At 58.2% G+C, this 54,562-nt stretch carries 60 protein-coding genes, 1 riboswitch and 1 other annotated feature (2 of these 62 only partly in view); of the genes, 43 read left to right on the forward strand and 17 right to left on the reverse strand.

All coding sequences use genetic code 11. From position 1 onward, the window contains the following. The 3 genes in view from NE623_RS01375 to nrdR are tightly spaced (at most 43 nt apart) and all read left to right on the forward strand, a layout consistent with a single transcriptional unit that may run on beyond the window. Positions 1–780: the 3' portion of an aminotransferase gene (locus NE623_RS01375; protein WP_256270992.1), read on the forward strand. 501 nt of this gene lie to the left of the window's left edge; only the last 780 of its 1,281 coding nucleotides appear in the window; its start codon lies beyond the left edge, outside the window; the stop codon is at positions 778–780. A 43-nt stretch (positions 781–823) separates the two neighbouring features. Further along, complete coding sequence (gene secF / locus NE623_RS01380; protein WP_256270991.1) at positions 824–3,136, forward strand: protein translocase subunit SecF; 2,313 nt, start codon at positions 824–826, stop codon at positions 3,134–3,136. A 27-nt stretch (positions 3,137–3,163) separates the two neighbouring features. Then, entirely contained in the window at positions 3,164–3,637 is a 474-nt protein-coding gene (gene nrdR / locus NE623_RS01385; protein ID WP_256270990.1) for a transcriptional regulator NrdR, read from the forward strand. Here the strand turns inward: nrdR and NE623_RS01390 are convergent. Together NE623_RS01390 and NE623_RS01395 are read right to left on the reverse strand one after the other, a co-directional pair. Then, entirely contained in the window at positions 3,617–3,985 is a 369-nt protein-coding gene (locus tag NE623_RS01390) for a DUF4363 family protein (protein WP_256270989.1), read from the reverse strand. The genes nrdR and NE623_RS01390 overlap by 21 nt on opposite strands. 10 nt (positions 3,986–3,995) lie before the next feature. Beyond that, complete coding sequence (locus tag NE623_RS01395; protein WP_256270988.1) at positions 3,996–4,646, reverse strand: DUF421 domain-containing protein; 651 nt, start codon at positions 4,644–4,646, stop codon at positions 3,996–3,998. 67 nt (positions 4,647–4,713) lie between these two features. Here NE623_RS01395 and NE623_RS01400 point away from each other — a divergent pair, with 67 nt between their 5' ends. Genes NE623_RS01400 through NE623_RS01410 form a run of 3 tightly spaced genes read left to right on the forward strand, consistent with a single transcriptional unit; the run spans position 4,714 to position 8,031 of the window. Continuing rightward, positions 4,714–6,159, forward strand: a complete 1,446-nt coding sequence (locus NE623_RS01400; protein ID WP_256270987.1) for a spore germination protein — start codon at positions 4,714–4,716, stop codon at positions 6,157–6,159. Continuing rightward, positions 6,149–7,147 carry a hypothetical protein gene (locus NE623_RS01405; protein WP_256270986.1) on the forward strand — a complete coding sequence of 333 codons (999 nt, stop codon included), beginning with the start codon at positions 6,149–6,151 and terminating at the stop codon, positions 7,145–7,147. Before NE623_RS01400 ends, NE623_RS01405 begins: the two co-directional genes overlap by 11 nt. Beyond that, positions 7,117–8,031, forward strand: a complete 915-nt coding sequence (locus NE623_RS01410; protein WP_256270985.1) for a hypothetical protein — start codon at positions 7,117–7,119, stop codon at positions 8,029–8,031. Before NE623_RS01405 ends, NE623_RS01410 begins: the two co-directional genes overlap by 31 nt. 48 nt (positions 8,032–8,079) lie before the next feature. Here NE623_RS01410 and NE623_RS01415 read toward each other — a convergent pair whose 3' ends face one another. The 3 genes from NE623_RS01415 to NE623_RS01425 form a co-directional block, all read right to left on the reverse strand. Then, positions 8,080–9,264, reverse strand: a complete 1,185-nt coding sequence (locus NE623_RS01415) for a DHHW family protein (RefSeq protein WP_256270984.1) — start codon at positions 9,262–9,264, stop codon at positions 8,080–8,082. A 16-nt stretch (positions 9,265–9,280) separates the two neighbouring features. Further along, on the reverse strand, positions 9,281–10,675 hold the full coding sequence (locus NE623_RS01420; RefSeq protein ID WP_256270983.1) for an MBOAT family O-acyltransferase: 1,395 nt from the start codon (positions 10,673–10,675) through the stop codon (positions 9,281–9,283). A gap of 76 nt (positions 10,676–10,751) precedes the next feature. Next, a complete protein-coding gene (locus NE623_RS01425) occupies positions 10,752–11,348 on the reverse strand; it encodes a DUF4358 domain-containing protein (protein WP_256270982.1) in 597 nt (198 codons plus the stop codon). Between the two features lie 230 nt (positions 11,349–11,578). On the opposite strand from NE623_RS01425, the gene NE623_RS01430 reads away from it, so the two are divergent. The 27 genes from NE623_RS01430 to NE623_RS01560 all read left to right on the forward strand — a co-directional run bounded on the left by NE623_RS01430 (position 11,579) and on the right by NE623_RS01560 (position 33,213). Then, positions 11,579–12,109, forward strand: a complete 531-nt coding sequence (locus NE623_RS01430) for a Gx transporter family protein (RefSeq protein WP_256270981.1) — start codon at positions 11,579–11,581, stop codon at positions 12,107–12,109. A gap of 120 nt (positions 12,110–12,229) precedes the next feature. Next, complete coding sequence (locus NE623_RS01435) at positions 12,230–12,766, forward strand: NADH peroxidase (RefSeq protein WP_078783802.1); 537 nt, start codon at positions 12,230–12,232, stop codon at positions 12,764–12,766. A 77-nt stretch (positions 12,767–12,843) separates the two neighbouring features. Next, on the forward strand, positions 12,844–13,479 hold the full coding sequence (locus NE623_RS01440; RefSeq protein WP_256270980.1) for a sporulation protein YunB: 636 nt from the start codon (positions 12,844–12,846) through the stop codon (positions 13,477–13,479). Positions 13,480–13,536: 57 nt separating this feature from the next. Next, positions 13,537–15,534 (forward strand): NAD-dependent DNA ligase LigA, encoded by a 1,998-nt coding sequence (gene ligA / locus NE623_RS01445; protein WP_256270979.1) that lies wholly within the window; start codon positions 13,537–13,539, stop codon positions 15,532–15,534. 103 nt (positions 15,535–15,637) lie between these two features. Beyond that, on the forward strand, positions 15,638–16,525 hold the full coding sequence (locus NE623_RS01450; protein WP_256270978.1) for an ATPase, T2SS/T4P/T4SS family: 888 nt from the start codon (positions 15,638–15,640) through the stop codon (positions 16,523–16,525). After that, the gene (locus NE623_RS01455; RefSeq protein WP_256270977.1) at positions 16,525–16,989 is read left to right on the forward strand and encodes a hypothetical protein; all 465 of its coding nucleotides are present in this window, start codon (positions 16,525–16,527) and stop codon (positions 16,987–16,989) included. Before NE623_RS01450 ends, NE623_RS01455 begins: the two co-directional genes overlap by 1 nt. A 10-nt stretch (positions 16,990–16,999) precedes the next feature. Beyond that, on the forward strand, positions 17,000–17,194 hold the full coding sequence (gene spoIIIAC, locus NE623_RS01460; RefSeq protein ID WP_215691991.1) for a stage III sporulation protein AC: 195 nt from the start codon (positions 17,000–17,002) through the stop codon (positions 17,192–17,194). A gap of 3 nt (positions 17,195–17,197) precedes the next feature. Then, complete coding sequence (locus tag NE623_RS01465; protein WP_256270976.1) at positions 17,198–17,581, forward strand: SpoIIIAC/SpoIIIAD family protein; 384 nt, start codon at positions 17,198–17,200, stop codon at positions 17,579–17,581. Further along, positions 17,581–18,618, forward strand: a complete 1,038-nt coding sequence (locus NE623_RS01470; RefSeq protein ID WP_256271234.1) for a stage III sporulation protein AE — start codon at positions 17,581–17,583, stop codon at positions 18,616–18,618. The genes NE623_RS01465 and NE623_RS01470 overlap by 1 nt, the downstream gene beginning before the upstream one ends. Then, positions 18,615–19,049 carry a hypothetical protein gene (locus NE623_RS01475; RefSeq protein WP_256270975.1) on the forward strand — a complete coding sequence of 145 codons (435 nt, stop codon included), beginning with the start codon at positions 18,615–18,617 and terminating at the stop codon, positions 19,047–19,049. Before NE623_RS01470 ends, NE623_RS01475 begins: the two co-directional genes overlap by 4 nt. Beyond that, entirely contained in the window at positions 19,046–19,567 is a 522-nt protein-coding gene (locus NE623_RS01480; protein WP_256270974.1) for a stage III sporulation protein AG, read from the forward strand. Before NE623_RS01475 ends, NE623_RS01480 begins: the two co-directional genes overlap by 4 nt. Positions 19,568–19,582: 15 nt before the next feature. After that, entirely contained in the window at positions 19,583–20,227 is a 645-nt protein-coding gene (locus NE623_RS01485; RefSeq protein WP_256270973.1) for a SpoIIIAH-like family protein, read from the forward strand. A 98-nt stretch (positions 20,228–20,325) separates the two neighbouring features. Continuing rightward, complete coding sequence (locus tag NE623_RS01490; protein ID WP_256270972.1) at positions 20,326–20,688, forward strand: Asp23/Gls24 family envelope stress response protein; 363 nt, start codon at positions 20,326–20,328, stop codon at positions 20,686–20,688. A 36-nt stretch (positions 20,689–20,724) separates the two neighbouring features. After that, positions 20,725–21,138 carry a transcription antitermination factor NusB gene (gene nusB / locus NE623_RS01495; RefSeq protein ID WP_256270971.1) on the forward strand — a complete coding sequence of 138 codons (414 nt, stop codon included), beginning with the start codon at positions 20,725–20,727 and terminating at the stop codon, positions 21,136–21,138. Then, positions 21,132–22,079, forward strand: coding sequence for a glycoprotease (locus NE623_RS01500; protein ID WP_256270970.1), 948 nt, complete (start codon positions 21,132–21,134; stop codon positions 22,077–22,079). The genes nusB and NE623_RS01500 overlap by 7 nt, the downstream gene beginning before the upstream one ends. Next, on the forward strand, positions 22,058–23,275 hold the full coding sequence (xseA, locus tag NE623_RS01505; RefSeq protein ID WP_256270969.1) for an exodeoxyribonuclease VII large subunit: 1,218 nt from the start codon (positions 22,058–22,060) through the stop codon (positions 23,273–23,275). The genes NE623_RS01500 and xseA overlap by 22 nt, the downstream gene beginning before the upstream one ends. A gap of 6 nt (positions 23,276–23,281) precedes the next feature. After that, entirely contained in the window at positions 23,282–23,503 is a 222-nt protein-coding gene (gene xseB, locus NE623_RS01510) for an exodeoxyribonuclease VII small subunit (protein WP_256270968.1), read from the forward strand. After that, positions 23,493–24,386 carry a polyprenyl synthetase family protein gene (locus NE623_RS01515; RefSeq protein ID WP_256270967.1) on the forward strand — a complete coding sequence of 298 codons (894 nt, stop codon included), beginning with the start codon at positions 23,493–23,495 and terminating at the stop codon, positions 24,384–24,386. The genes xseB and NE623_RS01515 overlap by 11 nt, the downstream gene beginning before the upstream one ends. A 13-nt stretch (positions 24,387–24,399) precedes the next feature. Then, positions 24,400–24,861 (forward strand): divergent PAP2 family protein, encoded by a 462-nt coding sequence (locus NE623_RS01520; RefSeq protein ID WP_256270966.1) that lies wholly within the window; start codon positions 24,400–24,402, stop codon positions 24,859–24,861. Positions 24,862–24,875: 14 nt separating this feature from the next. Beyond that, on the forward strand, positions 24,876–26,750 hold the full coding sequence (gene dxs / locus NE623_RS01525; protein ID WP_256270965.1) for a 1-deoxy-D-xylulose-5-phosphate synthase: 1,875 nt from the start codon (positions 24,876–24,878) through the stop codon (positions 26,748–26,750). Continuing rightward, positions 26,747–27,568: a TlyA family RNA methyltransferase gene (locus tag NE623_RS01530; RefSeq protein WP_256270964.1), complete on the forward strand. Its 822-nt coding sequence runs from the start codon at positions 26,747–26,749 to the stop codon at positions 27,566–27,568. The genes dxs and NE623_RS01530 overlap by 4 nt, the downstream gene beginning before the upstream one ends. Before the next feature lie 19 nt (positions 27,569–27,587). Then, positions 27,588–28,433 (forward strand): NAD(+)/NADH kinase, encoded by an 846-nt coding sequence (locus NE623_RS01535; RefSeq protein ID WP_256270963.1) that lies wholly within the window; start codon positions 27,588–27,590, stop codon positions 28,431–28,433. After that, a complete protein-coding gene (locus NE623_RS01540) occupies positions 28,430–28,900 on the forward strand; it encodes an arginine repressor (RefSeq protein WP_215691976.1) in 471 nt (156 codons plus the stop codon). Before NE623_RS01535 ends, NE623_RS01540 begins: the two co-directional genes overlap by 4 nt. A 30-nt stretch (positions 28,901–28,930) precedes the next feature. Then, positions 28,931–30,598 (forward strand): DNA repair protein RecN, encoded by a 1,668-nt coding sequence (gene recN, locus NE623_RS01545; protein WP_256270962.1) that lies wholly within the window; start codon positions 28,931–28,933, stop codon positions 30,596–30,598. A 73-nt stretch (positions 30,599–30,671) separates the two neighbouring features. Further along, positions 30,672–30,931: a binding site (T-box leader), on the forward strand. Positions 30,932–30,995: 64 nt separating this feature from the next. Further along, positions 30,996–32,216, forward strand: a complete 1,221-nt coding sequence (gene tyrS / locus NE623_RS01550; RefSeq protein ID WP_256270961.1) for a tyrosine--tRNA ligase — start codon at positions 30,996–30,998, stop codon at positions 32,214–32,216. Positions 32,217–32,347: 131 nt separating this feature from the next. Next, on the forward strand, positions 32,348–32,668 hold the full coding sequence (locus NE623_RS01555; RefSeq protein WP_256270960.1) for a TfoX/Sxy family protein: 321 nt from the start codon (positions 32,348–32,350) through the stop codon (positions 32,666–32,668). Between the two features lie 167 nt (positions 32,669–32,835). Continuing rightward, positions 32,836–33,213 (forward strand): hypothetical protein, encoded by a 378-nt coding sequence (locus NE623_RS01560; protein WP_256270959.1) that lies wholly within the window; start codon positions 32,836–32,838, stop codon positions 33,211–33,213. A gap of 119 nt (positions 33,214–33,332) precedes the next feature. On the opposite strand, the gene NE623_RS01565 is transcribed toward NE623_RS01560, so the two are convergent. Next, complete coding sequence (locus tag NE623_RS01565) at positions 33,333–33,530, reverse strand: hypothetical protein (RefSeq protein WP_256270958.1); 198 nt, start codon at positions 33,528–33,530, stop codon at positions 33,333–33,335. Between the two features lie 189 nt (positions 33,531–33,719). Between NE623_RS01565 and radA the strand changes: the two genes are divergently transcribed. From radA to NE623_RS01585, 4 genes are all read left to right on the forward strand, one after another. Continuing rightward, the gene (gene radA / locus NE623_RS01570; RefSeq protein ID WP_256270957.1) at positions 33,720–35,120 is read left to right on the forward strand and encodes a DNA repair protein RadA; all 1,401 of its coding nucleotides are present in this window, start codon (positions 33,720–33,722) and stop codon (positions 35,118–35,120) included. Between the two features lie 11 nt (positions 35,121–35,131). Continuing rightward, positions 35,132–36,016 carry an enhanced serine sensitivity protein SseB C-terminal domain-containing protein gene (locus NE623_RS01575; protein WP_256270956.1) on the forward strand — a complete coding sequence of 295 codons (885 nt, stop codon included), beginning with the start codon at positions 35,132–35,134 and terminating at the stop codon, positions 36,014–36,016. Continuing rightward, the gene (locus NE623_RS01580; RefSeq protein WP_256270955.1) at positions 36,013–36,942 is read left to right on the forward strand and encodes a DUF7916 family protein; all 930 of its coding nucleotides are present in this window, start codon (positions 36,013–36,015) and stop codon (positions 36,940–36,942) included. The genes NE623_RS01575 and NE623_RS01580 overlap by 4 nt, the downstream gene beginning before the upstream one ends. A gap of 497 nt (positions 36,943–37,439) precedes the next feature. Next, the gene (locus NE623_RS01585) at positions 37,440–38,486 is read left to right on the forward strand and encodes a tyrosine recombinase XerC (protein ID WP_256270954.1); all 1,047 of its coding nucleotides are present in this window, start codon (positions 37,440–37,442) and stop codon (positions 38,484–38,486) included. On the opposite strand, the gene NE623_RS01590 is transcribed toward NE623_RS01585, so the two are convergent. The 5 genes from NE623_RS01590 to queA all read right to left on the reverse strand — a co-directional run bounded on the left by NE623_RS01590 (position 38,454) and on the right by queA (position 42,272). Next, positions 38,454–39,101 carry a hypothetical protein gene (locus NE623_RS01590; RefSeq protein ID WP_256270953.1) on the reverse strand — a complete coding sequence of 216 codons (648 nt, stop codon included), beginning with the start codon at positions 39,099–39,101 and terminating at the stop codon, positions 38,454–38,456. The genes NE623_RS01585 and NE623_RS01590 overlap by 33 nt on opposite strands. Next, entirely contained in the window at positions 39,101–39,511 is a 411-nt protein-coding gene (locus NE623_RS01595) for a TIGR04086 family membrane protein (RefSeq protein ID WP_256270952.1), read from the reverse strand. Before NE623_RS01595 ends, NE623_RS01590 begins: the two co-directional genes overlap by 1 nt. Positions 39,512–39,569: 58 nt before the next feature. After that, positions 39,570–39,920, reverse strand: coding sequence for a preprotein translocase subunit YajC (gene yajC, locus NE623_RS01600; RefSeq protein WP_256270951.1), 351 nt, complete (start codon positions 39,918–39,920; stop codon positions 39,570–39,572). 81 nt (positions 39,921–40,001) lie between these two features. Then, a complete protein-coding gene (gene tgt, locus NE623_RS01605; RefSeq protein ID WP_256270950.1) occupies positions 40,002–41,135 on the reverse strand; it encodes a tRNA guanosine(34) transglycosylase Tgt in 1,134 nt (377 codons plus the stop codon). Positions 41,136–41,243: 108 nt separating this feature from the next. Continuing rightward, positions 41,244–42,272, reverse strand: a complete 1,029-nt coding sequence (gene queA, locus NE623_RS01610; protein WP_256270949.1) for a tRNA preQ1(34) S-adenosylmethionine ribosyltransferase-isomerase QueA — start codon at positions 42,270–42,272, stop codon at positions 41,244–41,246. Between the two features lie 69 nt (positions 42,273–42,341). Beyond that, a riboswitch (Lysine riboswitch) is annotated at positions 42,342–42,517 on the forward strand. A 125-nt stretch (positions 42,518–42,642) separates the two neighbouring features. Between queA and asd the strand changes: the two genes are divergently transcribed. The 5 genes from asd to NE623_RS01635 all read left to right on the forward strand — a co-directional run bounded on the left by asd (position 42,643) and on the right by NE623_RS01635 (position 47,169). Further along, positions 42,643–43,719 carry an aspartate-semialdehyde dehydrogenase gene (gene asd, locus NE623_RS01615; protein ID WP_256270948.1) on the forward strand — a complete coding sequence of 359 codons (1,077 nt, stop codon included), beginning with the start codon at positions 42,643–42,645 and terminating at the stop codon, positions 43,717–43,719. Between the two features lie 39 nt (positions 43,720–43,758). Further along, positions 43,759–44,649: a 4-hydroxy-tetrahydrodipicolinate synthase gene (gene dapA / locus NE623_RS01620; protein ID WP_256270947.1), complete on the forward strand. Its 891-nt coding sequence runs from the start codon at positions 43,759–43,761 to the stop codon at positions 44,647–44,649. 67 nt (positions 44,650–44,716) lie between these two features. Then, positions 44,717–45,484, forward strand: a complete 768-nt coding sequence (gene dapB, locus NE623_RS01625; RefSeq protein WP_256270946.1) for a 4-hydroxy-tetrahydrodipicolinate reductase — start codon at positions 44,717–44,719, stop codon at positions 45,482–45,484. Beyond that, on the forward strand, positions 45,475–46,695 hold the full coding sequence (locus NE623_RS01630) for a CapA family protein (protein ID WP_256270945.1): 1,221 nt from the start codon (positions 45,475–45,477) through the stop codon (positions 46,693–46,695). The genes dapB and NE623_RS01630 overlap by 10 nt, the downstream gene beginning before the upstream one ends. A gap of 18 nt (positions 46,696–46,713) precedes the next feature. Then, positions 46,714–47,169, forward strand: coding sequence for an ACT domain-containing protein (locus NE623_RS01635; RefSeq protein WP_256270944.1), 456 nt, complete (start codon positions 46,714–46,716; stop codon positions 47,167–47,169). 67 nt (positions 47,170–47,236) lie between these two features. On the opposite strand, the gene NE623_RS01640 is transcribed toward NE623_RS01635, so the two are convergent. The 3 genes from NE623_RS01640 to NE623_RS01650 are packed head-to-tail and all read right to left on the reverse strand — an operon-like array spanning position 47,237 to position 48,896. After that, positions 47,237–48,226 carry a CPBP family intramembrane glutamic endopeptidase gene (locus tag NE623_RS01640; RefSeq protein WP_256270943.1) on the reverse strand — a complete coding sequence of 330 codons (990 nt, stop codon included), beginning with the start codon at positions 48,224–48,226 and terminating at the stop codon, positions 47,237–47,239. Further along, a complete protein-coding gene (locus tag NE623_RS01645; RefSeq protein ID WP_256270942.1) occupies positions 48,213–48,695 on the reverse strand; it encodes a DUF6773 family protein in 483 nt (160 codons plus the stop codon). Before NE623_RS01645 ends, NE623_RS01640 begins: the two co-directional genes overlap by 14 nt. A 3-nt stretch (positions 48,696–48,698) precedes the next feature. Further along, positions 48,699–48,896, reverse strand: coding sequence for a helix-turn-helix transcriptional regulator (locus NE623_RS01650; RefSeq protein ID WP_227593974.1), 198 nt, complete (start codon positions 48,894–48,896; stop codon positions 48,699–48,701). A gap of 169 nt (positions 48,897–49,065) precedes the next feature. On the opposite strand from NE623_RS01650, the gene NE623_RS01655 reads away from it, so the two are divergent. Then, complete coding sequence (locus NE623_RS01655) at positions 49,066–51,003, forward strand: NAD(+) synthase (RefSeq protein WP_256270941.1); 1,938 nt, start codon at positions 49,066–49,068, stop codon at positions 51,001–51,003. Between the two features lie 55 nt (positions 51,004–51,058). On the opposite strand, the gene NE623_RS01660 is transcribed toward NE623_RS01655, so the two are convergent. The 3 genes in view from NE623_RS01660 to NE623_RS01670 are tightly spaced (each overlapping or abutting the next) and all read right to left on the reverse strand, a layout consistent with a single transcriptional unit that may run on beyond the window. Beyond that, positions 51,059–51,649, reverse strand: a complete 591-nt coding sequence (locus tag NE623_RS01660; RefSeq protein ID WP_256270940.1) for a toprim domain-containing protein — start codon at positions 51,647–51,649, stop codon at positions 51,059–51,061. Continuing rightward, the gene (gene holA, locus NE623_RS01665) at positions 51,650–52,678 is read right to left on the reverse strand and encodes a DNA polymerase III subunit delta (protein ID WP_256270939.1); all 1,029 of its coding nucleotides are present in this window, start codon (positions 52,676–52,678) and stop codon (positions 51,650–51,652) included. Continuing rightward, positions 52,665–54,562 carry the 3' portion of a ComEC/Rec2 family competence protein gene (locus NE623_RS01670; protein ID WP_256270938.1) on the reverse strand. 172 nt of this gene lie beyond the right edge of the window, so the window shows 1,898 of its 2,070 coding nt (coding positions 173–2,070); its start codon lies beyond the right edge, outside the window; its stop codon occupies positions 52,665–52,667. Before NE623_RS01670 ends, holA begins: the two co-directional genes overlap by 14 nt.

Genomic DNA, 54,562 nt, shown 5'->3' on the forward strand with positions numbered 1-54,562 from the left:
GAGCTTGTCGCCAATGATGACACCATCAAGGGCATCTGGTGCGTGCCGCAGTATTCCAACCCGGACGGCTACACCTACAGCGATGAGACCATCCGCCGCTTTGCCGCGCTGAAAACGGCAGCACCCGATTTCAAGATTTTCTGGGACGAGGCTTACATCGTTCACCACCTGACCGATGAAATCATCGAGACCCCGGTTCTTCTGAATGAAGCCAAGAAGTATGGCAACGAGGACCGCGTCTTTATGTTCACCTCCACCAGCAAAATCACCTTCCCGGGCGCTGGTATCTCCGCCATTGCCTGCAGCGAGAACTCGATGAAGTATATGTGCAAGCGGTTCTCGACCATGATTATCAGCTATGACAAGATGAACCAGCTGCGCCACGTCCGCTTCCTCAAGAACAAAGCCGGTGTTCTGGCCCATATGGCCAAGCATCGCCGCCGTCTGGTGCCCTGCTTTGACGCTGTCAAGACCACCTTTGCCGAGGAGCTGACCCCCTGCGGCGATATTGCCCACTGGACGAACCCCAAGGGCGGTTATTTCATCAGCCTGTATGTTATGCCCGGCTGCGCCAAGCGCGTGGCCCAGCTCTGCAAGGATTGTGGCCTGACCCTGACGGGTGCAGGCTCCGCCTATCCGTACCACAAGGACCCCGATGACTCGCATCTGCGCATTGCGCCCACCTATCCGAGCCTGACCGAGGTTGAAACAGCTTCTGCACTGCTCTGCGTCTGTGTGCGTCTGGCAGTTGTTGAAAGACTGCTTGCTGACAAGCAGTAAAATAATCCCGCCCACCGGTGTGGGCAGTTTTTTGGAGGTTTCTATGAACAGAAAAGGGAAGTCATGGCCGTTGTTTGTCGTGGCAATTTTGATTGTGCTGTTCTCCCTGACGACCATTTTTGGTGTGAGCTATACCTACGGTGACACCAAAAATGTCTACATCAAGGGTGCATCCGACATCCGCTTCGGCATTGATATCCGCGGCGGTGTGGACGTTACGTTCATGCCGGCAGACGATGTGGATGCCACCGATGAGCAGCTTGCTGCAGCCAAAACGGTTATCGAGGATCGCCTTGTCGGCCTCGGCATCACCGACTACGAGAGCTACGTTGACAACAACAAGGATCGTATCATCGTGCGTTTCCCGTGGAAGAGCGATGAAGCGGACTTCAACCCGCAGACCGCCATCGACGAGATTGGCACCACCGCCAAGATGGTGTTCCGCAAGGGCTCCTCTGCCACCGGCGAGGAGATTCTGAGTGGTGATGATGTGGCTTCCGCCAGCGCCGCCTACAACGAGACCGAAGGCTGGGTTGTCCAGCTGAAGTTCAACTCCACCGGTGCATCTGCCTTTGCCGATGCGACCACCGAGCTGGCTGCCAGCAACGGCACCATCTCCATCTGGCTGGATGACAACAATATCTCCACAGCCACCGTCAATGAGGCCATCACCGGCGGTGAGGCCATCATCAAGGGCAAGTTTGATCAGGATAGCGCCTCCACGCTGGCCAACCAGATCAACTCCGGTTCTCTGCCCTTTGCTCTGTCTGCCGAGAGCTACTCCACCATCAGCCCGACGCTGGGTGCCAAGAGCCTTGACGTTATGGTGCAGGCCGGTATTATCGCCTTCCTGCTGGTTGCCGTCATGATGATTGTGCGCTATCGCCTGCCTGGCACGATTGCCGTTATCTCTCTGATGGGTCAGGTTGCCGCTACGCTGGCCGTTGTTTCCGGCTACTTCACGGTGTTCCCTGGCTCTACGCTGACCCTGCCCGGTATCGCCGGTATCATTCTGGGCATTGGTATGGGCGTTGACGCCAACGTTATCACCGCCGAGCGTATCAAGGAGGAGCTGTCCAAGAACAAGACCCTAGAGGGCGCTGTCAAGAGCGGCTTCAAGATGGGTCTTACCCCCATCATCGACGGCAACGTTACCATCGTGATTGTCGCAGCCATCCTGATGGGTGCCTTCGGCCCCACGGACGGCTTCTGGGCTAAGGTGTTCAACCCGATTTTCTTCTGGTTCGGACCCTCCACCGCCGGCACGATTTATTCCTTCGGCTTCACCCTGTTGACCAGTGTTCTGCTGAATTTCGTCTTTGGCGTCTGGGCTACCCGCGTTATGATTCGCGGCGCGGTTCACTTCAAGCCTCTGCGCAAGGCGTGGCTGTTCGGCGGCAAGAAGGAGGGCGGTGCCGACTTCAAAACGCCTTCCATCAACTTCATTGGCAACCGTAAGAAGTTCTACACCTTCTCCTGCGCACTGATTGCTATTGTGCTGGTGTTCTGCGGCATCTTCGGTGTCAAGATGGACGTCGAGTTCAAGGGCGGCTCCATGGTTACGCTGTCCTATGAGGGCGAGGCCGATCTGAACGCTTTGAAGTCCACCATCAGCACCGAGCTGAACAAGTCCAATCTGACCCTGCAGACCGGCTCCGATATTTCCGGCAGCCAGACCTTGACCGTCACCCTGCCCGGCAGCGAAACGCTGACCACCGAGCAGATGAACAGCCTGCTGACTACCTTGAACGAGCAGTATCCCGCCAACAACTTCGTGCAGAACGAGGTCAACAACGTGGATGCCACCATCGGCAAGGAGTTCCTACTCAAGAGTATTGTGGCTCTAATTGCCGCCTGCGTGCTGATTCTGCTCTACGTGGCCTACCGTTTCCGCAAGATTGGCGGTCTGAAGGCCGGTTCCACCGCTATTGTTGCCCTGCTGCACGATATGTTCGTGGTCTTTGGCGTTTTCGTCATCCTGCGTATTCCTCTGAACGGCAACTTCATTGCCGCTCTACTTACGATTCTGGGTTATTCCATCAACGATACCGTTGTCATCTATGACCGTATCCGTGAGAACAGCGCCCTGTACAGCAAAAAACAGATGGGTCTGGCCGAGTTGGTCAACCTGTCCATCAACCAGAGCTTTGCGCGTTCTCTGATGACCTCCATCACCACCTGTCTGGCGCTGGGCGTTGTCTGCGTGATTTCCGTCATCTATCGTCTGGACAGCATCTACTCCTTCGCGTTCCCGCTACTGTTCGGTATGGTCAGCGGTGTCTACAGCACCATCTGCATTGCCACGCCGCTGTGGGTTGACTGGAAGAGCAAGAAAAAGGCTGCCAAGAAGGCTTGAAGTCCACGATAAAGGAGGGTAACCGATATGAAATGTCCCTATTGCGGCGAGGTTGATTCCAAGGTCATTGATTCCCGCCCGACGGAGGACGGCGAAAAGATTCGCCGCCGCCGTGAGTGCCTGAACTGCAAGAAGCGCTTTACCACCTATGAGATTGTGGAGACCGTCCCGCTGATGGTGGTAAAGAAGGATCGCTCCCGCGAAGTCTTTGACCGCCAGAAGCTGCTGAACGGTATGCTGCGCGCCTGTGAAAAGCGCCCTGTCAGCTACACCCAGTTGGATGCTGCCGTCGACCGCATTGAGCAGCAGCTGCTCAACTCCTATGACCGCGAGGTTTCCTCCATCCATATCGGCGATTTGGCGATGCAGGAGCTCAAGAAGATGGACGATGTTGCCTATGTGCGTTTTGCCTCCGTCTATCGTCAATTTAGTGATGTGAACACCTTCATGGAAGAACTGAAGGATATGCTGGACAGCCGTTCAAAGCCCGCCGAAAAATGACTGCCGCAGCTGACTGATTTGCGTGCGGGCACGCTGTGTCTCCATCTCTAAATCTGCCAGGCTGTCAGCCTCCGCGCAGGGTGGCAGCACCGCCAGCGTCTGGTTCAGCTGGTCAAGCAGATTGCGGCGCACCAGCAGGCTCAAAACCCAGCCGCCCTTCCGGGCCTGTGCAGCTGCCTGCTCATAGGTCTGGCGTGCGGCAGGGTAATCCCCCTGTACCGCCAGTGCGTAGGCAGCTTCTATCCTGTTCTGCAATATGCCGGTTGTGTGCTCCACATATCGCCCGGCCTCTGCCAGCAGCAGGGTAAGCACCAGCAGAATTGCCACGGCATACCAGTTCCGTTTCATAAGCATCCTTTCAGACCGTCCCTTCGGGGGCGGTCTTTTTTGGTATCAGCACGGTTTTTTCGCCGTTATAGAGTAAAAGCAGCACATCCCTGCGGCTTGTATTCTGCGTTTCCAGCATCCTGTCCAGCGCGGTCTCATCCAGCCCAAAAAAGGCAAGATTATCCCGGTAGACGGTCCTGTCAATCAGTAGCGGCAGCAGAGGAGTATCCTCATCGCCCGCGGGCATCACTGCGGTGGTAATACTGCCGTTCGGCTCCACCACGCCCCAGTAAACCTCCTGCGGGGAGAATATGTTCCTGCCGCGCAGTGCCTCCGCCAGATCTGCCGCGGTAATGCGCAGCCGGGCCAGCTCTTTCTGCAGAATTTCTCCGTTGCGGATGATGGTCACCGGCTTTCCCAACAGCAGCTGCGCATAGCGCGGGCAAAACCAAACCAGCGTGGAGTTCAGGATTTCCAAAGCGGTTATCAGAAAAATCGGCACAAGGCTGGCGGAAAGCGGCAAATCCGGTTCATCAATGCAGATGGACGCCACATTGGAAATCAGCAGCGTGGTCACCAGCTCGGCGGGCTGCAGCTCGCCCAACTGGCGCTTGCCCATCAGCCGCATGGCCACCACCACCGCCAGATACACCAGCACGGTGCGCACCACCGAGGAAATCATCCCGCCACCTCCTCATAAATTCCGGCAAAAGCGGCCACACTATTCTGCGTGAGAGGGGGAGACACCGATGACACAAAAGCCGCTGTACCGCACGCTGAACGGAAATCTTGCTTTTCTGGAAAAGAGCTTTGGCCGTTCCGATGACTTTTATACCAAGCACCTGATGATTGCAGGGATTCCCTGTGCCATTGCCATGTTCACAGGGCTTTCCTCGCCGGAAAAGCTCTGCCATATGGCACTGGATATGCTCGACCGTGACCCGGCCATGCTGGGCGGTGGGGAAGGCCTTTGCGATTACCTACTGACCCAAAGCCGTATTCCGGCCGAGCCGGACGCCGTTGAGGACCTCACCGCACTGGTGGAAGCGCTCTCCAACGGTCTGTCCGTGCTGCTGATTGACGGCGTTCGCAGGGCGGTAGCCTTCTCCACGCAGGAAATGCCCCAGCGCTCCATTTCAACGCCGACCGGGGAGGGCAATCTGCGCGGTCCGCAGGAGGCCTTCACCGAGCTTCTGCGCAATAATATTTCCCTGCTGCGGCGGCAGTTCCGCACCGGCACGCTGACAGTGGAAATCTGCACCGCGCACACCCGCACTAAGACAGAATACTGCCTGTGCTATGACAGCGCCCTTGCCCCGCAGGAGACCATTGACGCCCTGCGGCAGCGGCTGGAAGCGGTAGAAATCCCGGTTTTGCTGGACAGTGCCTATTTTGCCTCCTTCCTCAAGCAGGACAAGCTGAATCTGTTTCCGGCCGCCGCCTATACCGAACGCCCCGCCACAGCCTGCGCCCGCCTGTGTGAAGGCAAGGCGGTCGTGCTGGTGGCAGGCAGCCCCTATGCGCTGATTGTACCCAGCTTTTTTGCCGAGCATTTTGAGTGTCTGGATGACTACGCCTCCGGGGCTGTGTTCGCCGGGCTCATCCGCATTTTAAAATATCTGGCCTTTCTGCTCTCGGTCTTTGGACCGGGGCTGTATGTTATGGCGGTTGCTTTTGCGCCGGAAATCATCCCGATACAACTCCTGACCAAACTGGCCCACGGGGAGGCCGCAACACCGCTGCCGCCGATGCTGGAAATGCTGGCCGTCTCACTTCTGCTGGAAATCGTGCGGGAGGCCGGGCTGCGCGCACCCCAGTCCATCAGCCACACTGTCAGTCTGGTGGGGGCACTCATCATCGGAGAAACCGCAGTCAGCGCAGGTATTGTCAGCGTGCCGGTGCTGACGATGGCCGCCGCTGCCACCATCGCCACACTGGCCGTGCCCTCGCTGTATGAGCAGTCGATTTTGTTCCGCTTTGCCGTCATCCTTCTGGCCGGGTGCTTCGGTGTGCCGGGGCTGGCCTGTGCCGCGCTCACCATTCTGGCAATGGCCTGCGGCAGCGAGCCCTTTGGGTATGACTATCTTTACCCGCTGCTGCCACTGAGCCGCGCCAGCCTGCGGGACGGCTTTGTGCGCAGTATATGGAGCCGTCTTGCCCAATCCGGGGAGGTGATTGGCCGCCATGAAGCGTGAATGTCCCAGCCTGTTTGCAGCGCTGCTGCTCAGCCTGTTGGTCAATGTGCTGCTGCGCAGCCAGACTGCCTACCACCCGCGGGCCGGAATGGCGGCCATGGTGCTCTGCGTGCCCGGGCTGGCTGGTGTCGGCTGGCTGTTTGCCCGCTGCTGGCGGCTGACCGCCGACCCGGTTTTAAAGCTCCTGTTCGGTGCCCTACTGCTCTACACCTCAGTGCTGGAATTGCTGCGCCTGTGGCAGCTAGCCGACCGGCTGTACCCCGGCGCGGTGACACTGACCTCCATCTGCCTACTGGTTGTGCTGCCGGTGGTGTACCTGCGGCGGGTATCCGCCTTATCCCAAACGGCGCACGCCGTGCTCGGGCTGCTGATTGCGGCAACGGTCTTTATGCTGCTTACGGTTTTTCCGCGCCTGCACGTCACGAATCTGCAAATCACAGCTCTTGGGCAGGAGGATTTGCTTGCCGCTGCCCGCAGTCATCTGACGCTCTATCCGGAGTATCTTCTGCCCGCCCTCTGGCCGGAGCAGGACAAATGCGGCCGCCATACGCTGCTGCGGCTGGCCGGGTGGGCACTGGGGTTTGATGTGGGCATCCACCTGGTGCTGGAGCTGTTCTATGGTGCGGCCATGCCACTGCGGGTAGACCCCTTGCACGCCGCCGCCCGGTGTGGGGCACTGTCCATCTTCAATCGGCTGGAGTGGCTGCAATTTATTTTGTGGGTTATGGCCGTCACAGTCAAACTGGCGCTGTATCTCTACGCCCTTGTGCGGCTGCTGGGCGGGCAGAGCCGGGCCGAGAACAGCGCCGCCGGGTTGGATTCCTTTCCATTGTACGTGGGCGGCATCTGGCTTTTGTGCTCCGTTTTGCGCAAGCTCAACCTTGACGCTGCCTTGCCGCTGCGCAGTGCGCTGACATGGGGCTTTGTCCTGCTGACTTGGATAGGAGGTGCTGCCGCGTGTCTTTACAAAAGGCTAAGGCGTTTGTGATTGTGCTGGCCGCACTGCTTCTCAGCGGCTGCGGGCAGGCACTTTCGGAACGGGAAATCGTCCGCGCCGTATTCTTTGTACAGCAGCAGGGAAGCTATTCCGCCTGCCTGCTGCTGGCAGACCAGAACGCTGGCGAGGATGGTACACACTATAAAACGGCCTCCGCCTTGGGCGTAACACCCGCTCAGGCTCTGCACCGCGCTGAGATGGCGCTGCCCGGTCAGCTTTACTACGGGCTTCTCGAGCTGGCCGCCCTGCCGCCGGGCTGTGACTGGGCTACCGCGCAGGAGCTTGGTGAGCTGCTGTATGACAAAGCCCAGCCTGCGCCGGAGCTTTCAGTCTTTGTACTGGACAGTGCCGACCACAGCTGGGCGCAGGACGCTGCCGCCCTGTATGAGGATATGAAGGCAGTAGAGCGTGAATATGCCCTGCACTGCGGTCTGCAGCAGCTCTTTACGCAGGCAGACGGCTGTGCTGTACCGGGCTACCGCGCCGACAGCGGGTACAATTTCTATCTGATGCCGCGGAATGCGGACATGCTTTTCCTTGCGGGCATGCCCGCACAGCTTGCCGCCGTACTTTGCGGGCAGACAAATCGTTTTTGTACCAGTTATGCGGACGGTACCGCGCTCTGTGAAGCCGAGGCCGGTGTCACCGTGGAGGGGAGCGACGTACAACTTCATCTGCGGGATGCAAAATGGGAGACCCTGTCCGCAGCCGCCAATGAGCCGCAGGTACTCCTCTGTGCCGAGCTGCAGCAGGGCTTTTCTCTGCTCACCGCAAAGCAGACCACCGATTTTTTCCATTTCCATTTCTTTTATGAAAACCTGTACGGCCCCGCCGCCGCGCCGCCCGCACCCACGTTGGAAATATTGTTTGAATAATAAAAACGCCGGAGTGAGCAGATGCGCACTCCGGCATTTTTACAGCACTTATAGCGTTGACGGTCGGGAAATATAAATCAGGTTCGTATCGGCGATAAAGGTCTGGAAGTTGTAGAGCACCAGCACCTCATCATAGCCCTCTTTTTCAATCGTGGAATCCAGACCATACTTGAAATTGCGGAAATCCACCACACCGATTTTCGCGTAGTTTTCCGTCAGGTAGGGCACAAAGCTGTTGGCGTAGCTGTCCTTCACAACCAGAATACTGCCTGTGCCGCGGCCCTCGATGGTGGAATAGCCGTTGTTTCCGTCCAGAAAAGCAGCATATTTATCGCGGGTTGCGAATTTATCGGCATTTACCAGATTTTCGGTTTTCTCCGGCTCATACTGTGCCTCGCCAGTGATTTTGTAAACCGTCATCAGGCTGTCCAGCGGGTAATAGGTGATGGTATCCTTTGCCACATTCCACAGCCGCGTTGCTGAGTAATGCGTACCCTCAAAATCCATCACATCTGCGCTCTCATGGGCGTCGCGGTCAAAGGGCGTCAGCCCCTTCAGGGCGCAGAACTGCTCATACGCACGGTAGGCACCGTTGGTTGTCCAGTGGTGATCCGTCTTGAAGTAGAGGTACTCGTCCTTCCGGTTTGCAAAGTCCTCCCGCAAGTCAATCACAGCGGCGGTCTGGCCGACCTTGGCAAAAATATCATCCAGCATCGCGTTTTCATCCACCATCGGGGCCCCCGCGGGCAGCTCCTCCGGGTAGATGACGCTGGCGGACGGTGCCAGCAGGAAGGTGACCTTGCCCGGGTGGTTGGCGGCAAAATCACTGACCGCCTGCACGTTTTTGTCCAGCTGCTTCTGGGTGGCATCCTCCACCGTAAAGAGCTTTGTGAACATCCAGCGGTCCTTGCCCAGCAGGATACCGCCTTCCTCCACCTTGCGGAACAGCACCTCATCCACAGCGCGCTCGGCGTTGACCGCCGCATCGCGGAAGGAGAACTGGTCCTGCATCCAGCGGGCAAAGCCACTCTGCCAGCTGCCGTCCAGCAGCGCCTGCACACTGAACGCCGGGAGCTGGGCAGCCTTGCGGTTTTCCAGCTCCAGCTGGCTGCGCTTGGGCCACAGGATATTCACCAGCGAGAAGCCGAACAGCAGCACCGCGCAGAGGAGCAGCAGCGGATAGCCCGCACGGCGCTTGCCGCCATTTTTGCGGTACACGACCTTTTTTTCCATACAAGCACGCCCCCTCTCAGAAATTGGCATACAGTGCCGTTGCGTTGGTGGCTGCCACCACATAGCAGACAGAGATTACTATTGTGCCAGCGAATACTATCAGTTTTGCTGCGGTATTACGGTTGATTTTTTCCCACAGCCAGCGCGGCAGGGCGGACGAGCAGACACAGCCCAGCACCAGCAGAACGCCGTAGTTGCGCAGATAATACAGCGGCGAGATACCGCCCTGCAGTACAAACAGCTTTTGCAGCAAAAGCCCCAGCGGTGCGCCGGGCTGGTTTGCCGTGAAAATGCCCCAGCCCAGCACCACAAAGAACAGCGTATACAGATGCGGCCAGACCTTGCCCTTCTTTAGGTACTTCATCAGGAAGTTTTTCTCAATCGTGAGCAGCACAAAGTAGTAAAGCCCCCACGCGATGAAGTTCCAGCTGGCACCGTGCCAGATACCGGTAGCCGCCCAGACCAGAAACATATTGAACAGCTGGCGTGCAGGGCCCTTGCGGTTGCCGCCCATTGGGATATAAATATAGTCCCGGAACCAGCCGGAGAGCGTCATATGCCAGCGCCGCCAGAATTCTGTAATGCTGGCAGAAATATACGGCAGATTAAAGTTGGCCGGGCAGTCAAAGCCAAGCATGGCCGCCAGACCGTTGCTCATCTCACTGTAGCCGGCAAAGTCAAAGTAGAGCTGTAGGCTGTATGCGATAATGCCCAGCCACGCCAGCGGGGTAGAGGCGTTGACCAGCCCTACGCCGCCCGCACCGATGATATCCGTCCACAGTGCGCCGATGGAATCCGCCAATATGACCTTTTTGGCCAGACCGAACACAAACATTTCTGCGCCGCGCTCGGCCCTTGCCAGCGTGCAGCGGTTTGCCGCATCATGCAGCTGGTCGGCCATTTCACGGTATTTGACAATAGGACCCACAATCAGCTGCGGGAAGAAAAGGACATACACCGCAAAGGTCACAAAGTTTTTCTCCGGCGCAATTTTGCCGGTGTACACATCGACCTCATAGCTGATGATTTTAAAGATGTAGTAGCTTATTCCCAGCGGCAGCACCGTGCCAAGGCTCAGCGATGCGATGCCGAAATGTCCAATCTGGTTCAGCGTGTCAATCAGGAAGTTGGCGTACTTGAAATACACCAGCACCCCCAGATTGACCACCACAGACACCACCGGAAGCAGCCCGCGCAGTCTGCCCCTAGCCATTGCCGTCACCAGTGCGCACAGATAGTTAAAGACTATCAGCACCGCAATCAGCGGCAGGAATTCTATGCCTGTCCAGCAGTAAAAGGCGAGGCTTTCTGCCAGCAGCACTGCATTTTTGGCGCGGCCGGGCACCAGATAATACAGCAACAGGGATAGCGGCAGGAAGCAGAACAGGAACACCACGCTGTTAAAAACCATTGCGGACTCCCTTTCTTTGAAATTTTATCAAAAAAGGCCGTTGCCGAACGGCAGCGGCCTGCTAGTACAGGGAAAATCAGAAGTTCAGCGCCGTCTCCAGAGCCGTGTCGATGGCAGAGTAGTCGGGGTTGGCGATACCGGCAATGACAATAGCAACGTAGTTGCCGTTGGTCACGATGCGGGCATCCTTTGCCAGCGCGACCTTGTCTGCAAACTCAGCATACAGGTCATTGGCGGACAAGCTCTCCTTGTAGGCCTCCAGCTCTGCCTTCACAGCGTCAACCTGACCGTCCTTGGCCTGTGCCACAAACACAAGGCCGCAGTCCGCCTGATCGTTGGTGACATCGCCCTTGTAGCCGACAAGGTTGTCCATCGTCAGCATCAGCTCATTCTCAACCGAGAAATCATCCAGTGCACGCGGGTTGGCAATGGGGTTCACGGCCTCGATTGCGGAAACAGCTGCATCCAGATTGGCGGTGTTGGCTTCCTCAGCGCTGTCGCTGATGACGATATCGGTCGTGCCGTCCGCACCGCCGATGGCCTCAGCTTCCGATGCGGAGGAGCTCTCGGAGGCTGCGGTGCTTTCGCTTGCAGCCGTAGAGCTGCTGTTGGAGGAACCGCAGGCGGCCAGCAGCAGAGCGCAGCTCAAAATAACAGGAATCAGTTTTTTCATGGTTGATGTTCTCCTTATTATATATTCTTACATGAATCGTACTTATCCTCACGCACGGGCATAGTTTTCCCTCTTGCCTGATACAGTATTAGAATACACTATTTTGCCCGCTTTTTCAAGTCGGCGGCGTGTATTTTCCGCTTGGAAATATGTTAATTTTTTATGCCTTGACAAACCCCGCCCCGGTAGGTACACTCAAAGCAATCCATTCAAAGGGGAGGAGTTCATCCATGCGCAGTAAAAAGGCGCGGGAAACCGCCTTGACCGGGATGCTTTTTGCGCTGGCCATTGCGTTTAGCTATCTCGAATCGCTGGTATCGCCCTTGCTGGGGCTTATGCCCGCCATAAAGCTGGGGCTTTCCAATATTGTTGTCATGTACGCGCTGCTGTTCCTGCGCACCCGCACAGCCGTGCTGCTGGTGGTGCTTAAGGCGCTGTTCGCCTTTCTGACCCGCGGCGCGACCGCAGGCTTTCTCTCGCTGTGTGGCGGTGCGCTTTCACTGGCCGTTATGCTGGTGCTGCTCCATCTGCCGGTCAGCAGCTATATCTTCTGTGCCTGCTCTGCACTGGCACACAACCTTGGCCAGCTGGCCGGGGCGGCGGTTATCCTGTCCAGCAGAATGGCTTTGGCCTATGCGCCCATTCTGCTGGCCGCCGGGCTGCTTGTGGGCGGGATCAGCTGTACGCTGGCGAAAGCACTGTTTGCAGCCCTACCGGGCACAGCAGGAGAGCAGTGCCCGGGCAGTCCTTTCAAAAAATAAGATTCTTTCTTAAAAATTTTATTTTCCCTATTGACATTTGCATTTGTATGCCGTATAATATAGCCATCGACACAGGAATGTGTCCTAGGAGCAATTACAAAATAACAGGAGGCAATTCTTATGACTAAGTATGTTTGCACCGTTTGTGGTTATATCGCAGAGGGTTCCATCCCTGAGTTCTGCCCGGTCTGCAAGGCCCCGGCATCCAAGTTCATTGAGAAGAAGGACAACACCTACGTGACTGAGCACGTTGTCGGCATCGCAAAGGACGTTCCCGAGGAAATCAAGCAGGGCCTGCGCGAGAACTTCAACGGCGAGTGCAGCGAGGTCGGTATGTATCTGGCCATGAGCCGCGTTGCTGACCGCGAGGGCTATCCCGAAATCGCCGAGGCATGGAAGCGCTACGCATTTGAGGAGGCCGAGCACGCTTCCAAGTTTGCAGAGCTGCTGGGCGAGGTTCTGACCGACAGCACCAAGAAGAACCTGCAGATGCGTGTTGACGCCGAGTGCGGCGCCTGCGCCGGCAAGATGGATCTGGCCAAGAAGGCCAAGGAGCTGAACCTCGATGCTATCCATGACACCGTACATGAGATGGCTAAGGACGAGGCCCGCCACGGCCGCGGTATGCAGGGCCTGCTCGACCGCTACTTCAAATAATTACACCTAAAGCCATCACCGCCCCGGAGCTTAACGCTCCGGGGCGGTTTTGCATAGTATGCGCCGGGGGTGGTTGTATGCGGCGCTGTACAGTTGCGGGCAGGCACCGGGCCCGGCTGCGCGCCCTTGCGCTGCTGCTGGCCGCGGCGGTGCTGGCGGGCGGTCTTGCACTGAACCGCTATGTCAACACCACGGTCAAGCCCACACTGCACCAGCTGGCAGAGTACGAAGCGCGTGCCGCCACCGTGCAGGCCGTCAATCAGGCTGTAGCGGCAGAGCTTCAGCGTTCGCCATCCCTCTGCGCGGAGCTGTTCGTTCAGACTGACCAGCTTGTCAGCCTGAACGCCGCAGCCGCCGGGGCTGTGCAGACACAGCTTGTCAGTGCCGTGCAGGCACAGATGAACGCCCTGCCGGAGACTGCCTACCGTGTGCCCTTCGGCAGCCTGACAAACAACTCTCTGCTCAGCGGTCTGGGCCCCGGCTGGAGGGTTTCAATCCAACCACGCGGGTATGTACAGGGAAGTATCCGCGAATACACAGAGTCACTCTCCATCAACACAACCCGCTACAGCGCCGTTTTACAGCTTTCGGTCACAGTCAATATGATTCTGGACGGCAGCACCGCTACGCTGACCGTTGAAACCGAGTACCCGCTGGCCAGCCTTTTCATCCGCGGCGGCACGCCGAACGCCTACGCTGCGGATTTTGATTGAATTTTTACCCCCGAGTGTGGTATACTGAAATGAATCCAATAAACGGAGTGGACCAAAATGGAATTAGAGCAGGCACGCAAGCGCGCAGAGGAGCTGCGCGTCATCATAGAGAAAAACAACCGCCTTTATTACGACCAGGACGCCCCCGAGCTGGAGGATTTCGAGTATGACGCCCTAAACCGTGAGCTGAAGGCCATCGAAGCCGAATACCCCGAGCTGGTCACGGCATCTTCGCCCACACAGCACGTTGGCGGCACGGCCAGCAGCAAATTCAGCAAGGTCACCCATGCTGTCAAGATGGAAAGCCTGCAGGACGCCTTCTCCTTTGAGGAGCTGCGGGAATTTGATGCACGTGTGCGGGAGGCAGGCATCAAACCGGAATATGTGGTGGAGGCAAAAATTGACGGCCTGTCGGTCAGCCTTGAATACCGCATGGGCCAGCTTGTGCGCGGCTCCACCCGCGGTGACGGCGTTGTGGGTGAGGACGTGACCGAGAACATTATGACCATCAAGGACATCCCGCATGAACTGCCCGATGCACCGGATTTTCTGGAGGTTCGCGGTGAGGTCTATATGCCGCACTCTGCCTTTTTCAAGCTGAAGGAGCAGCAGGAGTTGGAGGACAAAACGCCCTTCAAGAACCCCCGCAATGCTGCGGCGGGCTCTCTGCGCCAGAAGGACGCCCGCATCACCGCCGGGCGCGGGCTCTCCATCTTTGTGTTCAATCTGCAGCAGTGTGAGGGTCGTACCTTCAAGACCCACCACGAGACACTGGACTACATCAAGTCACTGGGCTTCCCGGTCTCGCCGCGGTACAGCGTGTTTGAGAACATTGAGGACGCCATTCAGGAGATTCAAGCCATCGGCGAGGCACGCGGCACGCTGGAATTTGACATTGACGGCGCTGTTATCAAGGTCAACGATCTGGCCGCGCGCCGGACGCTGGGCAGCACCAACAAGTTTCCGCGCTGGGCCATCGCCTTCAAATACCCGCCCGAGGTCAAAGAGAGCGTCGTCCGCAATATTGAGGTCACGGTGGGCCGCACCGGCGTGCTGACGCCGACCGCCGTATTTGACCCGATTTTTCTGGCAGGCACCAGCGTTGCCCGCGCCAGCCTGCACAACGGCGATATCATTGCCAGCTTAGGCGTCGGTATCGGCGATACCATCAAGGTGCGCAAGGCGGGGGACATCATCCCGGAGGTTATCGGCGTGTCGGCCCATCTGCCGGGCAGCAAGCCCTTTACCATGCCCACCGTCTGCCCCAGCTGCGGTGCGCCGGTGGTGCATTTGCAGGACGAGACCGCCCTGCGCTGCGTCAACCCCGAGTGCCCGGCGCAGAGCCTGCGCAACCTTATCCATTTTGCCTCCCGCAATGCAATGGCCATCGACGGACTGGGCGAGGCCGTGGCTGTGCAGCTCATCGACAAGGGGCTTGTCAGCACGGTGGCCGACCTGTACACCCTGACCGAGGAGCAGCTGCTGACGCTGGATAAATTCAAAAAGAAGAGCGCCCAGAATCTGCTCAACGCCATCGAGAGCTCCAAGCGCAACAACCTCGACAAGCTGATTTTCGGCCTTGGCATCCGCAACATCGGCGATAAGGCCGCCGCACTGCTGGGCGAGCACTTCGGCAGTATGGACGCCCTGCGCAACGCCACCGCAGAGCAGATGTGTGAGATTGACGGCTTTGGCGAGGTTATGGCGCAGAGCGTGCTTGAATTTTTTGCCAAGGACGGCACCACTGACCTACTGCACCGGCTGGAGCGTGACGGTGTGAATATGCAGTGGACCGGCGAGAAAAAGGGCACGGCGCTAGCCGGTATGACGCTGGTTGTGACCGGGACGTTGCCGACGCTTTCCCGTCAGGAGGCCGAGGCGCTTATCACCCAGAACGGCGGCAAGGCGGCAGGATCTGTCAGCAAAAAGACAAGCTATGTGGTGGCCGGTGAGGCTGCCGGCTCCAAGCTGACCAAGGCGCAGACCCTCGGCATCCCTGTGCTGGACGAGGCCGGACTGTATAAGCTGATTGCGGACAACAACGCACAAGGCTGATAGTATGCTTTCAACAGGAACACCCTTTCACCGGGGTGTTCCTGTTTTTTTTGTTCTACCCGCCATACTGACGGCATACAGTTGCAGTGTGAGGTGACAAACGATGGACGAGTATTACCACATTCTGGATAGTCTGCCGCCCGCCCTGCGCACGCCGCTGGCAAAGCTGAATGCGCACTATGCGCCGCACGTTCAGGAAATACGCCTGCGGCTGGGCCAGCCGGTGCAGTTTACGGTTGGCGGGCGGCTGTGCCCCGCCGCAAAGTTACTGCCCGGCGCGGGGCTACCCACCGTTGTTGACAGCGAAGCGCTGCGCAGCTGCTTTTTGCAGCTCTGCCGCCGTTCGGTCTATGCCTATGAGGAGGAACTGAAGCAGGGCTACTTTACCATACAGGGCGGCTGCCGCGTTGGGGTGGCGGGCTGCCGCGGGCCGGGCGGCTTTGCGGCAGTTACCTCGCTGAATCTGCGCGTTGCCCGCTGGCTGACCTGCCCGCTGCCGCCCGAATTGGAAAGCGCACTACATACCTCCGCGGGCGGTCTTTTGCTGGCAGGCCCGCCGGGCAGCGGCAAGACCACCTTACTGCGTTCGATGATACAACACCTGTGCGAGAGTGATGCACTCGTCAGCGTCATAGACGAGCGTGGGGAGCTGATGGCCTGCGAAACCGGCAGCCTGCCCCGCGCTGCGCAGATACGCTGCGACATCTACGCCCGCTGCACCAAGGCGGAGGGCATCGCCATGGCCCTGCGCTGTATGAACCCGCAGTATATTTTCTGTGACGAGCTGGGCACCCCCGGTGATGCGCAAGCTGTGGCCCGTGGGCTAGCCTCGGGGGTTGTCTTTTTTGCCACAGCACACTGTGACACCCCGGCGGGGCTACGCAAAAAGCCGCAGTTGGCGGCTCTGCTGGACACCGGTGCCTTTGGCAGAGCAGCGTTCCTTGCCGGGCGTGCCCAGCCGGGCAAGGTAGCCGAGTGGGTAGCGCTGTGATGCTGCGTGCGATTGGCAGCCTTCTTCTGGCGCTGGCCGGAGCCGGCGGTGGCTGGGCGGCAGCAGCCCGGCTTGCCAAAAGGCAGCAGCAGACGCATAGCTTTGCGCGGCTGCTCGGCTATCTGGCCGACCTGCTGGAAGCGCAGGCATTGGCCGGGCCGGAGCTACTGTACCGGGCGGCACGCTGCACAGCCTTTGCGCCGTTCTGCCCGGCGGGGGCGGAGGCACTCTCCCAGCTGGCACTGCCGCCCAGTCTGCCGCGCACACTGCAGGGCGAGCTTTGCGCTGCGCTGGCTGCGGCAGAGGAATCCCCGCGCCAGACCGCCTGTGCCGCCCTGCGCCGCCTGTCCGCCCTGTGTGAGGAGGAAGCAGCCGTTCAGGCCGCGCACTGCCGCAAAGCCCGCCAGCTGTGGCCGCGGCTGGGCGGCTGCCTAGGCGCAATGGCCGCCATTCTGCTGTGGTAAGGAGTGCCGCATGGACATCGACCTTGTTTTTAAAATTGCCGCCACCGGCATCATTGTGGCTGTTCTGAACCAGCTGCTCATCCGTTCCGGCCGGGAGGATCAGGCCATGATGACCACCCTTGCCGGGCTGATTGTAGTGCTGACAATGCTTGTGCGGCAGATCAGTGACCTGTTTGTGCTTATCAAAGCGCTGTTTGAGCTATGAGCCATGATTTTGCTGTGCAAGCTCGCGGCGGCGGTGTTTGTGGCCGCCGTGCTGATTCTGATTTTAAAAAAGGACCAGCCCGCTTTCGCATTTTTGGTTTCCGTCTGCACCGCGGCCGGGCTGCTGGCTGTGGTGGTGCGCCAGCTGCAGCCCCTGCTGGACTGGCTGCGCACGCTGGACGGCTATTTTCAAGGGCAGAGCCCGGCGGCTCTGCTGCAGGCGCTGGGCATTGCACTGGTGGCCCAGTTTGCCGCCGACACCTGCAAGGAGGCCGGGCTGACCGCCGCGGCCGGTGCGGTAGAGCTCTGCGGCCGGGTGCTGGCACTGCTGCAGGCGTTGCCGCTGCTGCAAAGCCTGCTAAGCTCCTTTGCGGACTACTTGCAGTGATGCTTCTGGTAGCGCTGCCGCCGCCCGCCCTTGCGGACGAGCTTCCCAAGGCCGCGCAGGAGCTCATCGACGAAAGTGGCGTTTCTGCCGCCGATGCCGCCGATGCCGCCGGGTGGACGCTGACTGACGTGCTGGACAGGCTGGGGGAGTGGGCCGTCAGCGGTTTCCGGCCCGCGCTGCACTTTGCGGCACAGTCCGCCGGGTATCTGCTGTTGGCCGGGCTGCTGGGGCTGCTGGCAGGCAGACCCTACAGCGCCTACGCCGAAATTCTGTCTGTGCTGGGCTTCGGCTCGCTCAGTCTTTCCACTGCCATGCAGCTGACCACCCTTGTGGGCAGCACGGCGCAGGACTGCCGCACCTATCTGACCAGCTTTGTGCCGGTGTTCAGCGGCCTTGCCGCGGCAGGCGGGCAGACCTCCGGGGCGCTTGTCTACAGCGGAATGTTCTTTGCCATGTCCGGCTTTCTGGCAGCGCTGGCACAAAACATCCTTCTGCCCATTTTACAGATTTACTTTTGCATTTCCGTCTGTGCGTGTCTGTGGGGCGGTGCAGGGCTTTCGGACGCCGCGTCCTTGTTTGCCCGCTGTATAAGCTGGCTGTTAAAGCTCTGTGCCGCGCTGTTCAGCCTTGTGCTGGGGCTGCAGAACGCACTGGCCGCCACTGTGGATAATGCCGCCCTGCGCACTGGGAAAAGCCTTCTGCAGGGGGCTATCCCGGTGGTGGGGGATGCTGCCGCAGCCGCCCTGACCGGCGCCGCGGCAGCCCTGCAGCTGCTGAAGGGCTCCCTTGCGCTGGCGGCACTGCTGGCGCTGGCGGCTATGTTTGTCCCGGTGTTTGTGCAGAGCATGGCCTATGCGCTCTGCTTTGCGGCGGCGGGGCTGCTGGCCGCGGCGGTGGGGCAGACGCCCTGCGCACGGCTCTGCCGCCTCTATTTTGAGGGCACGCGGCTCTGCGGGTCGGTGCTGGCGCTCTATTTTTTCATCACCTTTCTGTCCACGGCGCTGCTGCTGTTGGCAGGAAACGGAGGCTTTGCATGACTTCACTGCGTCATCTGGCACTGGGGTGCTGTGTTCTGTCAGCTCTGGCGGGCATGGTGCGACTTTTCTGGCCAGACAACAGCTTCAAGCCTGTCATAAATGCGGTGCTGGCGCTGTATATTATAACAGCAGGTGTGCAGATGGTGCGCGGCCTTGACTGGGCCGGTGTAGCACAGGAGCTGCGCAGTCTGCCCACCGATGCACAAGACCTCCCGGATTATTCTTCCTACCGCCGCGAGCTGGCGCTGACGGCCTCGGTGGAGGCGGTGCGCGAGGTTCTGCAGAGCGCCGGTATAAACGCCGCTGTCAGCTGGCAGGATGGCGTATGTGTCATCACGCCGGTGGATATCCGCGACAAATCTGCCATCGAAGCCCTGCTTGCCGTCAATGCGGGCACTCTGCCGTGGTGCTTTGCAGGAGAAATCCCATGACCGGCCGGGCGTTCTGGACCCCGCTGGCGGCAAGGCTGCGCGCTGTGCTGGCGGATGAGCAAAAGCGGGTAAAGCTGCTTGTTCTGATGGGGCTGGCCGGGCTGGCTCTGCTGGCTGTCTCCGCGTGGCTTCCGGCGGAAAGCACCGCGCCACCCGCCGTACAGGGCGAGAGCACCGCCGACTACGCCGCACAGCTCGAGCAGCGCCTCACCGCGCTGATTTCCCGCGTGGAGGGGGCAGGCAAAGCCGTGGTCATGGTCACGCTGGAATCCGGCAGCGAGAGCGTCTACGCCACCGATACCGACAGTGACGGTTCCTCCACCCATGTGTTGCTGGGCAGTGGCAGGGCGGACGGCCTTGTGGAGACTGTGCAGACGCCCCGCATCTTAGGCGTAGCGGTTGTCTGTGAGGGTGGCGGAAGCGCCGCTGTGCAAGGCCGGGTGACCGCCTTGCTGGAAGCGCTGACCGGTCTGGGCGCCAGCCACATTACCGTTGCAAAAATGGCATCGACCAATTAAGAGGAGGAACACCCAATGAAGCAAGTCTCTGCCCATCTGAAAAGCCGCGGCGCGACTGCCGCCGTTCTGACACTGGCGCTGGGGGCCGCCATCTGCCTGAACTGGTCTTTTTCCCGCAATGCCCCGGCGGAGCTGACGATGCCGGACACGGTGGAAACCTCCGCCGGAGCTGCCGTTCCCATCACCGACCCGCTGGCCGTGGAGACCGTTGCCGAAGCGGACGATGCGGAGGCTGCCGCCGACGACACCGCCGACAAGAACTACGGCGAAGCGCAGCTTGTCAGCGTGAACAAGGACTCCGGCACAGAGTTTTTTGAGGCCGCCCGCTTGACGCGCAGCAAGGCCCGGGACGAGGCACTGGACACATTGAAGAAATCCCTGAAGGATGCAAAGCTGACCGCCGAGGAGAAAACCCAGCTGACGGAGGAGCTCAGCACCCGCATCAATAACATCACACTGGAAACAAAACTGGAAACGCTCATCAAGGCCAAGGGCTTTGCAGACTGTGTGGTCAATCTGGAGGACAGCAAGGCCAACGTGACCGTTATGACCGAGAGCGACGCCCTGACCGCCGAGGAGGTCACCCGGATACGCGATGTCCTTTTGGGCCAGTGCAAGGGGCTGACCGCGCAGGGGATTACCATTGTAGAGGTAAAATAACTGAACATTCTGTTGCAAACAGTGCCGTTTTGTGGTACACTAAAGCATATTGGTAGAACTATGGCCATATGGCCGTTTGCAACGGGAGGGTACACACTATGGATGTACACAATACCATCGGCGGCAGCTTACAGATCTCGACTGAGGTCATTGCAAAAATTGCGCGGCTGGCCGCGCTGGAGGTTGACGGTGTTGCTGATGTAGCCACCGGCACCAGCCAGAATGTCCGTTCGCTTCTGGGCCGCACCGGCCTGCAGAAGCCGGTTACCGTTGTCATGGAGGATGGCATTGCCACCGTCACGGTGCATATCACCGTTGTGTACGGCAGCAAGGTTATGCCCCTGTGCGAGAAGGTGCAGGAGAACGTAAAGCAGGCAATCCAGAATATGACCGGCATTACCGTAGCCCGCGTGGATGTGCTGGTTGTCGGCCTGACCGAAGCCACCGCTGAGAAGGAATAAACCCAAGAGAATCAAGGAAAGACAGGAACAGAACGTATGGAGAAAAAGCTGACCCGCCGCGAGTCCCGCGAGACGGCCTTTCTGACGGCCTTTGCCGCCACCTTTGAGCCCGAGGAGCCGACCGTGCCCGTTGAGGAGCACGCCGCCCCCGATGCCTTTGCCAACCAGCTGCTGGCCGCTATGAACGACCACGCCGCCGAGCTGGACGAAATTATCACCGCCCACCTGAAGGGCTGGACTCTGCCCCGCGTGCCCCGCGTGAGCCTTGTGGCCCTGCGCCTGGCACTGGCTGAGATGCTGTACGGCGAGGAGAAAAAAACCGGCGTTGCCATCAACGAGGCTGTGGAGCTTGTGAAAAAATACGGCGCTGACGAGGATTACCAGTTCGTCAACGGCCTGCTGGGCGCTGTCGCACGTGAGCGCGGCGAGAACGCCGAACCCCAATGCTGACGCTGGGCATTGACACCAGCAATTACGCAACCTCTCTGGCAGTGTTTGACACAGACGCCGGAGAGGTTGTTTGCGATTGCAAAAAGTTTTTGCCCGTCAAGGAAGGGCAGCTCGGCCTGCGGCAGAGCGATGCGCTCTTTCACCACACGGCTGCTCTGCCCGCTATGCTGGAGGAGCTGAGCGGCAAGGCAGACCTGACAAAGGTGGCGGCGGTCGGTGTTTCCGCTAAGCCGCGCCCGGTGGAGGGCTCCTATATGCCGTGTTTTCTGGCGGGCGTCAGCGCTGCCACCGCGTTTGCGCTGTCCCGCGGACTGCCACTTGTCCAGCTGACCCACCAACAAGGGCACATTGCCGCCGCGCTGTACGCCACCGGGAGGCCGGAATTTTTCGCGCAGGAAACACTGGTTTTTCATGTTTCCGGCGGCACAACCGATTTGCTGTTATGCCGCGGTGCCAAAAGCATCACGCCGCTGGGCACCAGCAGCGACTTATATGCCGGGCAGGCTGTGGACAGACTGGGTGTAAAGCTCGGCTATTCCTTCCCGGCGGGCGTCTATGTCAGTGAGCAGGCGGCGCTCTGTACCGAGAAGGTTCACCCCAAGGTCAGCGTGCGCGGCCTGACCTGCAGCCTGTCCGGGCTGGAGAACCAGTGCACGAAGCTGCTGGCCGAGGGAAAATCCGCCGCCTATGTCTGCAAATATTGCCTGCTCTGCGTAGGCGAAACGCTGGTGCGGATGGCAAACAACGCCCTGACCGAGCACCCCGGTCTACCCGTAGTCTTTGCGGGCGGCGTTATGAGCAGTGATTTAATCCGCACCTATGTGACGAACCGTGTACCCGGTGCCCACTTTGTGCCGGGCAAATTTGCCAGCGACAACGCCATTGGCATTTCGATTCTGGCGGCAGAGGAGTGTGGCGCATGGCCGACTACATCAATGTAACCAGCCTGAACCGACTGGCCAGGCAGGTGCTGGCGCAGTGCGACCCGCTGAATGATCTGATTGTCTGCGGCGAGATTTCCGGCTTCACCCGCCATTACAAAAGCGGCCATCTGTATTTTACGCTCAAGGATGAAAACGCATCCATCAAGACCGTTATGTTCCGTTCCCAGGCGCAGCTTTTGAACTTTGCACCTCAGAACGGTATGTTGGTGCTTGTCTATGGCCGCGCCACGATTTACGAGCGCGACGGCGCGTTCCAGCTGTATGCCGATTATATGAAGCCGTTTGGCGCCGGTGCGGCGCAGATGGCTTTTGACGCACTGTATAAAAAGCTGGACGCCGAAGGGCTGTTTGCGCCGGAGCGCAAGCGCCCGCTGCCTGCCGTGCCGCGGTGCATCGGTGTTGTTACCAGCAAGACAGGTGCCGCATGGCAGGATGTGCAGAATGTCATTGCCCGCCGCTGGCCGATGGTGCGCCTGCTGCTGGCCCCGGTGAACGTGCAGGGCATTGAAGCCGAGCAGAGCATTACCGAGGGCATCCGTCGACTTGACCGTGACCCCCGGCCCGACCTGATTCTCATCACCCGCGGCGGCGGCAGCAAGGAGGATTTGTGGGTCTTTAACTCCGAGCGCATCGCCCGCGCTGCAGCAGCCTGCCGCAAGCCGGTGGTTTCTGCCGTCGGGCATGAGATTGACACCTCAATTCTCGACTATGTGGCCGACCTGCGTGCTCCTACGCCGTCCGCCGCAGCCGAGCTGTGCGTGCCGGATCAGGCAGAGCTCCGGCAGAAAATATTCATTTTACAGCAAAATATTCAAAAAAATATACAGAACCGCTGCAGTTTATGCTATAATAGGTTTAACCAGCTGGCCGCTGTGGAAATTTTGCAACGCCAGCACCAGCAGATGGCCCGCCGGGAGCAGGAGCTCGCCCGGATGCAGGAGGCCGTCTGCCGTGCGGCACAGCAGCGCGTGCAGGATGCCGAGCGCAGCCTGCAGCACGCAGCGTCTGTGGCGGACTCGCTGAGTCCCTACGCGGTTCTGGCCCGCGGCTATACGCTGGCGGAAAAGGGCGGCGTGCCCTGCGCGGTGGAGACACTGTGCCCCGGCGAAGCCGTCACTCTGCGCGGTGCAAGGGCCACCGCCGACTGCCGCATAGAAGCGGTGCACATTCCGGAAAATCAAACAGGGGAGTGATACCCGATGAAGCAGCCTAAATCCTTTGAGGAGGGCATGAACCGCCTGCAGGGCCTGTTGAGTCAGCTGCAGGATGAGACCACGCCGCTGGCGGATTCCGTCAAGCTGTATGCGGAAGCCGCCGGGCTGATACACTATTGTAATACGACACTGGACAAGGCTAAGCTGCAGATTGAGGAGATTGACGCCAGCCTTGCCCCGGATGCGGAGGTTTCCCATGAAGCCTGAGGACTATAAGCATCAATTTTCTGCCTGGGCACAGCTGACAGAGCAGCGCTTGGCCGAGCTGTGCGACGCCTATCTGCCCGCGCAGTCCGAGCTGGGGCAGGCAGCCCGTTACAGCCTGCTGGGCGGCGGCAAGCGCGTGCGCGCCGTGCTGACGCTGGCTGCCTGCGCCCTCTGCGGGGCAGACGCCGCCGATGCGCTGGACTATGCCTGTGCGCTGGAAATGCTGCACTGCTACTCTCTGATTCACGATGACCTACCCTGCATGGACAACGATGATTTCCGCCGCGGCCGCCCCAGCTGCCACAAGCAGTTTGGCGAGGCCACCGCGCTGCTGGCTGCCGATGCCCTTGTCACGGCGGCTTTTGAGACGATTGCCAACGCTACCTGCAGCGCCGAGAGCCGGGTGGAGGCTGTACAGCTGCTGGCCAAGGGCGGCGGTGACCGCGGTATGCTCTACGGGCAGGAGCTGGATAAGCATTTTGAGACTGTGCGCGCCAACGAGCAGGAGCTTCTGGCGCTGCACGCCCACAAGACCGGTGCGCTCATCATTGCCGCCGTGGAGCTTGGTTGTGCCGCCGCGGGTGTTCGCCCCGATGATGAAGCACGCCGGGCACTGGTGCGCTATGCGGCCGAGGTAGGTCTGGTTTTCCAGATTGTGGATGACATTCTGGATGTCACCTCCACCACGGAAGAGTTGGGCAAGCCTGTGGGCAGCGATGCCGACAATGACAAAACCACCTTTATCACGCTGTACGGCCTGCAGGGTGCACACGAAAAAGCCGAGCACCACAACGCCGCAGCGCTGGCCGCGCTGGATGCGCTTGGCCCCCGGGCAGATTTTCTGCGCCTGATGGCTGCAGAGCTGCTGGAACGTAAGAAATAAGGATGTGATTCCTATGCCACTGCTGCGCGCTGCGCTGAGTTGGAATTTCGTGCTGGTCACGGCGGTCTGTGCATCGCTGCTGGCCCAGCTTATCAAGGTACTGCTGAATCTTTTCATCTTCCATCGCTTTATTGCAGAGCGTATGTGGGGCGCAGGCGGTATGCCCAGCTCTCACTCTGCCACCGTCTGTGCGATGGTGGTTGCCACCGGGCGTTACTGCGGCGTCAGTTCCCCGACCTTTGCCATTGCGGCTGTGCTGTCCATCATTGTCATGTACGATGCCATGGGCGTGCGGTACGAAACCGGCGAGCAGGCCAAGCTGCTGAACCGTATGTTCAACGAGTGGGTGGATCAGGGCTTTGCACAGTTCCCCCACGGCAAAAAGCTGAAGGAAATGGTCGGCCATACGCCGATTGAAGTCTTGACCGGCGCGGCGCTCGGCACTTTGCTGGGCTTCGTTATGCCGATGGTATAAAACGAGGTGCATATATGAGCTATCCCTTGCTGGAGCGTATCAATGCGCCCGGAGAAATAAAAAATCTGCCTATGTCCGATATGCCCGCCCTGTGCGAGGAAATCCGGCAGTTCCTTATCAAGAGCGTTTCCGAGACCGGCGGCCATCTGTCCTCCAATCTCGGTGTTGTGGAACTGACGGTTGCCTTGCACCGCGTGCTGGATTTTCCGCAGGACAAGCTGCTGTTTGATGTCGGCCACCAGTGCTATACCCACAAGCTCCTGACCGGCCGCAGGGAGGGCTTTGCCCAGTTGCGCCGCAAGGGCGGTATTTCGGGCTTTCCCAGCCCGAAGGAGAGCGACTGCGACGCCTTCATTGCCGGTCACGGCAGCGCGGCGCTGTCTACCGCTATCGGCGTGGCCCGCGCCAAAAAGCTCAAGAATGAGCCGGGCAAGGTTGTGGTCATCATCGGTGACGGTGCCTTCACAGGCGGTATGGTCTATGAGGGCATGAACAACGTCAGCAAGTTGAACAACCTCATTGTCATACTGAATGACAACAAGATGTCCATTTCCAAAAATGTCGGCCAGATGGCAAACTATCTGACCAAGCTGCGCACCGACCCGAAATATTCCCACGCCAAGGCCCATATGGAAACAACGCTGGAGCGGATTCCCGTGGCGGGTGATGCGCTGGTGAAGGTGCTGCAGGGCGGCAAGCAACTGATTCGCCGCGGCATCTACAAATCCACCATGTTTGAGGAGATGGGCTTCCAGTACATCGGCCCGGTGGACGGCCACGATGTGGATATGCTGACCCATACGCTCACGAACCTCCGGGAGCAGTATGCCCCTGTGTTCCTGCACATTGTAACCCAGAAGGGCCGCGGCCTGAAGCCGGCCGAGGAAAACCCCGGCGAGTTCCACGCGGTTTCCTCCATCGACCTGAACCACCTGACTGACCCAGAGCTTTCCCCGAAGGATTCCTTCTCCTCCACATTCGGCTGTGCACTGGCTGATTTGGGCGATGATGAACCGCGTCTGTGCGGCATTACCGCCGCCATGAAATACGGCACCGGGCTGAATTTCTTCAAGCACCGCCACCCCGGCCGCTTCTTTGATGTCGGTATGGCGGAGGAACACGCTGTCACCTTTGCGGCAGGTCTTGCCAGCCAGGGCCTTTTGCCGGTTGTTGCTATCTATTCCACATTTTTCCAGCGTGCCTATGATCAGATTATCCACGATGTCAACCTGATGCAGCTGGATGTTCTGTTTGCTGTGGATCGTGCGGGCCTTGTGCCCGGTGACGGTGCAACCCATCAGGGCATCTATGATGTAGCCTTCTTCTCCAACGTCAACATTCCGGTTTTTGCACCGTCCAACTATGCAGAACTGCGCTACTGGCTGACCTATCTTGTACGCGAGGCTCGCGGCCCCCGCGCCATCCGCTATGCACGCGGCGAGGAAAAGCCTGCCCTTGCGGCGCTGCCCTGTACCGGTGCACGCTATGACGTTCTGGAGCCTGCAGGGGGTGCCAGAATTGCCCTTGTCAGCTATGGTGCCGAGACGGAGGAGATTATTGCCGCCAAGGATTTGCTGGCCCAGCGCGGCCTGCAGTCTGACTGCATCAAGCTGACCCAGATTTATCCGCTGCCGGAGGGGCTGTGCGATACGCTGAAGGCGTACGACACGATTCTCTTTGCGGAGGATTCCGTGCGCACCGGCAGCATCGGTGAGCAGCTCGGCTTTGCCATGCAGCAGTGCGGCTGGCAGGGCAAGTATCTGCTCCACGCAGTGGACAACTCCCATCTGCTCCACGCCAATGTGCCGGAGCTGCGCAAGGACCAGCAGCTGGATGCAGCGGCCCTCTGCGGGGATATTCTGAACTATTTAAAGGAGAAACAGGCATGAGCAAGATTCGCCTGGATCAGTACCTGTGCCAGAATGGTCTGGTGCAGAGCCGGGAGCGCGCCAAGGCGCTGATTATGTCCGGTATTGTCTTTGTGAACGAGCAGAAGGTGGACAAGGCCGGTGAGATGATTGCCCCCGATGCCAAAGTTGAGGTACGCGGACATGACATCGGCTATGTCAGCCGCGGCGGTCTGAAGCTGGAAAAGGCCATGCAGGTCTTTCCGATGCGCCCGGACGGCAAGGTCTGTATGGATATCGGCGCGTCGACCGGCGGTTTTACCGACTGTATGCTGCAAAACGGTGCGGTCAAGGTCTACGCGGTGGATGTCGGCTATGGCCAGCTGGCGTGGAGCCTGCGCACCGACGAGCGCGTTATCAATATGGAGAGAACGAACATCCGCAATGTAAATCCTGAGGACTTGTCAGAGCCGGTGGCGTTTTTCAGCGTCGATGTTTCCTTTATCTCTCTCAAGCATATTTTCCCGGTGGCAGATGCCATCACCACGCCGGACGCCGTCGGCGTCTGCCTTGTCAAGCCGCAGTTTGAGGCCGGGCGCGAAAAAGTAGGCAAAAAAGGCGTTGTGCGTGACCCCGCCACTCACCGCGAGGTGCTGCAAATGGCCGAAGGCTACGCAATGGCCAACCACTTTACCCCCGCGGGTCTGGATTTTTCGCCCATCAAGGGCCCCGAGGGCAACATTGAATATCTGATGTACGTGCAGCACTGCGAGGAACCGCAGCCGCTGCCGGAGGGCCTGATTGAAAAGGTTGTGGCCGCCTCCCATGAGACGCTGGACAAGGCACCGAATCTGCATTGAGAAAGGACTCTTGCTGCCGATGGCCGTTTTACTGATTCCCAACCCGACCAAAGACACCGGGCTTGCCGTGACGCGGCAGGCTGCTGCCGTGCTGGCCGGACTGGGTGTGTCCGTCCTTATGCCGCAGAGCTTTGCGGGTGAGGCCGGTTTTGCAGGGGTGCGTTTTCTGCCGGAGGCAGAGGCGTACCGCGAAGCCGATCAGGTTGTCACCATCGGCGGTGACGGCACGCTGCTGCGCTCCGGGCTTTCCTGCATGGCAAACGGCAAGCCTGTTCTGGGCGTAAATCTGGGCCGTATGGGCTTTCTGGCCACCTGTGAGGTAGGCGAGTTGACCGCCAAGCTGACCCGACTGGCGGCGGGGGACTTCACCCTGACCAGCCGCGGCCTGCTCCATGCCGGGATTCCCGCGCACGGCTGGCAGGCGGATGCCATCAATGATGTGGTGGTGTTCGGCCAGACGCGGCTGCACCCGATGGACTACAAGGTCTATTGTGACGGCGCGTTTGTGGGCAGCTACCGCAGCGATGGTATGATTCTGGCCACTCCGACAGGCTCGACCGCCTATTCCTTCTCGGCTGGCGGGCCCATTCTGGACGCCTGTGCCGAGGTGATGGTCTTGACGCCGGTCTGCGCCCACAACCTGCAGGTAGCGCCGCTGGTGTTTGCGGCAGGGCGCCAGCTGGAAATCATTGCGGACGCAGAGAACCGCGACGCCAGCTTTGCCTGCGCCGACAGCAGTAACCAATGCGACCTGCTGCCCGGAGATAGCCTGCAGATTACCGGCGGCCGGCAGCGCCTGCAGCTGATTACATTTGATGACGCGGAGCAATTCCACGCGATAGAGAACAAATTGATGAGGAGATGATTCCTGTGAAAAGTGCACGCCATCAGGCAATTCTGGATTTGATTGAGCAGCACCCTATTGACCGGCAGGAGGATCTGCTGGCCCATCTGCGGGAAGAGGGCTTTGACGTGACCCAGGCCACCGTGTCCCGCGATATCCGCGAGCTGCAGCTGGTCAAGACGGCCACGGCAGACGGCCGTTACCGTTATGTGCCGGCTTCCGCCTCCGGCAAAGTCACTCATTCGCCCAGCCGGTTTGAAATGCTGTTCCGTGAGTCTGTCCTGAAGGTGGACTACGCGGGCAACACCGTGCTGGTCAAGTGCTTCTCCGGCATGGCCAATGCCGCCTGTGAGGTGTTCGACGCCAAGCAGTGGGATAATGTGGTTGGCACACTTTCTGGCGATGACACGTTCTTTATTTTGATGCGCACCCCGGAGGCTGCCGCCGAAATCTGCAAGCAGCTGCAGCAGTACACCCGCCGCGGGTAAAAAAGTAAATGACAGGGAGGAGCCACCTCTATGCTGGCAAGCCTGAAAATTGAAAATGTGGCCGTTATTGAAAAAGCCGAGGTGAATTTCACCTCCGGTTTTAACGTGCTGACAGGTGAGACCGGTGCCGGTAAGTCCATCCTGATTGATTCCATCAACGCCATTCTCGGCAACCGCACCTCCCGGGAGCTGGTGCGCAGCGGTGCGCAGAAGGCCTGCATCTGGGCAACATTTGAGAATATTCCTGATTCCGTAAAGGCTCAGCTGGAAAAATGCGGCTATGAGGTCAGCGATGATTTGCTTCTCTACCGCGAAATCAATGCCGAGGGAAAGGGCAGCTGCCGCGTGAACGGTATGCCCGCCACGGCAGCGGTTGTGCGGGATATCTCCGCTGGGCTGCTTTCCATCCACGGCCAGCATGACAGCCAGGGCCTGACAAACCCAGCGCTGCATCTGGGCCTTCTTGACCAGTACGCCCAGAACCGCAGCCTGTTTGCGGAATACTACCGCCGTTACCGTGAGCTGGTTGCCGTCAAACGGCAGCTGGACACGCTGAATGCCAGCGAGGCCGACAAGCAGCGCCGGATTGAAGCGCTGACCGCGGAGATAGACGCCATTGATGCCGCAGCGCTGCAGCCAGGCGAGGAAAAGACCCTGCAGGAGCGCAAGAATGTCATCACCCACGCACAGACCATTCTGGAGGGCATTACAGCCGCCCATCTGGCGCTGGCGGGTGATGAGGACGGCGAGCAGTCCGGCGCGGCGGACCTGCTGGGCAGCGCCGTAGACGGCCTTCAGAACAGTGCACGGCTGGATGATTCGCTGTCCGCCATGAGTGAGCGTCTGAACGAGCTGTACTATACTGCCCGCGACCTTGCCACCGATTTAGCCGACCGGCTGGACGCCTACGGCTTTGACGCCGGGGAGCTGGACCAGATTGAATCTCGTCTTGATACAATTTACCGCATCAAGCAGAAGTTTGGCATGGAGGTGGACGAGCTGCTGGCCCGACGCGAGACTGCCGCCGCAGAGCTGGAGAGCTTCCAGTCATCGGGTCAGAAAATTGCCGAGCTGAAGGCTCAGATGCAGACGCTGTACGCCGCCGCCAAGGAGGCTGCCGAAAAGCTGACCCAGAGCCGCCTTAAAGGCTTTGCCTCCATGAACAAAGAAATGAAGGCAGCGCTGGAATTTCTGAATATGCCCGGCATCCGCTTCGCGCTCAAACATTCGCGGGGGCCGCTGTCCTCCCATGGGCAGGATACCGTGGAATTTTTAATCTCCACAAACCCCGGCGAGGAGCCCAAGCCACTTGCCAAGATTGCCTCCGGCGGTGAACTTTCCCGCATTATGCTGGCCTTCAAGAGCGCGCTGGCCGACCGGGATGCACTTCCCACCGTCATTTATGACGAGATTGATACCGGCGTTTCCGGTCTTGCTGCCGGGCGTATCGGCCAGCTGCTGCACCAGACTGCCAAGGGGCATCAGGTGCTCTGCATCACCCACACGCCACAGGTAGCCGCCTTTGCCGACAATCAGCTGCTCATTCAGAAGAATGTCCGCAGCGGCCGCACCTTCACCGAGATTCACACCCTTGATATGGACGGCCGCGTGCAGGTGCTGGCCCGGATGATTTCCGGCGACAAGGTCAGCGAGCTGAGCCTTGCCAGTGCACGTGAGCTGATTGAAAAATCCCGGTGACAGCCGCAAAAAAGCGCAATAAGACCCGCGCCGCCCTTGACAACCGGCGCGGGATATGATACAGTTACTTTTGTTAAATGCAGTGATGGGAATCAGTACCCGTCTGCCACGCTACAGAGAAGCCCCGGTTGGTGCAAGGGGTCAGCAGCGGCAGGCGGCGAATACAGCCCGGAGCAGCAGGCTGAAAGCGTAACAGCAAGTAGGCTGTGCCGTGTGCGCACGTTACAGCGTTTGGGTGTCGCAGTCTTACCCTTTGGTCTGCCGCACCCGCGAAGGCCCGCCGCCGTGAGGGACGGGCAAACAGAGGTGGTACCGCGAATTTTCGCCCTCTGCCAAATTCACATTTGGCAGGGGCTTTTTCTTTTGCCCTTGCCGCAACAAACGGAGGTAAAACCCTATGACAATTTATGACGAGCTGAAGGCCCGCGGCCTGATTGCACAGGTGACGGACGAGGAGGAAATCAAAGAGCTGATTAACAACGGCAAGGCCACCTTCTACATTGGCTTTGACTGCACAGCTGACAGCCTGACTGCCGGCCACTTTATGGCTCTTACGCTGATGAAGCGCCTGCAGCAGGCCGGCAACCGCCCCATTGCCCTGATTGGCGGTGGCACAACGATGATTGGCGACCCCTCCGGCCGTACCGATATGCGCAAGATGCTGACCAAAGAGGACATTGACCACAACGCCGAGTGCTTCAAGCGCCAGATGGAGCGCTTCATCGACTTTGGCGAGGGCAAGGCCATGATGCTGAACAACGCCGATTGGCTGCTCAACCTCAACTATGTTGATTTGCTGCGCGAGGTCGGTGCCTGCTTCAGCGTGAACAATATGCTGCGCGCCGAGTGCTACAAGCAGCGTATGGAAAAGGGCCTGTCCTTCCTTGAGTTCAACTACATGATTATGCAGAGCTATGACTTCTACCATATGTTCCAGGAGTACGGCTGCAACATGGAGTTCGGCGGCGATGACCAGTGGAGCAATATGCTGGGCGGCACCGAGCTTATCCGCCGCAAGCTGGGCAAGGATGCCTACGCCATGACCATCACGCTGCTGACCGACTCTCAGGGCAAGAAGATGGGTAAGACCGCAGGCAACGCCGTCTGGCTTGACGCCAACAAGACCAGCCCGTTTGAGTTCTACCAGTACTGGCGCAACATCGGCGATGCGGATGTCCTCAAGTGCATCCGTATGCTGACCTTCCTGCCGCTGGAGCAGATTGACGAGATGGACCACTGGGAGGGTGAGCAGCTGAACAAGGCCAAGGAAATTCTGGCCTACGAGCTGACGAAGATGGTGCACGGCGAAGATGAGGCCGAGAAGGCACAGGCTACCGCACGCGGCCTGTTCAGCGGCGCCGCCGACCATGAGAATATGCCTGCCACCACCCTGAGCGCCGACCTTGTCAAGGACGGTGCTGTCGGCCTGCTGGCTGCAATGGTTGCCGCCGGTCTGTGCGGCTCCAACCGCGAGGCACGCCAGCTGGTCCAGCAGGGCGGTGTCCTTGTTGACGGTGAGAAGGTCACCGACCCGAAGGCAGTTCTGACCGTTGACGCGCTGAACAATGGCGTTGTCATCAAGAAGGGCAAGAAAGTTTATCACAAGGTCACACTGTAAAGCAGAATTGCTTCACAGTTGTTTTCGGCACATACCATAATCGAAAGCCCCCTGTCCGCACGGCAAACGGTGCTGGACAGGGGGCTTTTTGGTGTAGTATAATGGAGCAAATCGGGATTCGAGGTGGAAATATGGCATCAAGCAAGGAATACTTAGCATTTATTTTAGGGCAGCTATCTGAATTAGAAGAAATCGCTTATCGTTCTATGATGGGGGAATTTATTATTTATTATCGCGGCAAGATTGTAGGCGGTATCTATGATGATAGATTCCTTGTAAAACCAGTAAAAGCAGCAATTCGTTATATGCCAACGGCTCCGTATGAATTACCCTATGAGGGAGCAAAAGAGATGTTGTTGGTAGAGGAAGTTGAAAATAAAGAATTTATGACCGGCTTGTTTCATGCAATGTATGAAGAACTGCCAACCCCAAAACCGAAAAAGAAGAAATAAACAACGAATGTAGCGTCACTTCGTTCCGTTGAAGTGTCTACACACCCCCTTGCGCCGCTAAAGCGGCTATCCCTTGTGGACTTGCCGTCCACAAACGGTTTTGACAAACCGTCCGCCGCCAGCAAGCTTGAAAGTAAACAAATCGGAAGTTTTAAAGGAGAAATACTATGGGATTATTTGGTAAAAGCAAAAAAGAACGAGAAAAAGAATACATGAACAAATTAGATGTTCCATCGTGTTTAAAAGAAAATTTTGAATTGATTATTGATGATGTATTTACAATTATGGGGGTTGGAACAGTTGCCACAGGAAACATATTAATAGGGATGTGCAGAGAAGGGGAAAATGCGTGTATTTATAAAGCAAATGGAGATATCTTAGAATCCAGAATTACTACTGTCGATGTACATACAAAAGAACGAAAAGCAAATGGTTGTGGATATAAAACAGAGCATGTTGGACTTGGGTTACGAGGAATTTCCAAGGAACAATTAGAAAAAGGCGATAAAGTAATTGTAAAAAATGCCAATATGTATGGAATGTAATTACAACTTCCAATTTGTATGATTGAGCATCGAGAATGCCACCCTCTATAATTTCGGGATATAAACAGTAAAAGGTGCAGCACTTCAAACGAGCTGCACCTCTTTGTATGCTTACTTTCTCAGCACTGACGCATCAGGCGGACATAAAACTCCACCGCACGGCCAACGGTCTCAACGCAGATGCGTTCGTTGTTTCCATGCAGGGTGCCGCGCTCCTCGGCGGTCAGATCCATGGCCGAGAAACGGTACACATAGTCGCTGATACGACCGTAGTGGCGGCTGTCCGAGCATTGCACCATCAGATACGGTGCTAACATCGCACCTTCCCAATTTCATACTTTAACGCGATAAATTAAAGTATTTTCCTAACTTTAACACAATGTTCAAAAAAAAGCAATAGAAAAAGTCGTTTTTGTAGCTACAAATGTTTTTCTGCAGCGCATACTTGCCCCCACGGCCATTTTGGGCTATAATAGAGAAAGTATAGCTTTGTCAGGGAGGCATCCATGCCCAAAGATAAACTGAAAACCATCTACGTCTGCACCCAATGCGGTGAGACAAGCCCCCGCTGGCTGGGGCGGTGTCCGTCCTGCGGCGCGTGGAATACTATGACCGAGGATGTTGTGGCTGAGCCCACCAAAACCACCGGTGGCAAGGCCGGTGCCGTGCAGCGCGTTACCGGGCAGACAAGCCTAGTGCCGCAGAAGCTGAAGGCCATCAGCACCACCGAGGAAAAGAGCCGCATCGTCACCGGTATCAGTGAGTTGGACCGGGTGCTGGGCGGCGGCATCGTCATTGGCAGTGTGATATTGATTGGCGGCGAACCAGGCATCGGAAAATCCACCATTTTGCTGCAGCTCTGCGGCGAGGTCAGCAAAACCCGGAATGTCCTATACGTTACGGGTGAGGAATCCGCACGCCAGATTAAGCTGCGGGCGGTTCGTCTGGACGTACCGCAGGATAACATTTCTCTGGTTGCGGAAAGCGATGTTGACGAGATATGCGGCCTGATAGAGTCCATGAAGCCGGATCTGGTGGTCATCGATTCCATTCAGACCATGCGCTGCACCGACATTTCTTCCTCCTCCGGCACGGTCAGTCAGGTCAAGGAGAGCGCCGCACGCTTTTTAAATGTGGCTAAAACACTGGAAATCCCGACCTTCATCGTCGGCCATGTCAACAAGGACGGCGCGATTGCCGGCCCTAAGGTCATGGAGCACATTGTGGACACCGTGCTGTATTTTGAGGGCGACAAAACCCTGCCGTACCGCGTGTTGCGGGCCGTGAAAAACCGCTACGGCTCCACGAATGAAATCGGTATGTTCGATATGACCGGCAGGGGACTTGCCCAGATTGAAAACCCCTCTCAGGTTATGCTGGAGGGGCGGCCCATCGGCATCAGCGGCACCTGCGTGGCCTGTGTTATGGAGGGTACCCGCCCGGTGCTCAGCGAAATACAGGCGCTGGCCACCAAGACGAGCTTTCCCAGCCCGCGGCGCACCGCAAGCGGCTTTGACTACAACCGTATGTACCTGCTGCTGGCCGTGCTGGAAAAGCGCGCCGGATACGCCTTTTACAATCAGGACGTCTATGTCAACATCATCGGCGGCCTGAAGCTGGACGAAACCGCCTGTGATTTACCAGTCTGCATTGCGCTTGCTTCCAGCCTGCTGGATTTGCCGGTAAGCGAGAAAACCCTCGCCATCGGCGAGGTTGGCCTCGGCGGCGAAGTGCGCAGCGTGACCCATCTGGAAACGCGCCTGCGGGAAGCCCAGCGCGTCGGCTTTGACACAGCCATTGTACCCAAGCACAATCTGAAAATGATTGACAGCTCGCAATTTCCCGGCCTGAAGCTGGTAGGTGTGTCCTATCTGCGGGAAGCCATCAATGCAATAAAATTAAAGTGAGGAACGAACCCATGCCCGAACAGAATGAGAAAAAAATGCCCCAAGCACCTCAATTCAACCCGAAGCTCAAGGAGACGATTGCGGTCTTCAAAGAGGAAAACAGCCCCAAAAATCTGAACGATATCCTGAATGAGCTTGTGCGCTCGCCGCTGCTGGCTCCCGCCGTGTTTGATCTGCAGGGTCAGCCCGCGCCTACGCCCGAGGCGGATGGCCGCGTGCAGCTGCCCAAGGACACCAAAATCAGCCTTGTTTTGGTCAACAGCCCGGAGGGCAAGCACTATTATCTGGGCTTCAGCGATTGGGACGCTGTGCATGAATGGCAGGCCAAGCAGCCCAAGGCTGCCCAGCAGATTGTGCTGCTGCGCTTTGATGACTACGCCAATATGCTGGCCAAGAACGAGAGTGCGTCTGGTCTGGTCATCAATCCCGGTGACAACAGCCTGCGTCTGGAGCGCCCGCTGATTGAGTCTGTCAAGAAGCAGAAGGACGAGGTCGCCCACAAAATCGCCGATGCCATGGCCCAGCGCGAAGCACACCGCATCCATCCCGGTGATAAGGTCACGCTGGTTGAGCCGAGCATCCTGCCCGATGCCATGATTGACCCCATCTGTGAGCTTCTGGCCGGTGCCCCCGGCGTGGGCTCCGCGTACCTTTCCGTGATGATTGTCAACGGCGAGGCCCGCAGCTACTTGCTGGTTCTGGACGGTCCCAAGGATGATAAGCTGTTTGCCGCGGTGGCGCAGGCTGCCCGGCCGTATCTGCTCAGCCGCGAGAAAAAGATGGATTTGAACATTACCACCTCGGTTACCCCGATGGGCCAGCAGGGTATGCGCGGCAGTGAGCCGTTCTACCGCAAGGGCATTGGCCGCGTTATCGAGGAGGATGATGACGAATGAGCGTAAAACGCCTGTTGGACTGCGCCCCCAGTGATTTGGCCGCTTACAGCAAGGCCGATTTACTGGCCGCTATTGCAGGCAGCGAGGGCCGCGTTCTTGCCTGTGAGACCATTGGCCTGACGCCGCCTCTGCTGGTGGACGTGACCAACGCCGAGTACGCAGCCTCCCTCAGCGCCGACATTCTGCTGCTGAATATGTTTGACGTTCAGCACCCGGTTATCAACGCTCTGCCGAAGGTTCCCGAGGAAGAGACTGTTCGGGAAATCAAGCGCCTGGCGGGCCGTGTTGTGGGCATCAATCTGGAGCCATGCGACCCGGAATCTGCAAAAAGCAACGATGGTACGTTGTGGAAAATGAGCAGTGGCCGCCTTGCCACGGTAGAAAATGCACGTCGTGCCGCCGATATGGGCGTAGATTTGATTGTGCTGACCGGCAATCCCGGAAACGGTGTCAGCAATGAGCTTATTGTGGAATCCTTACGGCAGATTTCGGACGCCGTCGGTGACCGTGTCATTCTGGCCGCCGGAAAGATGCATGCTTCTGGCGTAGCAGGGGAAGGCGGGGAGAATATTATGACACCCGCCGACGCCGAAGCATTTATGGCCGCCGGTGCAGATATCATTCTGCTGCCCGCGCCCGGCACTGTGCCCGGCATTACGCAGGAGTACGCGCACAGCCTGATTAAAGTCATTCACAGCCATGGCAAGCTGGCCCTGACCGCCATTGGCACTTCTCAGGAAGGCGCTGACACCGCAACCATCCGCCAGATTGCACTGATGTGCAAAATGGCAGGTGCGGACATTCACCACATTGGTGATACCGGCGTGCCCGGCATGGCACTGCCGCAGAATATTATGGCATATTCCATTGCTATCCGCGGCGAGCGCCATACCTACCACAAAATGGCACAATCGGTCAATCGATAAGTTTTAATGCAGCATCCACCCGCAAAGGCTTCTGCAGCTTTTGCGGGTGGTTTTTATTTGGAGAAAAACAAAGGTAAAATCCACCAGCAGCAAGCGCCAGTGCAGTTACATTACACTCTTCACGCCATTCGCGGCGGAGCGCTGAGCAGCGAGACCAAATAACAGCGTCATAACAGCATCAGCGCGGCGGAAGGCTGAAACCTCTTAGCCCGCGTACCCTCGTTTTTTGCTCCCTATATTTCGCTAAATTTACATTTAGCGAAATAGTATATAATCCTTTTCAGCGCCTCCCCCGGGGCCACTTCAGCCTGTTCGCCTTCGTTTGTATGGATATACACACTTATACAGAAATACTACACCTTGTATTGTTTTAAACCGTTCGCGTTTCTTATAATCTTGTGAAATTGACGCGTGCTTGCCTGCTGTGGTACAATAAAAAAGCAGAAACGCTGTTTATGTGCGCTTCTGCAATATGATTGATAAGTCGAGGGTTGATTGTGAGCAGTTATATTGATGTGGCCCATCCGGAGCGTCACGCACCGTATCTGGACATTCCTGATGACGTAATTGAATATCTGCATTATCTGGATTTTGTAAAGCTGCGTTCCCCGCGCACAGTCAACGGCTATTATCTGGATTTGCGCGGGTTCTTCCGCTATATGATGCAGCAGCGCTGGCAGCGTGTGGACGATGCCACACCACCCGAGGAAATCAGCCTGACCGGCATCACCACCGATGACATCAAGACTGTCACCAAGAAAGACATCTTTGATTATCTGGACTATGCCCGCAATGCTGATAACGGTCCCAAAGCGCGTGCCCGCAAGCTCAGCGCCCTGAAAGGCTTCTTTCATTATATGTGCACGCAGGTCAACAAGCTGACGGTGAATCCTACGGAAAACATCAGCCTGGGCACGCCGCAAAAAGCGTTGCCGAAATACCTGACCGTAAACGAAGCTGTAGACTTGTTAAATAATATACAAAGTGATTTTTACGAGCGTGATTATTGCATTATAACGTTGTTTTTGAACTGTGGTATGCGTCTGGCGGAGCTGGTCACCATTGATTTGGGCGATTTTCGCGATGATACCATCCGCATTATCGGCAAGGGCAACAAAGAGCGCCTTGTCTACCTGAACACGGCCTGTCTGGACGCACTGCAGCGCTACAAAAAAGCCCGCGCTTCCCTACCGAACCTTGTTGATAAGGATGCTTTGTTTGTCTCCAAACGCACCGGAAAGCGCCTTACGGCACGCCGGGTCGAGCAGATTGTCGCACGCTGTCTGCAAAGTGCAGGCCTGAGTGGTCGCGGCTTTTCACCCCACAAGCTGCGCCACACAGCCGCCACGCTTATGTATCAGGGCGGCGTGGATATGCTGGCGCTCAAAGAAATTCTAGGGCACGAAAACGTCTCCACAACGCAGATTTACACACACATCAACCGTGAGCAGCTGCGGCGGGCCGTCGCGGCTTCCCCGCTGGCGGAGCAGAGTTATATCGAGGAAAAGCCGTCAGTGCCCAAGCCGGAGGATGACGAGACGTAAAAACGTTTCTGTCGCCGTCAGCACCGCCGCTGTCACCAGCGCTGCGGCAAAACGCACTGTCAGCCGCCGCACGGTTCCGGGTGTTTCCCGCGTGGCGCGTCCCTGCACAGTACGGAACAACTCCCGTGCCAAGCGTACCGACCATCCCGCCAGCCACAGGCACAAAAAGAGTGTTGCCACGTCCGAAACCACCGTTCCGGTCCTGTACTGCACCAGCCCCGCCGCGCCGTTTGCAGCTGCTACCGAGGCCGCGCAGTACCCCAAAAAGGTGCCGCGTGCCGCAAACAAGAGCGCCAGCAGACCAGCACCCCACACACAGAAGCCGCACAAAAACACCGCCGTCAGCTGCAAAAAATCAATCGCAAGCTGCGCCCGAAGGAGCTGCACAAAGGCCGCTTCCTCCGGGCCTTTTTCGTAGTAGGCCGCCAGCTGCTGCCCCAGCGCCGAGGTACTGCCCCTGCCCAGCCATACGCCCGGCAGATAACCAGCCAGAAACAACATTCCCAGCAGCCAGGCAACGTCAAACGTTTTCTCGCCGGACTCTTTCCGCGGGCGTTCTGCTGCCTGTCTGCGCGGCAGCATAGGCCGTCGCAGTGCCGTCTGTGCCGCCCGCATCAGCGACCCTCCTGCAGAGCCGCCGCAGCACCGCCCAGCAGCCCCCCAAGCATCAGCGCCAACGGCAGCATTGCGTTGCCCCCCTGCCAGTCCGGCATACCGCCCGCCAGCAGTGTAGCCGCCAACAGGCAGACCGTGTAAAATGCGCCGCACCCCAGACCACACAGCAGCAGCTTTTCCTTTAGGCGTCTTGCTAGCACAAAGCCAGAGACCGCCACCCCGATGGAGGCCGCCATACAGGCCATTGGACGCACCGCAGAAAGTGGCAGATTGGTGCGGGTCAGCAGCAACGCCGCCAGTGCCAGCAGCAGCATACACACTCCCACACCGCAGCCGAAGGCCAGCAGCAGCGCCACAGCCGCCGGATTTCCCGCCTTGATTTTGGTTTTGCGCAGATTCTTTCCTGACATAACAAAACGCCCCCTTGCACAGTCAACACTATGCAGGAGGGCGTGTGTTTTATGTCAATTACTTCTTGACAGGGGTAGCCTTGCTGTCCTTGCCGGTGTCCAGCTTCTCCACAGCGGAGATAGCGGAACGGCGGAAGCGAATCTTCGTGCGGTCGCTGCCGGTCTCGATAACGAGGGTGTCATCCTTGTCCGCAATGGCGCAGACGATGCCGACAATACCGCCGATGGTGGTAACCTTATCACCAATCTCGATGGAGCCGCGCATTGCCGCGTCCTTCTTGTCCTGACGCTTCTGCGGCAGATAAATCAGAACAACCATAAATACGAGGATGAGAATCATCGGCAGGAAGCTGAGCAGCATTTCGGTGGTGCTGGCCGTGCCGGAAGCGGCATTCAGAAACTGAATCATAATACGTATACTCCTTAAAAACAACGATTTCTTTTATTATATCGAATAAAAGCACATTATGCAAGCATTTTGTACAAAAAATCAGATACGAGTATCCAGCTTGTGCACATAGGTATCGTGGAACTGCTGGAAGGTGCCGTTATCCAGTGCCTCGCGGATGCACTCCATCAGGTGGTTGTAGAAATACAGGTTGTGCATAACCGCCAGACGCATACCCAGAAGCTCATCTGCCTTCTGCAGATGGCGGATGTAGGCGCGGGAGAAATTGCGGCAGACCGGGCAGTCGCAGTGCGGGTCAATGGGCGATTCATCGCGCTCATACTTGAGGTTTTTGATGTTGATGATGCCGTCCCACGTGAAAAGGTGTCCGTGGCGGGCGTTTCGGCTGGGCATAACACAGTCGAACAGGTCAACACCGCGGTAAACGCCCTCGATGATGTTGCCCGGCGTGCCGACACCCATCAGGTAGCGGATTTTGTCCTTGGGTGCAAACGGCTCCACAGCCGAGATTATGTCATACATAACCTCTGCGGGCTCACCCACGGCCAGTCCACCAATGGCGTAGCCGTCCAGATCATACTCAGCAATCTGCTTCATATGCTCCACGCGCAAATCAGCAAAAGTGCAGCCCTGATTGATGCCGAACAGGAGCTGATCCGGGTTGACCGCCTTTTCCTCGTGCTTCAGGCGGTTCATCTCGTTCTTGCAGCGCAGCAGCCAGCGAGCTGTACGGGCGCAGCTGTTCTTGGCATATTCATAGGTTGCGGGGTTTTCCACGCACTCATCAAAGGCCATTGCAATGGTCGAGCCAAGGTTTGCCTGAATCTGCATACTCTGCTCCGGGCCCATAAAAATCCGGTGCCCATCCAGATGAGAGTTAAAGGTCACGCCCTCCTCGGTAATGTGGCGCAGCTTGGCAAGGCTGAACACCTGAAAGCCGCCGCTGTCCGTCAGGATGGGGCCGTCCCACTTGGTGAACTTGTGCAGGCCCCCCATCTCTGCCACCAGCTTGTCACCCGGGCGCAGATGCAGATGGTAGGTATTGCACAGCATAACCTGTGCGCGGATGTCCTTGAGGTCCAGCGCCGACAGCCCACCCTTGATGGCGGCGGCCGTAGCAACATTCTGGAAAGCCGGGGTCTGCACCGTACCGTGCACCGTGGTAAACTCACCACGGCGGGCAGTCCCCTCCTGTTTGATAAGGCGGTAAGGCATAGATTCTATCTCCATTTTAAAAGTTATCCCAAAAAGCGGCGCAGGGGCTTTTCCCTGCACCGCCCAATAAGCTATTATAAAAGATTTTTATCGTTTCGTCAATGTTTTTTATCGAATAAACATAGCATCGCCAAAACTGAAAAATCTATACCGTTCCTCAACCGCGACCTTGTAGGCGGCCATGGTCTTATCGTAACCGTAGAAGGCGGCAATCAGCATAATGAGGGTGCTCTCCGGCAGGTGGAAGTTTGTAATCAGGCCGTCAATGGCGTGCAGCTCAATGCCGGGGTAGATAAAGATGCTGGTATTGCCGCTGCACGGCACAATTTTTCCGTACTTGGCCCAGACGGATTCCAGCGTGCGGCAGCTGGTCGTGCCAACGGCAATCACGCGGTGCCCGGCAGCGCGGGTCTCGTTAATAAGTCTGGCAGTTTCCTCGCTGACGGAATACCACTCGCTGTGCATCTGGTGGTCCTCAATGGATTCTTCATTCACAGGGCGGAAGGTACCCAGACCCACGTGCAGCGTAACCTCCGCAATATTGACGCCGCGGGAACGGATAGTGTCCATCAGCTGCGGCGTGAAGTGCAGGCCCGCGGTGGGCGCTGCGGCGCTGCCCAGTTCCTTTGCGTAAACTGTCTGGTACTGGCTCTGATCCTCCAGCTGCTTGGTGATATAGGGCGGCAGCGGCATTTTACCGAACTCGTCCAGCTTTTCGTACAGCGTCTCGGTGTCATAGGTGAAGGTCACATACTTGTTGCCGTCAGGCAGTGTCTCATCCACCACTGCGGTCAGGCTTCCGTCGCCAAATTCCACCTTTGTGCCGGGCTGCATCCGCTTGCCGGGGCGGGCCAGACACTCCCACGTGTCCCCCTTGACCTGACGCAGCAGCAGCAGCTCACAGACCGCACCGGTGGGAACCTTTGTGCCCATCAGGCGGGCGGGCAGCACCTTGGAGTTGTTGACCACCAGCAAATCGCCCTTTTCCAGATAATGCGGTAGTTCATGAAAGACCGAGTGCAGAATCTTATCGCTCTTGCGGTCCAGCACCATCAGGCGGGCAGCATCGCGGGGGTCGGCAGGCTCCTGAGCAATCAGCTCCTTGGGCAGGTCATACCAGAAATCTTTTTTCAGCATCTTGTATCATCCTTTTTCACTTTAAAGTGATATTATCTTGACATTCTTACGCAGGAATACTATAATGAATCCAAACACAGAGGCGCGAAGCGCATCAGTACCGGCTTCCTTATTCCCCGCCAAGGGCGGAGGCCGGGAAAGGGTTCTTCGCCGAAGGGGATGCGCGGCACGCATCTGCCTGGGTCCGCAGCCGAACAGGTGCGGGACTGTCACACTGTAAACCAGTGTGTTGCGCTGTGTTATATGCAATATGATATTATATTGCATTTTGTGCCGGTTTTCAAGCCGGTTTTTTTATTATCTGTGCAAATTTCTGCCAAAGTCGCATAGATATGAGGAAGGGTATCGTGAAAGGAAGGTCTTAGTCAGGATGAAACAGTACAATGTTGGTGTCATCGGTGCAACCGGTATGGTCGGCCAGCGCTTTATCACGCTGCTGGAAAATCACCCCTGGTTCAATCTGGTTGCCCTTGCAGCCAGCGCACGCAGTGCAGGCAAAACCTATGAGGAGGCCATCGGCAGCCGCTGGCTGATGAAAACCCCCATGCCCGAGAGCGTCAAGAAAATGGTTGTGCTGGATGCCGCCAACGTGGAGGAGGTTGCCGCCAAGGTTGATTTCGTTTTCTGCGCAGTCAATATGAAGAAGGACGAAATCAAGGCTCTGGAGGAGGCCTACGCCAAGGCCGAGTGCCCGGTTGTCTCCAACAACAGCGCCCACCGCTTCACTCCTGACGTGCCGATGGTTGTGCCCGAAATCAACGCCGACCATATTGAGATCATCCCCGCACAGCGCAAGCGTCTGGGCACCAAGCGCGGCTTTGTGGCCGTCAAGTCCAACTGCAGCCTGCAGAGCTATGTGCCCGCCCTGCATCCCCTGCGCAAGTACGGCATCTCCGACGTGCTGGTCTGCACCTATCAGGCCATTTCCGGCGCCGGTAAGACGTTTGAAACCTTCCCCGACATTCTGGATAACGTCATTCCCTACATCGGCGGCGAGGAAGAAAAGAGTGAACAGGAGCCTCTGAAGCTGTGGGGCCACATTGAGGGCGACAAGATTGTTTCCGCCAACTCCCCTCGTTTTACGGCGCAGTGCCTGCGTGTGCCTGTCTCGGACGGTCATATGGGCGCCGTCTTTGTGCGGTTTGAGCATAAACCCAGCAAAGAGGAAATTCTGCAGGCGTGGAAGGAGTTCCACGGCCCCGCGCAGGATCTGAACCTGCCCAGCGCCCCGAAGCAGTTCCTGCACTATTTTGAGGAGAACGACCGCCCGCAGCCCAAGCTGGACCGTATGCTGGAAAACGGTATGGCCGTCAGCATCGGCCGCCTGCGTGAGGATACCCAGTACGATTACAAGTTCGTCTGCCTGTCCCACAACACGCTGCGCGGTGCCGCCGGCGGTGCCGTTCTGCTTGCAGAGCTGCTGGCCGCGAAGGGCTATTTTGACTGATTTGCTGCAAAGTGCAGCTTGGTGTAAGGAGAATTTCTTATGAAGAAGCCTGTATTTACCGGCGCCGCCGTGGCCATCATTACCCCCATGAACGCGGACGGCAGTGTCAATTTTGACGAGCTGGGCCGCATCATTGAGGACCAGATTGCCCACAGCACCGATGCCATTGTCATCTGCGGCACCACCGGCGAGTCCCCGACATTGACGGACGAGGAGCACACCGCGTGCATCCGCTACGCAGTCGAAAAAACAGCGGGGCGCGTTCCTGTCATTGCAGGCACTGGCTCCAACGATACCAAGTATGCCATCTGGCTGTCCCAGCAGGCCGAGGCTGACGGTGCTGACGCGCTGTTGCTGGTGACGCCCTACTACAACAAAACCAGTCAGGCGGGCCTGATTGCCCATTACACGGCCATTGCGGACGCGGTGCATCTGCCCTGCATCCTCTACAATGTGCCCAGCCGCACCGGCTGCAACCTGACCCCCGCCTCTCTGGCAGAGCTTGCCAAGCATCCGAACATCAACGCCGTCAAGGAGGCCAGCGGCAACATCAGTCAGGTGGCCGAGATTGCCGCCGCCTGCGGTGACAGCCTGAACATCTACTCCGGCAACGATGACCAGATTGTTCCCCTGCTGGCGCTGGGCGGCAAGGGTGTTATCAGCGTACTTTCCAACGTAGCGCCGCAGTATACCCATGACATCTGCGCCAAGTGGTTTGCCGGTGAGACCGCCGAGAGCCTGTCCATGCAGCTCCGGGCGCTCAAGCTCATCAAGGCCCTGTTTGCCGATGTGAACCCCATCCCTGTCAAGTGGGCAATGAACCGTTTGGGCTGGCAGGCTGGCGACTGCCGCCTGCCGCTGGTAGCACCGTCTGCCGCTGTGCAGGCACAGTTGGAGAATGCAATGCAGGAATTCGGCCTGCTGAAATAATTTCACAGCCGACCCACTGCAACCGGCGGGTCGGCTTTTGCTTTTTGACACGAAAGGAACTGTAACAATGACGGATATCATCATTCAGGGCATTTATGGCCGTATGGGCCGTGCTCTGCTGGAAAAAATCGCCGTGCGCAACGATTGCCGCATTGTCGCGGGTGTGGACCGTGAAGCCGGAAAGATTGGCGAAATCCCTGTCTACGCCGGGTTTGACGCACTGCCCTGCAAGGGCGTAATCATTGATTTTTCCTCTCCCGCCGGGGCGGTCACAGCCGCGCAGTACGGTGCTGAGCACGGTCTGCCCTGCGTCATCTGCTCCACCGGTCTTTCCAAGGAGGATGAGGCCGTGCTGGAAGCCGCCAGCGCAAAAACGCCGGTTTTCCGCAGCGCCAATATGTCGGTGGGTGTGAATGTGCTGATTGAGCTGGCACGCCAGGCTACAAAGATTCTGGGCGGCGAGTTCGACATTGAAATCGTTGAGAAGCACCACCACAACAAGCTGGACGCCCCCAGCGGCACGGCACTGATGATTGCCGATGCCATCAACGCCGAGGCGGGCGGCCGCTATGAATACGTCTATGACCGCACGCAGGTGCGCCAGAAGCGCGGTGCGCAGGAGCTGGGCATCAGCTCTATCCGCGGCGGCGGCATCGTCGGCGAGCACGATGTGCTGTTCTGCGGACCGGACGAGGTTGTGACCCTGAGCCACAGCGCGGGCAGCCGCGGCGTATTCGCCGATGGTGCCGTGCAGGCGGCGCTCTACATTGCCGCCCTGACCCCCGGCTACTACACCATGACTGATTTGCTGCGAGGTAAGCTCGTATGCGAATGAGAGGCAACGATATTGCCGCCTGTCTGGTAATTGCGCTGGGCGTTGGCGGTGTTCTGGCGGGTTCACTGCTTGGCGGGCCATCCTTCACCACACTGCCCGCCGTTGACCCGCAGCCGGTCTCCGTAGACGTGCCTATGCCTACCGCCGAGCCTGAACCCACACCGGAGCCTACCCCCACGGTCGAAACCGTGCGTTTTTCCGCCACCGGTGACGATTTGATTCATGACGGCATCTTTCTGCAGGCAAGGGAGCGCGGCGGCGACCACTATGACTTTGATTTTGCCTATGAGGAGATGCGGGACTTCTACACCCAGTTTGACGTGAACTGGCTCAATCAGGAAACCCTTGTCAATGACCAGTTTGACGCCAGCGGCTACCCGATGTTCTCCACCCCCGGTGCCATCACCGACACGCTGTACAATCTCGGCTTCCGGGTGTTCAGCCTGTCCAACAATCACAGCTATGACAAGGGTGCTGCGGGCATTGAGGCTTCGCTGGAGCACTGGGCCTCGATGCCGGAGGACGTTGCCTACATGGGCTTCTACAATCTGGACACCTATGACGATTATGTCTATCAGACCGTCAACGGCATCACTTTCGGCTATCTTTCCTACACCGAGCACACCAACGGCCTGCCCACGCCCTCCGGCGCTGTGCACGGCGTTGTTTATCTGGATGACCACGAGACGATTGCCAAGCAGATTGCCGCTATGCGCCCCAACTGTGATGTGCTTGTAGTCAGCGCCCATATGGGCACCGAAGGCTCGCACGAGGTCAACGATTTCCAGAAATCGACCGCCCAGTGGCTGGCCGATCAGGGCGTTGACCTGATTATCGGCACCCATCCCCACGTGGTGCAGAACGCCGAATGGTTGACCGGCGCAAACGGCAACACCACCTTTGTGGTCTACAGCCTTGGCAACTTCATCAACGCGCAGTCCTCCCGGGATAACGTGATTGGTGCCATTCTGGACATAACCTTCCAGAAAACCACCCAGCCCGACGGCAGCACCAGCCTTGCCATGCTGGACCCCAAGCTGCACTGCGTCATCAGCCAGTACGAGGCCGGGTATAAAAACATCCGCGTTATCCCCTACAGCCAATATACCGATGAGCTGGGCGCGGCGCACGGGGAATTTACCCTCTCCCGCGAGTACATCGAGAGCGTGCTCCGCAATTCTATTGACGAGCAGTTTATAACGTTAGAGTAACAGAAAGGAAGCCTGTTTATGTACGGTGTCAGCAAAATCAGCAGCGAGCAGAACATTATGCTCACCACCTTTCCCGGTGCGCAGTACAGCGCGCAAAGTCTGGCCGAGCACCTGAATGTATTTGCACAGGCGGGCATTGTGGTGGATATGATTTGCCAGAGTGCGCCCCGCGGTGCGGCGGTGGATTTCAGCTTCACCACCAGCTACGATAACTTTGCCGCGGTTATGAAGGCCCTGCCTGCCGCCGCCAAGACCAATCCTCCGCTTGTTTCCGGCGGGTACAGCAAGATCAACCTGTTCGGTGAGGAGATGGTCACCAGCTGCGGCGTTGCCGCCCGCGCACTGGCTGCGCTGGCCGGGGCCAACATTGAAATTGTGCTTATCACAACCAGTGACCTTGATATTTCCCTGCTGATTCGCCAGCAGGACGAGGATTCCGCACTGGAAGTACTGCACAAGGCGTTTGAGGTCTGATTTTTTTCAGCTACTACAAAAAACTGCCGCCGGGGCACCCTGTTATGGGTAGCCCCGGCGGCTTTATTTATGCAGGCTCGTTTTCCTTGCGGAAACATTTTGCGGCCAGGAACGGCAGGAACACCACACCGTACAGCACAACCGTTGTGACCACATCACCCCAGCCAATAACCTGATTGCTGATGTCTGCCGAGCCAGTCCAGACAAGAATCATATTGTTGTTCAGGTAATGCAGCAGCACCGGAATCCAGATATTCTTCCCGCACTTCTCATACGCGAACGAGAAAAACACACCTAGCGTCACACAGGCAACCAGCTGCGTGGCAATGCTCTGCAAAGAGGTCTCCGGGCTGTAAAAGAACAGGTTCAGCGGCAGATGCCACAGCCCCCACAGCACGCCCACTGCCAGTGCGCCGCGCCGTGCGCCGAAGCGGCTTTGCAGCGCGGGCGTCAGGTAATAGCGCCAGCCGTATTCCTCGCCAAAAAACGGCAGGAACGATAAAAAGAAGTTCGGAATCAGCACCAGCGCCATAACCCACGGCGTATAGCTTTTCCAATAGGCCAGATACTCCGTCCATGCACTTCCGCCCTGCAGCGCCACGCCCAGAAAGACCATTCCGGTTTTTACCACAAGGAAATACACACAGATGGCCAGTGCCGTTCCAAAGCGGCCATGCAAACGCAGACCGTAGCGCTCCCGCTTGTCCTTACGCTCCGTCAGCAGGAGTATCCACCCCAGCACCGAGGCAATGACGATAACCAGGTTGGCAATGCCCATCCATTCTGCCTGCGGCATAGCGGCGGACAGCAGCCCCATAAGAAGCATCCCGGCCGTAACAACCAGATGCAGCACGAAAAAGCGCAGTGGCATTTCCTTCCGCCGGGCCATCAGGAATTCCAGCATAACGCCCGCTGCCGGGTAAAACATCTGGGCATTGGCATAGATAGAGGTGTCCTGCCCGTTCTGCAGGCAGTGATGCAACAGCGGCATCATCAGGAACGGAACAGCAAAGGCACAGAGAATAAAAATCGTAAGCTCCTTCTTATTCGTTTTCATGGTTGTCAGTTTCCTCCTTCGGGTTTTCAAGCTCGGTATGGCGTTTTTTGTACATTGCAGCGCAAAGCTGCAGGAGCGCGAAGCAGAGTAGAATTGTGGTGACGGCAGTGATGCCCGCCATCAGCAGGCCGGATTTCCAGCCAAATTCGCTGAACTTGACGTATGACCAAATCGCTATCACAGCGCCGCCAGCCAGCGAAAGCAGAAAGTTTGTTTTCTTATCCGCGGTGAAGTGTCTGTCCCAAATACCCGCACGGATGCAGGCTCCTACCGTGTACACACATCCCACCATAAAGACAATCCATTCCGCAGCCATTTCCCGCATTGTAAAGCCGCAAAGGCTCTGAATAATCAACGCCGCCAGCAGCATTCCCCACAGCAGCCAAAAGGAGCGCGCCTCAATATTTAACAGCGTCTGCTGCTGCATTTCATCCAGATTGTTGCGGCTCCAAAATTCCTTCAACTTCATCGTTCATTCCTCCCAGAACAATTCATCCAAAGTTTTGCCCAGTACCTTGCAGATACTGCGGCAAAGGTTGATCGTAGGGTTATACTCCCCTTTTTCGATGGCGTTGATGGTCTGGCGGGACACGCCTACCGCCGCCGCCAGATCCGCCTGTGTCATATCGCGCACGGCGCGGGCGGCTTTCAGCTTCAAGTTTTTTGCCATGTCGCTTATCCTTTCTTCTTACGGTGACTATACTATATCATATGCCTTACATTATGTCAAGTATATATTACTTTATGAATGATATTTTATGCTTTCAAAAGCAGCACTTGCGGCCCGGCGCGCGCTGTGCTATGATAATTTTATATACTGTGATAAAGGAAGTTTGGCTATGAAGTACAGCTTTCCCGCTTTTGAAAATGGTTTTATCCGTGCCGCTGCGGCAAGCCCTGCCCTGCGTGTGGCAGACTGCACCTATAATGCCGAGCAGATTATCGGCGTTATGCGCGAATACGCGGCCAAAAACGTCCAGCTGCTCTGCCTGCCGGAGTTTGCGCTGACCGGCTACACCTGCAGTGACCTCTTTCTGCAGGACACCCTGCTGCGCGGCGCAGAGGAGGCCCTTGCCGCCATCCTTGAGGCCAGCAAGGGGTTGAACATCGTTGTGCTGGTCGGCCTGCCTGTGCGCCATAACGGCAAGCTGTACAACTGTGCAGCCGTGCTCTGCAATGGCGAGCTGCTCGGTCTTGTACCCAAAACTCATCTGCCCAACTATGGCGAGTTCTATGAGAAGCGCCACTTCATCCCGGGTATGCGCGAGCCGGAGTGCATCACGCTGGCCGGGCAGGAAACCCTGCTGGGCACCAATCTGCTGTTCGCCTGCAAGCAGCTGCCCGCCTTTGTGCTGGCGGCCGAGGTGTGCGAGGATTTGTGGGCGCCGATTCCGCCCAGCTGCGCCCATGCGCTGGCCGGTACCACTGTGGTGGCAAACCTCTCCGCCAGTGATGAGACCGTCGGCAAGGCGGGCTACCGCCGTGAGCTGGTTCGCGGGCAGAGCGCCCGCCTGCTGTGTGCCTATCTGTATGCCGATGCAGGCCACGGCGAGAGCACAACCGATATGACCTTTGCCGGGCACAATCTGATTGCCGAAAACGGCAGCCTGCTGGCGGACGCCGCCCCCTTTGCGCAGGAGGACGCCGTGACTGAGCTGGATTTGGGCCGCATGGTGCAGGAGCGTCAGCGGAACACCACCTTTATGCCGGAAACAACCGGCTATACCACGGTAGAATTTGATCTGCCGCCGATCAGCCTTGCCCTGACACGCCCTGTCTCCTGCACACCCTTTGTGCCGCAGGACGCCGCCACCCGCGCCGAACGGTGCGAGCTTATCCTGCGGATTCAGGCCGAGGGTCTGGCCAAGCGGATGGAGCACACCCACGCCAAGTGCGGCGTGCTGGGCATCTCCGGCGGACTGGACAGCTGCCTGGCCCTGCTGGTGGCTGTGCGCGCCTGCAAGGTGCTGGGCCGCGATGCCAAGGACATTATTGCGCTGACGATGCCCTGCTTTGGCACAACCAAGCGCACGCGCTCCAACGCAGAGATTCTGTGCGAGGCGCTGGGCGTAACCTTTGGGGAAATCAACATCACGCAGACTGTGCAGAGCCACTTTGCGGACATCGGCCAGCCCGCAGACAAGTACGATGTCACCTTTGAAAACTGTCAGGCCCGCGTGCGCACGCTGGAGCTGATGGACTACGCCAACAAGAATGGCGGCTTCGTTATCGGCACCGGCGATTTGAGCGAGCTTGCACTGGGCTGGGCCACCTACAACGGCGACCATATGAGTATGTACGGCGTGAATACCGGCGTACCCAAAACGCTGGTGCGCCACATTGTGCAGTATGTGGCCGACACCTGCGGCAACGCCACCCTGCGGGATGTGCTGGTGGATATTCTGGATACCCCGGTCAGCCCCGAGCTGCTGCCCACCGCCGCCGACGGCACCATTGCCCAGCAGACGGAAAAGCTGGTCGGCCCCTATGAGCTGCACGACTTCTATCTCTACTACGTGCTGCGCTTCGGCTTCAGCCCGACAAAAATCTACCATCTGGCCCGTACCGCCTTTGACGGCAAGTATGAGCCGGAGGTTCTGCTGGCATGGCTGAAGAACTTCTACCGCCGTTTCTTTGCACAGCAGTTCAAGCGCAGCTGCCTGCCAGACGGCCCCAAGGTGGGCTCGGTCACGCTGTCCCCCCGCGGTGATTGGCGTATGCCCAGTGACGCCTGCAATACCCTGTGGATGGCAGAGCTTGACAAGCTGGAAGTGTAATCCTGACAATAAAAAGCCGGCCCGGAACCGTTTCTCGCGGTTCCGGGCCGGCTTTTTACAGCTTTTCAATTTCAGCGTTCAGCGAATCATAGGTATACAGGGTGTTCAGCACCTGCAGCAGTTCCTTCTTGCTCAACCGCGGCGGCAGGCCCAGACGGCGCAGCAGTCTGCGGCGTGTCTCGGCGCTGTTGGCCGTGCCGGAGACGCCCCAGTCATACAGGTCGGTGTAGGTTATCGGGCGTGTCTGGGCTGTTTCCTTCCGGTCTGTGGCGCTGCTCTCCAGCGCCGTCTGCAGCCCCTGCAGAATCAACTCGTCCGGCACGCCCTCCACACCCAGCAGGCCCTCCTTGCCGGGCTCGGCCTTGCGGGACTCCTTGCCGGGAATAGCCGGGACATAGGCCTGCAGGACGTTTTCTGCTCCCACCAGCCCGGTGACAAAGTGGCGTATCTTAAAGCCCGCCGCATCGGAATCCGTCAGGATGATAAGCCCCTGCGCGGCGGCCATACGCTTGAGCAGCTTTTGTAGGGCACCATCCTTGAATACGCGGAAGCCGTCGGTGGTCAGTATTGTGCCATCCACCAGATTGCCCAGGCGGGCGGCATCATATTTGCCCTCCACCAGAAGGGCCTGTTCCAGCTTCAGCATTTAGCTCCTCCCTGCCAGCGCCAGTTCACACAGTGCCTTCTGCATCAGTAAATCCGCATCCAGCCTGCTGCTCTTTAAATCTGTATCCAGCCTTTGCAGGATGTGCAGGCACTCCTCCAGTTGGGCACGTTTGAAGCGGGCGGCGGTCTTTTCGGTTGTGCTCAGGCGGTAATTCCAGTTGCCGCTGTAGCCGAAGTCCTTGGCTACAGCAGACAAGGCCCTGCGGCTGCGGCGACCCAGCAGAACGCGGTATAAATCCAGATAGTTGCTGATGAGTGCACCGGTTATCATGATGGGGTCATTCTGCAGCGCCAGCAACATTTTGAGCTTCTGCTGTGCCTTTTCCGTCTGCCCACTGGTGACGAGCTTGACCATATCAAAGGTGTCTGCGTCCAGCGTGACCGTTCCCAGCTGGGCAATCATCTGCGGCGTGATAGTACCGTAATCAGCCAGCGCCGCCAGCTTTTCAATTTCATTGCGGAGCAGGAACTGATCCTCACCGCAGCGGGCCAGCAGTGCAGCTTCCGCACCCGGTGCAAAGGCCGCGCCGGTCTCCTTGGCCCAATCGCGTGCCATTGCCTGCAGGGCGCTGGCGGTGGGCTTGTTAATCTGCACACAGTAGCCGAGCTTTTCGCAGCAACTGATGAGCTTCTGCTCCCGCTTGCCGGGGCGCAACTTGCCAAAGCGCTCCTCCACAAGGGATGTCATAACAAAGATTGCGTTTTCCGTGTCAGAAAGCGTATCGCAGAGCTCCTGCAAATCCTTGTCCGAGTAGGTGGATGGCCGTATCAGCGGCATAAGCACCAGCCGCCTGCCGCCGAAGAACGAAATCGTGCCCGCAGCCAGAACAATTTCCTCCACCGAGGGTGTCGGTCCGTCCAGCACGGTTGTCTCGGGGTCATCCCGGGTCAGGTACTTCAGCGCCTTCTGCGCTGCCGCATGGACCAGTGCTTCATCCGACGCATAAAAATAGTACAGCCCGCAGCCAGCCTTCAGGCGCTTATTCAGTTCATTTTCACTGTACAGCAACGGTCTGTGCCTCCTCCCAAATCATACTGCGGTCAGGGCGCAGGGTCAGTCCCGGCGTGTCCTCACCATAATACAGTTCACAGCCTTCCGCCTGTACCAACCAGCGCGGCGAAGCAGACGTATACAGCACGGCATCCGGCCGGACTGTCTCCGACCAGCTTCCGGGCGCGCAGAGCACATCCACACACAGCGGCGCGGCCAGCTCGATGCTGCCGGCCCCCGCGGCAATGTGTCGGTTGCCCACGCCCAGCACTGCCAGACTGGTACTCTTATTATGATACAGGTCCAGTGTCAATCCGTCAAGCACCGTGCGGGCTGCAAATTCCGGCTCGTTTTTCATCGTGACAATTTCTGCCGCCGTGAAGTCAAGCTGCGTAGGCTTTGCTCGCAAATCAACCAAAAGCCCCGGCGCTTCTCTGGTGCGCCCGGCCAGAAAATTGTTGACGGCGGTCAGGTTGCTTTCCCCGCCGCGGAAAAGCACAACCGCCTTTCCATTCTGCACACAGACAACGCAGGGGTTGCCGGACGAGCCGACAAGGGTAAGCTGCACAACATCCCGCTGCATCCAGACGCCCATACCAACAGCCACTGCCGTGCAGAGCGCCGCCGCGGGCAGATAGAGCCGCAGCCTTCTGGCGTGCCAGAAGCAGACGGCCAGCGCCCCCAGTACCGCCAGTACAAACAGCGTGTACCGCTGCGGCAGATAGACCGACGCAAACGGCATGGCCGCGCAGCGCTCCACCAGCCAAAGCATGAGCCTGAGCCAGAGGCTGAGTACCAGCCCCACCAGATTGACCAGCGGCAGAAGCAGCGGCACAGCGCTGAGCACCAGCAGCAAAATTCCCAGCTGCAGGGCGGGCTGCAGCATCCAGACAACCAGCAGATTGCAAAGGATGCCCACCAGACTGGCCGCCATACCGTGCGCCACCAGCACCGGCAGCGTGGCAAGGCTGGCCAGCGCGGCGGTCTGGATGGGCTCTGCCAGGCGGCAGAGCGTCTGCAGAGGCGCATTCTCCCCTGCAGCCTGCGTTTCCCGGCGGGTCAGCACAGCCGCCGCCTGTACGCCGAGCACGGCGCAGAAGGACAGCTGAAAGCCAATGTCACAGGGCGCATAAGCGTTCTGCAGCCCCAGCAGGACCGCCGCAAAGCCGGTCGAGGTCAGCAAGTCCACCGGCAACAGCAGAAAGTCTCCCGCCAGTGCCACCGCCAACACCGATCCAGCCCGCAGCACCGACACTGGCGCGCCGGTCAACAGCACGTAAAACAATGCCACTGCACCGCGCAGGATAATCAGCGGCTTATAAAATTTCCAGCGGCGGCCAAAGCCCAACAGCCCACAGAGCAGCGCCAGATGCAGGCCCGACACCGCCAGCAGGTGCGATACACCCGCCGTGCGGAATGCCTGTTGTGTTGTATCGTCAAGTCGGCTCTTGTCCGCCAGCAGCATGGCGGCCTCCATGCCGTCCAGCCGCTTCGGCAGCCAGCGCCGCAGTATGGCGCTCCAGCGCCCACGCAGCCGGTACAGTGCGAACCGCACGCCACGGCTGGCGTCCAACGCACGGTAGCCACCCTGATACTCCGCCTGCAGATAGACACCCTTGCTGTTGCGGCTCAAGCGGTATTTGTTGTCCAGCAGTTCGCGCAGGGCGAAGGTTGCGGAAAAACGCTCTCCTGCCGCTTCTCCCGGAAACGATGCACACTGTACCCGGATATGAGCCGGTTTTCCATCTATCTCCGTCAGCAGCAACGTGCCCCGCAGGCGACTGTCGCTGTAGGAGGCCTCGGCGTCCGTCTCGATGACGGCTGTGCAGCACACAGTCTGCCCTGCCAGCGCACGGACTGGCTGCACCCACACCAGCGAAAACACGAAGAACCACGCCAGCC

Source organism: Gemmiger formicilis (assembly GCF_024462815.1).
Taxonomy (GTDB): domain Bacteria; phylum Bacillota; class Clostridia; order Oscillospirales; family Ruminococcaceae; genus Gemmiger.

What these genes read in the sequence shown, in the direction of transcription:
- NE623_RS01440 (WP_256270980.1), top strand. Translation starts at nt 12,844, where the DNA reads ATGCGGCGCTGTACAGTTGCGGGCAGGCACCGGGCCCGGCTGCGCGCC.
- NE623_RS01490 (WP_256270972.1), top strand. Translation starts at nt 20,326, where the DNA reads ATGGATGTACACAATACCATCGGCGGCAGCTTACAGATCTCGACTGAG.
- NE623_RS01480 (WP_256270974.1), top strand. Translation starts at nt 19,046, where the DNA reads ATGACCGGCCGGGCGTTCTGGACCCCGCTGGCGGCAAGGCTGCGCGCT.
- dxs (WP_256270965.1), top strand. Translation starts at nt 24,876, where the DNA reads ATGAGCTATCCCTTGCTGGAGCGTATCAATGCGCCCGGAGAAATAAAA.
- NE623_RS01390 (WP_256270989.1), bottom strand. Translation starts at nt 3,985, where the DNA reads ATGAAACGGAACTGGTATGCCGTGGCAATTCTGCTGGTGCTTACCCTG.
- NE623_RS01425 (WP_256270982.1), bottom strand. Translation starts at nt 11,348, where the DNA reads ATGAAAAAACTGATTCCTGTTATTTTGAGCTGCGCTCTGCTGCTGGCC.
- NE623_RS01465 (WP_256270976.1), top strand. Translation starts at nt 17,198, where the DNA reads ATGATTTTGCTGTGCAAGCTCGCGGCGGCGGTGTTTGTGGCCGCCGTG.
- secF (WP_256270991.1), top strand. Translation starts at nt 824, where the DNA reads ATGAACAGAAAAGGGAAGTCATGGCCGTTGTTTGTCGTGGCAATTTTG.
- NE623_RS01395 (WP_256270988.1), bottom strand. Translation starts at nt 4,646, where the DNA reads ATGATTTCCTCGGTGGTGCGCACCGTGCTGGTGTATCTGGCGGTGGTG.
- NE623_RS01590 (WP_256270953.1), bottom strand. Translation starts at nt 39,101, where the DNA reads ATGCGGGCGGCACAGACGGCACTGCGACGGCCTATGCTGCCGCGCAGA.
- radA (WP_256270957.1), top strand. Translation starts at nt 33,720, where the DNA reads ATGCCCAAAGATAAACTGAAAACCATCTACGTCTGCACCCAATGCGGT.
- NE623_RS01645 (WP_256270942.1), bottom strand. Translation starts at nt 48,695, where the DNA reads ATGAAGTTGAAGGAATTTTGGAGCCGCAACAATCTGGATGAAATGCAG.
- nrdR (WP_256270990.1), top strand. Translation starts at nt 3,164, where the DNA reads ATGAAATGTCCCTATTGCGGCGAGGTTGATTCCAAGGTCATTGATTCC.
- NE623_RS01470 (WP_256271234.1), top strand. Translation starts at nt 17,581, where the DNA reads ATGCTTCTGGTAGCGCTGCCGCCGCCCGCCCTTGCGGACGAGCTTCCC.
- NE623_RS01555 (WP_256270960.1), top strand. Translation starts at nt 32,348, where the DNA reads ATGGCATCAAGCAAGGAATACTTAGCATTTATTTTAGGGCAGCTATCT.
- NE623_RS01435 (WP_078783802.1), top strand. Translation starts at nt 12,230, where the DNA reads ATGACTAAGTATGTTTGCACCGTTTGTGGTTATATCGCAGAGGGTTCC.
- NE623_RS01640 (WP_256270943.1), bottom strand. Translation starts at nt 48,226, where the DNA reads ATGAAAACGAATAAGAAGGAGCTTACGATTTTTATTCTCTGTGCCTTT.
- nusB (WP_256270971.1), top strand. Translation starts at nt 20,725, where the DNA reads ATGGAGAAAAAGCTGACCCGCCGCGAGTCCCGCGAGACGGCCTTTCTG.
- xseB (WP_256270968.1), top strand. Translation starts at nt 23,282, where the DNA reads ATGAAGCAGCCTAAATCCTTTGAGGAGGGCATGAACCGCCTGCAGGGC.
- yajC (WP_256270951.1), bottom strand. Translation starts at nt 39,920, where the DNA reads ATGATTCAGTTTCTGAATGCCGCTTCCGGCACGGCCAGCACCACCGAA.
- queA (WP_256270949.1), bottom strand. Translation starts at nt 42,272, where the DNA reads ATGCTGAAAAAAGATTTCTGGTATGACCTGCCCAAGGAGCTGATTGCT.
- NE623_RS01450 (WP_256270978.1), top strand. Translation starts at nt 15,638, where the DNA reads ATGGACGAGTATTACCACATTCTGGATAGTCTGCCGCCCGCCCTGCGC.
- NE623_RS01455 (WP_256270977.1), top strand. Translation starts at nt 16,525, where the DNA reads ATGCTGCGTGCGATTGGCAGCCTTCTTCTGGCGCTGGCCGGAGCCGGC.
- NE623_RS01420 (WP_256270983.1), bottom strand. Translation starts at nt 10,675, where the DNA reads ATGGTTTTTAACAGCGTGGTGTTCCTGTTCTGCTTCCTGCCGCTATCC.
- NE623_RS01405 (WP_256270986.1), top strand. Translation starts at nt 6,149, where the DNA reads ATGAAGCGTGAATGTCCCAGCCTGTTTGCAGCGCTGCTGCTCAGCCTG.
- NE623_RS01595 (WP_256270952.1), bottom strand. Translation starts at nt 39,511, where the DNA reads ATGTCAGGAAAGAATCTGCGCAAAACCAAAATCAAGGCGGGAAATCCG.
- NE623_RS01500 (WP_256270970.1), top strand. Translation starts at nt 21,132, where the DNA reads ATGCTGACGCTGGGCATTGACACCAGCAATTACGCAACCTCTCTGGCA.
- NE623_RS01515 (WP_256270967.1), top strand. Translation starts at nt 23,493, where the DNA reads ATGAAGCCTGAGGACTATAAGCATCAATTTTCTGCCTGGGCACAGCTG.
- NE623_RS01650 (WP_227593974.1), bottom strand. Translation starts at nt 48,896, where the DNA reads ATGGCAAAAAACTTGAAGCTGAAAGCCGCCCGCGCCGTGCGCGATATG.
- NE623_RS01660 (WP_256270940.1), bottom strand. Translation starts at nt 51,649, where the DNA reads ATGCTGAAGCTGGAACAGGCCCTTCTGGTGGAGGGCAAATATGATGCC.
- xseA (WP_256270969.1), top strand. Translation starts at nt 22,058, where the DNA reads ATGGCCGACTACATCAATGTAACCAGCCTGAACCGACTGGCCAGGCAG.
- dapB (WP_256270946.1), top strand. Translation starts at nt 44,717, where the DNA reads ATGACGGATATCATCATTCAGGGCATTTATGGCCGTATGGGCCGTGCT.
- NE623_RS01630 (WP_256270945.1), top strand. Translation starts at nt 45,475, where the DNA reads ATGCGAATGAGAGGCAACGATATTGCCGCCTGTCTGGTAATTGCGCTG.
- NE623_RS01575 (WP_256270956.1), top strand. Translation starts at nt 35,132, where the DNA reads ATGCCCGAACAGAATGAGAAAAAAATGCCCCAAGCACCTCAATTCAAC.
- tyrS (WP_256270961.1), top strand. Translation starts at nt 30,996, where the DNA reads ATGACAATTTATGACGAGCTGAAGGCCCGCGGCCTGATTGCACAGGTG.
- NE623_RS01535 (WP_256270963.1), top strand. Translation starts at nt 27,588, where the DNA reads ATGGCCGTTTTACTGATTCCCAACCCGACCAAAGACACCGGGCTTGCC.
- NE623_RS01565 (WP_256270958.1), bottom strand. Translation starts at nt 33,530, where the DNA reads ATGTTAGCACCGTATCTGATGGTGCAATGCTCGGACAGCCGCCACTAC.
- dapA (WP_256270947.1), top strand. Translation starts at nt 43,759, where the DNA reads ATGAAGAAGCCTGTATTTACCGGCGCCGCCGTGGCCATCATTACCCCC.
- NE623_RS01540 (WP_215691976.1), top strand. Translation starts at nt 28,430, where the DNA reads ATGATTCCTGTGAAAAGTGCACGCCATCAGGCAATTCTGGATTTGATT.
- NE623_RS01415 (WP_256270984.1), bottom strand. Translation starts at nt 9,264, where the DNA reads ATGGAAAAAAAGGTCGTGTACCGCAAAAATGGCGGCAAGCGCCGTGCG.
- NE623_RS01400 (WP_256270987.1), top strand. Translation starts at nt 4,714, where the DNA reads ATGACACAAAAGCCGCTGTACCGCACGCTGAACGGAAATCTTGCTTTT.
- NE623_RS01530 (WP_256270964.1), top strand. Translation starts at nt 26,747, where the DNA reads ATGAGCAAGATTCGCCTGGATCAGTACCTGTGCCAGAATGGTCTGGTG.
- recN (WP_256270962.1), top strand. Translation starts at nt 28,931, where the DNA reads ATGCTGGCAAGCCTGAAAATTGAAAATGTGGCCGTTATTGAAAAAGCC.
- NE623_RS01560 (WP_256270959.1), top strand. Translation starts at nt 32,836, where the DNA reads ATGGGATTATTTGGTAAAAGCAAAAAAGAACGAGAAAAAGAATACATG.
- ligA (WP_256270979.1), top strand. Translation starts at nt 13,537, where the DNA reads ATGGAATTAGAGCAGGCACGCAAGCGCGCAGAGGAGCTGCGCGTCATC.
- NE623_RS01430 (WP_256270981.1), top strand. Translation starts at nt 11,579, where the DNA reads ATGCGCAGTAAAAAGGCGCGGGAAACCGCCTTGACCGGGATGCTTTTT.
- NE623_RS01635 (WP_256270944.1), top strand. Translation starts at nt 46,714, where the DNA reads ATGTACGGTGTCAGCAAAATCAGCAGCGAGCAGAACATTATGCTCACC.
- NE623_RS01655 (WP_256270941.1), top strand. Translation starts at nt 49,066, where the DNA reads ATGAAGTACAGCTTTCCCGCTTTTGAAAATGGTTTTATCCGTGCCGCT.
- spoIIIAC (WP_215691991.1), top strand. Translation starts at nt 17,000, where the DNA reads ATGGACATCGACCTTGTTTTTAAAATTGCCGCCACCGGCATCATTGTG.
- NE623_RS01485 (WP_256270973.1), top strand. Translation starts at nt 19,583, where the DNA reads ATGAAGCAAGTCTCTGCCCATCTGAAAAGCCGCGGCGCGACTGCCGCC.
- NE623_RS01580 (WP_256270955.1), top strand. Translation starts at nt 36,013, where the DNA reads ATGAGCGTAAAACGCCTGTTGGACTGCGCCCCCAGTGATTTGGCCGCT.
- tgt (WP_256270950.1), bottom strand. Translation starts at nt 41,135, where the DNA reads ATGCCTTACCGCCTTATCAAACAGGAGGGGACTGCCCGCCGTGGTGAG.
- NE623_RS01475 (WP_256270975.1), top strand. Translation starts at nt 18,615, where the DNA reads ATGACTTCACTGCGTCATCTGGCACTGGGGTGCTGTGTTCTGTCAGCT.
- asd (WP_256270948.1), top strand. Translation starts at nt 42,643, where the DNA reads ATGAAACAGTACAATGTTGGTGTCATCGGTGCAACCGGTATGGTCGGC.
- NE623_RS01520 (WP_256270966.1), top strand. Translation starts at nt 24,400, where the DNA reads ATGCCACTGCTGCGCGCTGCGCTGAGTTGGAATTTCGTGCTGGTCACG.